The sequence below is a fragment of the Streptococcus oralis genome (assembly GCF_022749195.1).
Lineage (GTDB): Bacteria > Bacillota > Bacilli > Lactobacillales > Streptococcaceae > Streptococcus > Streptococcus oralis_CI.
The window spans coordinates 899,731-957,401 of record NZ_CP094226.1 but is presented as its reverse complement, the minus strand read 5'-3'; the positions used below and the strand labels follow the sequence as shown (position 1 = coordinate 957,401).

Sequence of the window (57,671 nt, the reverse complement as noted above, 5' to 3'; positions counted from 1 at the left end):
AGTCACAACCTTCCTTTAAAGATAGGCTTATATGGCCTATTCATTTTCCTAGCTTATCTTGCTTTCTGGTTCATTGCCATAAGAGCTCGTCATAGCGTCCAAAAAAGACTTGAGAATAAAGTTTCAAACTATCAAATAACTTTTAAACCAGTTGGAAATAAGCGTCAATTAAAACATTACAAACTTCTTCCTTTTATCCTTGTTCCGACTCTTGGATGTTTTGCATTTTATCTATATACTGTTAATGGAACAGAGGGAGCCTTACTTGTTATTAATAGTATTCTATTATTGGGATTTTTTACAGTGATTTTAGGCATGTCACCACTCCGAGAAAGTGTCGAAAAGCAAGAACTTGTTTTTGAAAAGATTGAGAAGTTATAAATTAAGATGAAAGCTATTTTATGATCCTCTTTTGCAGGTCACATTGGGTTATTTTATAAGAAAAATTAGGGAACTGAATAGAGAGCATTTTGTTGGTCAATTACTCATTTAAGGTCAAGAACTGCTCACGTAATGATATTTTATAATTTAGAAAGGGAGTAAAAATGAATTATCTAGAAATACGCAAGAAATATGGATTTTATAGAAAAGTCGTGATTGTTTTGGCTGTTCTTCTCATTCTTTTTGTAGCTTGGATGGTGAAAGATAGGACTATTCAAACCCTTTGTATTTTATTCATAAATGCACTCTTATTTCTTTTCATTGCGCTAATCAGAAGAGGGTATTTAAGGAGCGGTACTAAGTTACTTCATATGGATTTAGATTTACCGTCTTGGAAGCAATACATTGAATTGAAGAAAGTTGCAAAAAGAGCTATTATAAAAATGGATGTGACACTAACATCTGTTGGCTATTCCTATATGATTGGTGATTTCGATGCTGCCATTAAGGAGGCTTCTGAAGCAATGACTGATCAAAAACTGAAGCCGAAATATAGGGATTTTTTAGAAAGTTATCTTATTCGCTCGACAGTTCTTGCAAATCCAAACCTGACCAGGGACCAGCTTGATCTTATACTAAACAAAATGTCCATCTCAGATTCGTCTCTAGCTGAGAAAACAAAAAGCGTTAGTATTGCGCTTTACGATTTAACAATTGCTCATCAATTCAATGATTATTTTGAAGAATTGGAAAACGAGTTTAAATATCAACAATTGGAAATCAGTTACTATCAAGCTTTGAACTCTAAATTAAAAGGGGATATGACTAGGGCGAATGAATTGTTTAGAAAACTCGCTCAAGAAGATGAACAGCACTATATCGTACGGAAGTCTAAAGAATTTTTAAAAAGTTGAGTGTTTTATTTGACAGATTAACGTCTCTATTCTAGTTAGTGGATTCGATTTTTCAAGCATTTAGATGGCGTTTCCACAACTCAAGTGATATAATTAGTTACTAGAATTTTTGTAACTTTTAAAGGAGTATTATTAATGAAAAAAGCAATGTTAATTATTAACCCTACCTCTGGTGGGGAAAAGGCCTTGGATTATAAGGTCAAGCTGGAGAATAAGGCCAAAGATTATTTTGAGCACGTGGAAACCAAAATTACCGAAAAAGCACTGGATGCAACACACTTTGCTGAGGAAGCGTCTCGTGAGGAGTACGATGCAGTGGTTGTTTTCGGTGGAGACGGGACTGTCAATGAAGTCATTTCGGGTATTGCTGAGAGAGACTACATTCCGAAGTTAGGGATTATCCCTGGCGGTACGGGCAACCTCATTACGAAACTGTTGGAAATCAATCAAGACATCGATGGCGCGATTGATGAACTCGATTTTAATTTAACCAATAAGATTGATATTGGTAAAGCGAATGACAACTATTTTGGTTATATCTTTAGTATCGGTTCTCTGCCTGAGGCGATTCACAATGTGGAGATCGAGGACAAGACAAAATTCGGTATTTTAGCCTACGCTGTAAATACCATGAAGTCTGTGATGACGGATCAGGTCTTTAACATTAAGATTGAGACAGAAAATGGAAATTATGAAGGTGAAGCGAGCCATGTTTTGGTTCTCTTGACCAATTACTTCGCTGATAAGAAAATCTTTGAAGAAGACAAAGATGGCTATGCTAATATTTTGATTCTAAAAGATGCTTCTATATTCTCTAAATTATCCGTTATTCCTGATTTACTAAAAGGAGATGTTGTCGGAAATGATAATATTGAGTATATCAGAGCACGTAATATTAAAATCTCTTCAGATAGTGAATTGGAGTCAGATGTTGACGGCGATAAATCGGATAACCTACCTGTAGAAATCAAAGTCCTAGCTCAACGAGTAGAAGTATTTTCAAAACCGAAAGAGTAGAAGGTAAAAATTAGTTTATTGTTCACAACGAAATTAAGTTCTATATCAACGATTGGAGGAGGAATGAATTCTCTATTTGATGAATTTCGAACAATTTGTTTTCATTTAAACCAAGTCGGAATCACACCGACACTCATGGGGTCTTTGGGTTTTGAATACCGTTCAAATGAAGAATGGCAGCCGTCTGACATTGACATTCATGTTCCTGGAGATCCTAGAGGCTGGGATGCGCCTGATCATCTCAGGATTTATGAGTGGGACAAGATAATGAAAGTGATGAACCACTTAGGCTATACCTTGGTAGATATTCACGAGCACGAATTCCAAAAAGATGATGTGAGCGTTGAATTTGGAAGTATCGATTCCTTACCTGATTTTGCAGGAGTATCTGAATCAGATATAGAGTTGATTCATCCCGAGGACATCACGTTTCGTGTTCCAAGTTTAGAACAGTATTTCAGTATATATAAAGCTTCTTCTCAAGATTCCTATAGAAATGACCACAATAACAATAAGGATTTTAAAAAGATAGATTGGCTGGAAAGGCATTTGTAAATCATCAATCAGAAAGTAGTAGGTATTAAGACTTACTGCTTTTTTATATTCTCAAAAACAATCCACTCGAAACTACGGACAAGTCTTGAAAATAAAATTTTAAAGTAGTATACTAGAATCACAATTGTGAAAACGTTTGCTTCGCAAATGAATGAAAGTAAACTAGGAGACAGATACAATGGAATTAAGTGCCATTTACCATAGACCAGAGTCAGAGTATGCTTATCTTTATAAGGATAAGATAATGCACATTCGTATCCGGACTAAGAAAGATGATATTGAAAGCATCCATTTGCATTATGGAGATACTTTTATCTTTTTAGAGGACCATTATGAAGCAAGCAAGGCAATGATCAAAGTAACTTCTGATGCCTTATTTGATTACTGGCAAGCAGAAGTTTCAGTGGGCTATGCTCGACTACAGTATCTTTTTGAACTCAAAGATAAGCTAGGTCAGAGTATTTTATATGGCGATAAGGGATATGTTGAAAACACGCTAGAAAACCTTCATTATGAAGGAAATGGCTTTAAAATTCCGTATATCCATGAGATTGATGCTTGCCATGTTCCTGACTGGGTAGCAGAGACGGTATGGTACCAGATTTTCCCAGAACGCTTTGCTAATGGGACCCCTGAGATTTCACCCGAAGGTGCACTAACTTGGGATTCCTCTATCAAGCCAAAGACGAGTGATTTTTTTGGTGGTGATTTACAGGGCATTATTGATCATCTGGATTACTTGCAAGACTTAGGGATTACAGGTCTTTATCTCTGTCCGATTTTTGAATCCCCAAGCAATCACAAGTATAATACGACGGATTATTTCGAAATTGATCGTCATTTTGGAGATAAGGAAACCTTTCGTAAACTGGTGGAGGAGGCCCATCAGAGAGGGATGAAAATCATGCTGGATGCTGTTTTCAATCATATCGGGGATCAGTCTCCTCAGTGGCAGGATGTTCTCAAGCATGGTGAAGATTCTGTTTACAAAGACTGGTTCCATGTTCAAGAATTTCCCGTGACCAAAGATAAGCTTGGAAATCCAAGAAAGCTCCCTTACCATACCTTTGCCTTTGCCAGCTATATGCCCAAGCTCAATACGGCAAACCCTCAAGTCAAAGACTATCTCTTAAAAGTTGCTACCTACTGGATTGAAGAGTTTGATATTGATGCTTGGCGACTGGATGTGGCAAATGAAGTAGACCATCAATTTTGGCGAGATTTCCGTAAGGCTGTCTTAGCTAAAAAGTCTGACCTTTATATTCTTGGAGAGGTCTGGCACACTTCCCAACCCTGGCTAAACGGAGATGAATTCCACGCAGTCATGAACTATCCTCTCTCCGACAGCATCAAGGATTATTTCTTGCGAGGGGTTAAGAAGTCACCTCAATTCATCAATGAGATCAAAAGCCAGTCTATGTACTATAGACAACAGATTTCGGAAGTGATGTTCAATCTTTTGGATTCGCACGATACGGAGCGCATTTTGGCTACTGCCAAGGGAGATGTCCAACTCGTTAAGTCTGCCCTTGCTTGCCTCTTTCTACAAAGGGGGACACCGTGTTTCTACTATGGAACTGAGTTGGAGTTAGGTGGCGGACCAGATCCAGATTGCCGTCGTGTCATGCCTTGGGAACGTGTTTCCGATAGCAATGAGATGTTGAATTTTATGAAGAAATTGATTCAACTTCGTAAGGATGTTTCAGGCATTATCCAACATGGCACCTATAGTCTGCAAGAAATCAAGCCAGATGTTCTAGCTCTAGAATGGAATTATGATGGAAAAAAAATCCAAGCTATTTTTAACCAATCAACTGAAAACTATCTTTTAGAAGACAGTGATGCTGTAGCGCTAGCCAGTCATTGCCAAGTATTGGAGCAGCAACTGGTGATATTGCCTAAAGGTTTTATAATCCAATAAAAATCGTACTCAAAAAGGCTGTAATGAATGGGTGATTCGTGCAGTCTTTTTTTGACTTATGTAGTATAATAAAGCTAAGTCACGGATTACCGGATGAGGGATTAGTGAAGAGTGTTTAAAGAAAAATAGAGACTTGTGCTTGAGAAAGGAAAGTTCATGAAACGAACGAGAAAAGTAGTAGCCTTGGGACTGTGTTTGCCGTTATTATTTGGATTGACTGCTTGTGAGCAAAATAATACGAGGACTGGAGCTGGAAATCAGACACAAGCCAGCTCAGATAAAGTTCCTTGGACGGCTTCATATACCAATCTTAATAATCAGGTCAGTACCGAAGAGGTCAAATCTCTCTTATCAGCTCACTTGGATCCAAATAGTGTTGAGGCATTTTTCAATCTTGTCACAGACTATAATGCGACAGTCGGCTCTACTGGCTTAAGTGGTGATTTTGCCTCCTTTACGAAGACAGAATACGACGTAGAGAAAATTAGTAATCTATGGAATGAAAAAAAGGGTGACTTTGTCGGGACCAACTGCCGTATTAATAGCTATGCGCTCTTAAAAAATTCAGTTACAATCCCAAAACTCGAAAAGAATGATCAGCTGCTTTTTGTGGATAACGACGCTATTGATAAGGGAAAGGTGTTTGATGCGAAAGACAAGGAAGAGTTTGATATTCTATTTTCTAGGGTGGAGACGGAAGCAACGACGGATGTAAAAGTTCACGCGCAGAAGATGGAGAAATTCTTCTCCCAGTTTCAATTTAATGACAAGGCCCGAATGCTGTCTGTTGTGTTGCATGATAATTTGGATGGAGAGTTTCTTTTTGTCGGGCATGTTGGTATTTTAGTGCCGGCTGAAGATGGTTTCTTATTTGTAGAGAAACTGACTTTTGAAGAACCTTATCAAGCTATTAAGTTTGCGAGAAAGGAAGATTGTTACAAGTATCTATCCACCAAATATGCGGATTACACAGGTGACGGACTAGCTAAGCCTTTCATCATGGACAATGAAAAGTGGGTTGAAGGATATTAATGTAGGCAAAGGAGAAGTAATATGGAGACTGTAATAGCGCTTTTAGTTGTCATTCTTATGGGATTTTGGGCTATAAACATTCTCAAGCCTCGTAAGGCAAATAAAAAGGAAAGATTTATTGGCTATATGCAGCGCTATGATATTGACGGTGAGGGCTACCAGTCAGAAGTCTGGGAAGTGACGGAAGATGAGAATGAGAAATAAGGAGGAGAGTCCAAAAACAGTATTATGCCTTTTCAAGAAAGGTAACTAGTAAAATCAGTGCTATCCTAAGGAACTTATAGGAGGAAACATTATGGGAATGATTGCTAATTATCGATATCTATCTGACAATGAATTAAGCCAAATAATGCGAGATTCTCGTCAGGAAGAGGAATTGCTTGACTTAGTCGAGGATTCTACTAAGGAAAATGAGACGTTGCTAGATATTGACAAAATCTGGGACGCCTTACTCTTTGTTATGACAGGCTTTAGTAGTTCAGAATTTATGGATGACGATCCTTTGAGAGAAGCTGTCTTGGGAGTGACCCCTTTAGAAAATGTGTCAGAATATATAGCCTATACTGAACACTCAAAGATAGCTGAGATTGTTCAAGCTTTAGAGAATTTTGACATGGATAGGGCTCTGGTAGACTTTAGCATGGAAGCATGTAAGAAGGCAGATTTATACCCCGATATTTGGGATTATCTTGAAGAAGAGGAAGAAATCAAGGATGATATTCGAACCAGCTTTGTAAAAATGAAAGACTTTTACAAGAAAATCTTAACTCTCAGGGGGAATGTCTTAGTGACTATTTGCTAAGTGCTTTTACCAACTGTTAGTCAGGTGCGTGATGAATGCACATTTAGAAAATCGTACACCTGATGATTTGTCTGGTGAAGGAAAAATTTCACCGTGTAGTCGGACGGGATAGATAGAAATTGGTTATAGAACGTGTAACCTTAATAATTTTTAAAATTTAAGATGGAGGATTAAAGAGATGGGAAAAATTGAATGGGACAAGGTAAAGACTCGCTTAGATGCTTTGCTCGTCATTGATGAGTATCGAACAGATCCAAACAAGACCTGGCTTCGATTGATCGTTAAGACTGAGGGAAGCTATGGGGTTCGTTACCTTATCGACAATGGTTCTGGTGATTCTCTAGATGTAATCTTTACTGATAAAATCATCCTTATAAAGGGCTTTGATCATGAAAGCAGTTTGAGTCAATTTGCTGCGGATGAGTGGGATCAAGACATCATAGACGGATTTTATAAAGGACTGGATGAAAAGTATCAAAACCTATACTCAGAAGAGCAAAAAGATGAAACAACCTTCTTTATATGGTATGACGGTCAAGAACATCAAAATACCTATCAAGAGCAGGACGGTGGCGAATGGTTATTATCCTATTTCTTTGACAGTTTTGAGAAATTTCATGAGTTTGTGACGGATTACTATTCAATTACCGTAGATGAGGACTTACTTAGAAAACTTTACAATCAAGGACAGCTTTCAGAAGTAGAATTGGAGCAGTTGATTCCCACTTCCTAGCTGGAAATATTTATGAAATCTGATGAAAAGAATTGATTTTCAATATCAAGTTATACTTTAAGATTATTGAAGCAGCTAATGGTTGTAGTTTCTTTTTTCTTATTCCTATGACGTTTTAAAGCGATTTCCTTTTATCGTTGAATAATATTTCGCGAACAAAAAAAGTAATTCTTTAAAAAAGTTTCACAAAATACTTTACAAGCTCTTATAAACATGATATAGTTATAAGGCTTAGAAAATGAGATGATGTTTTCTAGCAAATATAAACCCGAGTAAAAAATGCCTACGGACAGGCAGGGTTGAATGCCGAAGCGTGGTTAAAAAGCCACATTATTGATAGGGTTAAAAGCCTACTTTTATAAGTTGATGTTAGGACGCTTGTCCTAATTCATAAATTTTAGTGTGGTGAAAGCACACGTCATCTTGTGAAACGATCAATAAAGTACGTAATATTTGCTACTAGAGAGTTAGGAAACATCAGGAACAGACATACTCAACAGAAACCAAAATACACACGTCAGAAGATTGCAGAGCAGGTGAAAACCTGCTCTTTTTTCATAAGTCAACCTTTAGCGCCTTTATCTTCTTGAGGTGCTAAAAATATGGTAAAGGAGTAAGTCTTGAAGAAGTTAGATCAAAACCAAGCCCCAATTTATGAGGCCTTGGTCAAGCTACGCAAGAAAAGGATTGTCCCCTTTGATGTGCCAGGTCACAAGCGTGGACGGGGAAATCCAGAACTTGTCGAACTATTAGGAGAAAAATGTGTTGGCATTGATGTCAATTCGATGAAACCCTTGGATAATCTAGGCCATCCCATTTCGATTATCAGGGATGCTGAGGAATTGGCTGCGGATGCTTTTGGTGCAGCCCATGCCTTTCTCATGATTGGAGGAACAACCTCATCAGTTCAAACTATGATTCTTTCGACTTGTAAGGCAGGAGATAAGATTATTCTGCCACGAAATGTCCACAAATCTGCTATCAATGCGTTGGTTCTATGTGGTGCCATTCCCATCTATATCGAGATGAGTGTGGATCCTAAAATCGGCATCGCTTTAGGTCTTGAAAATGACCGGGCTACCCAGGCCATTAAGGAACATCCAGATGCTAAAGCTATCCTAATCAACAATCCTACTTACTATGGGATTTGTTCAGATCTTAAGGGATTGACAGAGATGGCTCACGAAGCGGGCATGCTGGTTTTAGTGGATGAAGCCCATGGAGCGCATTTGCATTTTACAGATAAATTGCCACTGTCTGCTATGGATGCTGGCGCTGATATGGCGGCGGTCTCTATGCATAAGTCTGGTGGGAGTTTGACTCAAAGTTCCATCCTGCTTATCGGGGAACAGATGAATCCTGAGTACGTTCGTCAGATCATCAACCTGACCCAGTCTACATCAGCCTCTTACTTGTTGATGGCTAGTCTGGATATTTCTCGTCGTAACTTAGCCCTTCGTGGGAAAGAGTCTTTTGAGAAAGTCATTGAGCTATCCGAGTATGCTCGTCGTGAAATCAATGCTATCGGTGGCTATTATGCCTACTCAAAAGAGTTAATAGACGGAGTGTCCGTCTGTGATTTTGACGTGACCAAGCTGTCCGTTTACACTCAGGGTATTGGGCTAACAGGGATAGAGGTTTATGACCTCTTACGAGACGAATACGATATTCAGATTGAATTCGGGGATATTGGCAATATATTGGCCTATATTTCAATCGGTGACCGCATCCAAGACATCGAGCGCTTAGTCGGTGCTTTGGCTGACATCAAGAGGCTCTACTCGAGAGATGGGAAGGACTTGATTGCTGGTGAATATATCCAGCCCGAGTTGGTGCTGTCTCCACAAGAAGCCTTCTATTCAGAAAGAAAAAGTTTAACCTTGGATGATTCTGTTGGACAAGTCTGTGGGGAATTTGTCATGTGCTATCCTCCAGGGATTCCAATCCTAGCACCAGGTGAACGCATTACACGAGAAATTGTAGACTATATCCAATTTGCCAAGGAACGTGGTTGCTCCCTCCAAGGGACGGAAGATCCAGAGGTCAATCATATCAACGTCATTAAGAGAAAGGAGAACTAGATGGATTTATGGTTTTCTGAAGTTCATACTCCAGATGTGAAACTGTCCCTGAGAACAGCCAAGCAACTCTACGCTGGTAAGAGTGAATGGCAGGATATAGAAGTCTTAGACACGCCAGCTTTTGGAAAGATATTGATCTTAAATGGGCATGTCTTGTTTTCAGATGCAGATGATTTTGTTTACAATGAAATGACCGTCCACGTACCCATGGCTGTCCATCCTAATCCTAAGAAAGTATTGGTTATTGGGGGTGGCGACGGCGGTGTTGCCCAAGTATTAACGCTCTATCCTGAACTCGAGCAAATCGATATCGTTGAACCAGATGAAATGCTGGTTGAGGTTTGTCGTGAGTATTTCCCAGATTTTGCTGCTGGATTAGATGACCCTCGTGTCACCATTTACTACCAAAATGGACTGCGATTTTTGAGAAACTGTGAGGATGATTACGATATCATTATCAACGATGCGACAGATCCATTTGGACATACGGAAGGGCTCTTTACCAAGGAATTTTACGGTAACAGTTACAGAGCTCTCAAAGAAGATGGCATCATGATCTATCAGCATGGGAGTCCCTTCTTTGACGAGGATGAGTCAGCTTGCCGAAGTATGCACCGCAAGGTCAATCAAGCCTTTCCAATCAGTCGGGTTTATCAGGCCCATATCCCAACCAGTCCAGCGGGCTATTGGTTGTTTGGATTTGCATCGAAAAAATACCACCCTGTCAAAGATTTTGACAAGGAAGGCTGGAAAAAACGCCAGCTTTTCACAGAATACTATACTGCAAACTTACATGTGGGAGCCTTTATGTTGCCCAAGTATGTTGAGGACATTTTAGAAGAAGAGGAAGGAAAAAAATGAGTCGTTTACTAATTATTGGATGTGGGGGCGTTGCCCAAGTTGCTATTTCAAAGATTTGCCAAGATAGCGAAACCTTTACAGAGATTATGATTGCTAGCCGTACCAAGTCAAAATGTGATGACTTGAAGGCTAAACTGGAAGGTAAAACAAGTACAAAGATTGAGACAGCTGCCCTTGACGCTGACAAGGTTGAAGAAGTGATTGCCTTAATTGATAGCTACAAACCAGAAGCTGTTTTGAACGTAGCTTTACCATATCAAGATTTAACAATTATGGATGCTTGCTTGGCAACAGGTGTCCACTATATCGATACCGCCAACTATGAGGCTGAGGACACAGAAGACCCAGAATGGCGTGCCATTTATGAAAAACGCTGCAAGGAACTTGGTTTTACAGCTTACTTTGACTACTCATGGCAATGGACATATCAGGAGAAATTCAAAGAAGCGGGCTTAACTGCTCTTCTCGGTTCTGGTTTCGACCCAGGTGTGACCAGTGTCTTTTCAGCTTATGCTCTCAAACACTATTTTGATGAAATCCACTATATCGACATTTTAGACTGTAATGGTGGTGACCACGGTTATCCATTTGCAACAAACTTTAACCCAGAAATCAACCTCCGCGAGGTTTCTGCGCCAGGTTCTTACTGGGAAGATGGAAAATGGGTCGAAGTGGAAGCCATGTCAATCAAGCGTGAGTATGATTTCCCTCAGGTTGGACAAAAAGACATGTATCTCCTTCACCATGAAGAAATTGAATCATTGGCCAAAAACATTCCTGGTGTCAAACGGATTCGTTTCTTTATGACTTTTGGCCAATCCTATCTAACGCATATGAAATGCTTGGAAAACGTTGGTCTCCTTCGTACAGATGCTATTAACTTTAATGGAAAAGACATCGTTCCGATTCAATTCTTGAAAGCCTTGCTTCCAGACCCTGCAAGCCTTGGCCCACGCACTGTTGGAAAAACCAATATCGGCTGTATCTTTACAGGTGTCAAAGACGGTGTTGAAAAGACTATCTATATCTACAATGTTTGTGATCATCAGGAATGTTACGCAGAAGTTGGTTCACAAGCAATTTCTTACACAACAGGCGTTCCAGCCATGATTGGGACCAAATTAGTGATGAACGGAACTTGGAAACAACCTGGAGTTTACAACCTTGAAGAATTGGATCCAGATCCATTCATGGAAGCTTTGAATGAGTACGGCTTGCCATGGGTTGTGGTTGAAAATCCACAAATGGTGGACTAATGAAGTTAGAACAAGTACCCACACCAGCCTATGTCATTGACTTAGGAAAATTAGAAGAGAATTGTCGCATTCTACAGTATGTTCAAGAAGAAGCCGGTTGCAAGGTTTTGCTTGCCCAGAAGGCATATTCTCTTTATAAAACCTATCCCTTGATTAGCGAGTACCTATCTGGTACAACTGCAAGTGGTATCTATGAGGCCAAACTAGCACGAGAAGAATTCCCGGGGGAAGTCCATGTCTTTGCACCTGCTTTCAAGGATGCAGACTTGGAGGAATTGCTGGAAATAACGGATCATATCGTCTTCAACTCAGAGAGACAGTTGCGTAAACATGGTCCTCGTTGTCGAGAGGCTGGCATTAGTGTCGGTTTGCGCCTCAACCCACAGTGTTCAACTCAAGGAGACCACGCGCTCTATGACCCTTGTGCACCTGGATCTCGTTTTGGAGTTACTCTAGACAAGATACCAAGCGATTTGCTGGACTTAGTAGATGGTCTTCATTTTCACACCCTTTGCGAGCAGGGGGCGGATGATTTAGAGACAACTTTGAAAGCTGTAGAAGCTCAGTTTGGTCCCTACTTACATCAAGTTAAATGGCTCAATATGGGTGGAGGACACCACATAACGAGAGAAGACTATGATGTGGATTTGATGATTTCTGAAATCAAGCGTATCCGAGAAACTTACAATCTTGAAGTTTATATCGAGCCTGGTGAAGCTATTGCGCTCAATGCGGGTTATCTAGCAACTGAAGTATTGGACATTGTCGAAAACGGTATGGATATCTTAGTTTTAGATGCGTCCGCGACCTGCCATATGCCAGACGTACTTGAGATGCCCTATCGTCCACCTTTGAGAAATGGCTTTGAAGCTCAGGAAAAATCCCATACCTATAGACTTTCTTCCAATACCTGTCTGACGGGTGATGTGATTGGCGATTATAGCTTTGAAAATCCAGTCCAAATCGGTGACAGACTCTATTTCGAAGACATGGCCATTTATTCTTTTGTCAAAAATAATACCTTTAACGGTATTGGCTTGCCAAGTCTCTATCTTATGGACGAGCAGGGAGACTGCAGCTTAGTCAAAGCCTTCGGCTATCAAGACTTTAAAGGGAGATTATCATGATAGAAACTCCGAAAAAAGCAGGTTATCGTATGCCAGCAGAGTACGAACCCCATCATGGTACCCTCATGATATGGCCAACTCGACCAGGTTCATGGCCCTTTCAAGGAAAAGCGGCTAAGAAGGCCTTTAGCCAGATTATTGAGACCATAGCCCAAGGGGAAAGGGTTTACCTTTTGGTGGAGCAGGACTATCTATCTGAAGCCCAATCCTATCTTGGAGACAAGGTCGTTTATTTAGATATTCCCACCAATGATGCCTGGGCTCGTGATACAGGTCCGACGATTCTTGTCAATGATAAGAGAGAAAAGTTGGCAGTAGACTGGTCTTTCAATGCTTGGGGTGGTGCTGTTGACGGTCTTTACCAAGACTATGAAGCCGATGACCAAGTAGCCAGTCGCTTTGTAGAAGTCTTAGAGATGCCTGTTTATGATGCTAAACCTTTTGTACTGGAAGGTGGAGCGATACACAGCGATGGTCAAGGAACCATTCTTGTGACTGAAAGCTGCTTACTCAGTCCTGGACGCAATCCCCATCTGACTAAAGAGGAAATCGAAAACACCTTATTAGAGAGCCTTGGAGCTGAAAAAGTTATTTGGCTTCCTTATGGTATTTATCAGGACGAAACCAATGAACACGTTGACAATGTTGTTGCCTTTGTTGGTCCTGCAGAGCTTGTTCTAGCTTGGACAGACGACAAAAGCGATCCTCAGTATGCCATGTCTGCAGCTGACCTTGCCCTTTTAGAGAAGGAAACGGATGCGAAAGGTCACCCTTTCACTATTCATAAGCTTCCGATCCCAGCTATTCGTCAGGTTGTCACTGAAGAGGATTTATCAGGCTATACCTATGAAGAAGGGGAAGAGGAGCGTTATGAGGGCGAGCGCCTTGCAGCATCCTATGTCAATTTTTATATTGCCAACAAGGCTGTCTTGGTTCCCCAGTTTGAGGATGTAAACGACCAAGTGGCCCTAGATATCCTCAGTAAGTGTTTCCCAGACCGTAAGGTCGTAGGAATTCCAGCCAGAGATATTCTCTTAGGTGGTGGCAATATCCACTGTATCACCCAACAAATCCCAGAATAGGAGAAAATGATGAGAAATGTTAGAGTTGCAGCGATCCAGATGCAATGCGCCAAGGATGTAGCAACAAATATCCAAACCGCAGAGCGTTTAGTACGTCAGGCTGCAGAACAAGGCGCACAAATTATTCTCTTGCCCGAGTTGTTTGAACGTCCCTATTTCTGTCAAGAACGTCAGTATGACTATTACCAGTATTCTCAGTCGGTGACAGAAAATACAGCCATTCAGCATTTTAAGGTGATTGCTAAGGAACTAAAAGTTGTTTTACCGATCAGTTTCTATGAAAAAGATGGCAATGTCTTGTACAACTCAATCGCCGTCATTGATGCTGATGGAGAAGTGCTTGGCGTCTATCGGAAGACCCACATACCAGATGATCATTATTATCAAGAAAAGTTTTATTTTACGCCTGGTAACACTGGTTTCAAGGTCTGGGATACTCGCTACGCTAAGATTGGGATTGGCATCTGTTGGGATCAATGGTTCCCTGAAACAGCCCGCTGTCTTGCTCTGAATGGTGCTGAATTGCTCTTTTATCCAACAGCCATTGGTTCAGAGCCTATCTTAGATACGGATAGTTGTGGTCATTGGCAACGTACTATGCAAGGGCACGCGGCAGCAAATATTGTTCCAGTCATTGCAGCCAACCGCTATGGTTTGGAAGAAGTCACTCCTAGTGAGGAAAATGGTGGACAGAGTTCCAGTCTTGACTTCTACGGTTCCTCCTTTATAACGGATGAAACAGGAGCTATTCTAGAGAGAGCTGAAAGACAAGGAGAAGCTGTTCTGTTAGCCACTTATGACCTTGATAAGGGAGCAAGCGAGCGCCTCAACTGGGGACTGTTTCGTGATAGAAGACCAGAAATGTACCAACGTATTACCGACTAGAAGGTAACTTTCATAATAAATTTTTGATATTCACTCCTGTCTTACAAAAATGTAAGATAGGCTTTTTAAATGTAAGATGGGTGTACGATTATACGTAGAAATGTATGCTATACTCTATGTAGATCAAAAAGAAAGAGGTTTATTATGAAAAAATGGAATGCAACGCAGTTGAAGTATCTGATGGCGGCAGTAATGGTTCTAGACCATATTCCGCATATTACCGGAATCGTTTCTCCTTTGTGGGAAGGTATCTTTCACGCCTTGACCCGTTGTGTGGGAGTTTGGTTTGCCTATATGGCTATGGAAGGCTTCATCCATACTCGAAACCTGAGAGACTATCTCATCCGCCTTTGGAGTTGGGCGCTTATCATGTTTGCTGGAAATAGCCTTCTCAATGCCCTATTTGCATCCAAAGGAGTAATGGTCAATAATAATATTTTCTTTACTTTGGCCATCGGTGTCACCATGCTTTGGATTGGTTTTCCCAGAAAAGAGCTGGATAAAAAAGAGAAGTTGTGGCGTCGGATTGGGCTTGCTGGTCTCTTGATTTTCGGTTGTCTTTTTACTGAGGGTGGTATCACCATGCTACCATTTCTCTTGATTAGTTACTCTTGTCGAAATCGCAAGGGCTTGCGAAATCTCCTCTATGCTTTTCTGTGGGCCTTCTTGTTAGTGACTTCCATCCAAATTTACGACACTTGGCACCAAACACTGGAAATGATGCTTTTCAATTCTGACTGGCTCTTTGTCACCGTCTTTCCTTTTATGGCCTTGTATAATGGACAGCGAGGAACGGAAACCAGTTGGAGTAAATATTTCTTTTATATTTTCTACCCAGCTCATTTATGGATTATAGCCTTGATTGCCTATTTGGTTAAGTAACAAAAAAGCAAATAACAGTAATTTCTGTCTATTTGCTTTTCTTTTTTATAAAATATACTTCTCAATGGCGCGTGCAACGCCTTCTTCTTCATTGCTGGCTGTAACGTCATTAGCAAGGAATTTGACATGGTCACTGGCATTTCCCATTGCAATGCCAAGTCCTGCAAACTGAAGCATTTCGATATCGTTATTGGCATCGCCCATGGCCATAATCTCTGAGGGCTCGATCTTCAAAATCGCTGCTAGTCGAGAAAGAGCAGTAGCCTTTGTCGTTCCAAGTGGCATGGCTTCATAAATGACAGGCTGCGAACGAACACCGCTAAATCGTTGACAGAGTTCCTCAGAAAACCGATGCTCAAAATCGTCTGTTTGCTCTTTGGTGCCCAAAAACATGCCTTGGAACATCCGATACTTGCCACTAGTCGCTTCCTCTAGTGAAATTTCAGTCAGGTCTGAAAAAACAAGTTTGGCATCATTCTGAACAATTTCATTAGGCTTGCCACCGAGGACAAAATAATGTTTCTCATCAAAAAGAGTCAACTGAACGTCGCTTTTTTCTGCTAGGTCATAGAGGTATTCAATGTCAGCTGGACTAAGTTCTTGCCAGTCAACTAGACTCCAGTCACTGGTCTGATGGGTTGAACAACCGTTATTTACGATGACATACTCATTCTGAAGGTCCAGTCCCAGTTTTTTGTAGTAAGGAAGAACACCGAAAAGCGGGCGACCTGTACAGAGAACCAGTTTGACACCTTTTTCAATGGCTTGGTGAATGGCACTGATGTGGGCTTGCGGGATTTCCTTGGCTTCATTAAGGAGGGTTCCGTCCATATCCAAGGCAAGTAGTTTAATCATAAGACTTCCTTTTCTAGGTGTTTTGCTTTTATTATAGCATATAGACTATGAAATGTCTGGCAGAATAGTAAAATTCGGCTTTCCTTTCCTTGAAAAAGAAAATAAAATCTTATATAATATGTATACTTAATATTTAAGGAGAAATAATGTCAAAGTATCACTTTAATTCAATTTACAAAAATGATGAAACAGAGTCTACAGGTCTTCTTTTCATCAAAGTCTACAACAAGTGGGAAAGCAACTTAAAAAGAGTCTTGAAATCAGTTGGACTCACTTTGCCTCAATTTATCGTTTTAACCTCGCTCTTGTTTCTGTCTAATAGAGAGGAATATGTAACGCAAGTTGATATTGCTCGGTTCACTGGAATGGATGTCATGACGGTTTCCCAGATTGTTAGGCTACTGGAGAAGAAGGACTACATTAGACGTGATCAACATCCAAAGGATAGTCGGGCAAAACTTGTCTCAGTGACGAAGTCTGGCGCGGAAAAGGTCAATCAAGCTTTACCCTTAGTAGAAGGGGTTGATGAAAAATTTTTTGAAAAACTTTCTAACGATAGAGAAGTTTTTAATCGTTTGTTAGTAGAGTTGGAGGATAAAAATGCCTAGATATTGGGTCGGAGTTGTTTCGAAGAACCATGTTTTAAGAGGAGTTGAAGGAAATTTTTGTCAGGTCTGTCATGGAAAGAGCGGCCCCTTAAATCGTATGAAAAAAGGTGACTACTTTTTATACTATAGTCCCAAATACGATATGAACAGTCAAGATAAGTTACAGGCTTTTGTGGCCGTAGGTAAAATCATAGATGACAAAGCCTATCAAGTAGAGCAGTTTGAAGGATTCTTTCCCTTTAGACGAAATGTCGAGTATTATCAACCAGTCAAAGATTGTTCCATAGAAATAGCCAGACAACATCCTGAATGGAAAGACTATACTTCTCGACTTCGTTATGGACATTTTGAAGTTTCCAAAGACTTTTTCCTCTATATCTTTCAGCATATGAAAGTGGATGATGAAGCATGATTGATTTGCAAATTAAATGATTGTCAACTAGAATTTTGGATTTGGACTGTGAAGCGAACTTTGCTATAATAGAGTAAGAAACTTTGATAAACCAAACGAGGCTGAGATGAAATTACTGTATACTGATATTCGGACTTCTTTGACTGAAATTTTAACGAGAGAGGCAGAAGAGCTAGTTGCTGCTGGCAAGCGTGTTTTCTACATCGCACCCAACTCTCTTTCATTTGAAAAGGAACGCGCCGTGCTGGAATGCTTGTCCCAGCAGGCTTCTTTTGCGATTACCGTCACGCGCTTTGCTCAAATGGCTCGTTACCTGGTCTTGAATGATTTGCCGACTAAAACTAGTCTAGATGACATCGGGCTTGGGATGGCTTTTTATAAGTGCCTTGCGGAACTTGATCCTAAAGAATTGCGAGTTTATGGTGCGATTAAGCAGGATCCTCAATTTATCCAGCAGTTGATGGAACTTTATCACGAGATGACGACTGCTCAGATGAGCTTTTTGGACTTGGAAAGTTTGACGGATGAGGACAAGCGGGCAGACTTACTCTTGATTTTTGAGAAAGTGACTGCTTATCTCAATCAAAGCCAGTTGGCTCAGGGAAGTCAGTTGTCCCATTTGATTGAGGCTATTGAGAATGACAAGGTAAGCAGTGATTTCAGTCAGATTGCCTTGGTTATTGATGGATTTACTCGTTTTTCTGCCGAGGAAGAGCGTGTAGTGGATCTACTTCATCAAAAAGGTGCCGAGATTGTTATTGGGGCCTATGCAAGCAAGAAAGCCTATATCAGTCCGTTCTCTGAAGGGAATCTCTACCAAGCCAGTGTGGAATTTCTTCATCATTTGGGGGCAAAATACCAAACACCTGCTCAGGATCGTTCTCAGACTCATGAAAAAATGGATAGTTTTGACAAGGCCTCTCATTTGCTGGAGTCTTCTTATGACTTTTCAGAACTCGCTTTAGATGTTGATGAGAAGGACCGTGAAAATCTGCAAATCTGGTCTTGTTTGACGCAAAAAGAAGAGCTGGAATTAGTAGCCCGTAGCATTCGTCAGAAATTACATGACCATCCAGAACTGAGTTACAAGAATTTCCGTATTTTGCTGGGTGATGTGGCATCTTACCAGCTATCGCTGAAAACTATTTTTGACCAGTACCAGATTCCTTTCTATCTTGGTAGAAGTGAATCCATGGCCCATCATCCTCTGACTCAGTATGTGGAGTCTATTTTACGTTTAAAACGTTACCGTTTCCGTCAGGAGGATTTGATTAATCTCCTCAGAACTGGTCTATATACCGACCTTAGTCAGGCTGATATTGATGATTTTGAGCAATATCTCCGCTATCTTGGCATCAATGGCTTGCCAGCTTTTCAGCAGAACTTTACCAAATCCCATCATGGAAAATTTGATTTAGAGCGTTTAAATGCTCTTCGTCTGCGCGTTTTGGCGCCACTTGAAACCTTATTTGCCAGTCGGAAGCAAAAGGCTGAAAATCTCTTGCAAAAGTGGAATACTTTTCTAAAAAATGCTGCTTTAAGCAAGCAGATGCAAGACTTGACAGCTACTATGGAAACTCTAGAACAGGAAAGACAAGCCGAAGTTTGGAAAGCCTTCTGCCATGTTTTAGAACAATTTGCGACGGTTTTTGCTGGTTCACAAGTTAGCCTGGAGGACTTCCTGGCCTTGCTTCATTCTGGGATGAGTTTGTCTCAGTATCGCACAATACCAGCAACAGTGGACACCGTTCTGGTGCAGAGTTACGATCTGATTGCACCTATGACCGCTGACTTTGTCTATGCCATCGGTCTGACTCAGGATCATTTGCCAAAAATTGCGCAAAACACCAGTCTTTTGACAGATGAAGAACGACAAAGCCTAAACCAAGCAACTGAGGAGGGAGTGCAATTACTGATTGCAAGTAGCGAAAATCTCAAGAAAAATCGCTATACCATGCTTTCTTTAGTCAATGCTGCTCGTAAGCAGTTGGTGTTGTCAGCTCCAAGTCTCCTCAATGAAAATGAGAGCAAGGAATCGGCCTATCTTCAGGAACTGGTGAGTTTTGGATTTAGCCGAATAGAGAAGAAGATTCATCAAAAAAGTCTGTCTAAGGATGATATGGGTTCTTATCACAGTCTTTTGTCTAGTCTGGTTGCCTATCACCAGCAGGCAGGTTCAAGTGAAAATGAAAAAGATGTCACCTTTGTCAAGGTTTTGGCTCGTGTCATGGGGAAAAAACTAGATCAAAAAGGTCTTACAAATCCTGCACTCCCAACTAGTCCAAGCAGCAAGCCATTAGAGAAAGAGACCTTGCAGGCTCTCTACCCTGCTGACAAGGAGTTTTACCTGTCTACTTCTGGTTTGACAGAATTTTACCGCAATGAATACAGTTATTTCCTCCGTTATGTCTTAGGTTTGCAGGAAGAATTTCGCCTGCGTCCAGATGCTCGCAGTCATGGGAATTTCTTGCATCGTATTTTTGAACGTGCCTTGAAACTACCTGCTGAAAATCCGTTTGACCAGCGTTTGGAGCAAGCTATCAAGGAAACCAGCCAAGAACGCGAATTTGAAGCTATTTATCAAGAAAGTTTGGAAGCCCAATTTATCAAGGAAGTTCTACTTGATGTCGCGCGAACTACGGGCCACATCCTACGTCATAATCCAGCTATCGAAACCATTCAAGAGGAAGCAACATTTGGTGGTAAAGATCAGGCCTTTATTCAATTGGATAATGGTCGGAGTGTCCATGTGCGTGGCAAGGTTGACCGTATTGACCGTTTGAAAGCTGATGGAGCACTGGGAGTGGTAGACTACAAGTCTAGTTTGACCCAGTTCCAGTTTCCTCATTTCTTCAATGGGCTTAATTCCCAACTGCCTACCTATCTTGCTGCCCTAAAAAGAGAAGGGGAGCAGAACTTTTTCGGTGCTATGTACTTAGAAATGGCTGAACCCGTCCAATCTTTATTAGCTGTTAAAAGTCTGGCAGGAGCAGTAGTAGAAGCCAGCAAATCAATGAAATACCAGGGACTCTTTTTAGAGAAAGAAAGCAGTCACTTGGGCGAATTTTACAACAAAAACAAGGCTAACCAGCTGACAGACGAGGAATTCCAGCTCTTACTAGACTATAATGCCCATCTGTACAAGAAGGCTGCTGAAAAGATTCTAGAAGGCCAGTTCGCCATCAATCCCTATACCGAAAATGGCAGAAGCATTGCCCCGTACGTTCAGCAACATCAAGCCATTACAGGTTTTGAAGCCAATTACCACTTGGGACAAGCCCGTTTCCTAGAAAAGTTAGAAGTAGCTGACGGCAAGCGTCTGGTCGGAGAAAAACTCAAGCAAGCTTGGTTTGAAAAAATGAGAGAGGAGTTGAATCGATGAAGCCCATTTCTTTTTTAACTGAGGAAGAAATTCAAAAACTGCAAGAAGCAGAAGCGAGTTCAAGCAAGGAACAGAAGAAAACTGCCGAGCAAATCCAAGCCATTTATACTGCTGGGCAAAACATCCTAGTATCAGCGTCTGCTGGTTCAGGGAAAACCTTTGTCATGGCAGAACGCATTCTGGATCAGTTAGCGCGTGGTGTCGAAATTTCTCAACTCTTTATCTCGACCTTTACCGTTAAGGCTGCTAGCGAACTTAAGGAACGTTTGGAGAAGAAAATCAGCCAACAAATCCAAGAAACCGATGATGTTGATCTCAAACAACACTTGGGACGCCAGTTGGCAGACCTACCAAACGCTGCCATCGGAACCATGGACTCCTTCACACAAAAATTCCTTGGCAAACATGGCTATTTGATTGATATCGCACCGAACTTCCGTATTTTGCAAAATGAAAGCGAACAGTTACTCTTAAAAAACGAAGTTTTTCATCAGGTGTTTGAAGAGCATTACCAAGGTGAAAATAAAGAGAACTTTAGTCGTTTAGTGAAAAACTTTGCTGGACGAGGCAAGGATGAACGTGGTCTGCGCCAGCAAGTCTTCAAAATCTATGATTTCCTCCAATCCACCAGCAGTCCACAAAAATGGTTGAACGAGTCTTTTCTCAAAGGGTTTGAAAAAGCTGACTTTGCAAATGAAAAAGAGAAACTAATTGAGCAAATCAAGCAGGCGCTTTGGGACTTGGAAAGTTTCTTCCGTTATCATCTGGATAACGATGCCAAGGAGTTTCCAAAAGCTGCCTATTTAGAAAATGTGCAGCTGGTTCTGGATGAAATTAGCTCCTTAAATCAAGAGTCCGATAGCCAGGCTTATCGAGCAGTGCTTGCGCGTATTGTCGCAATATCGAAAGAAAAGAATGGTCGAGCTCTAGCTAACTCTAGTCGAAAGGCTGATTTAAAGCCACTGGCTGATGCCTACAACGAAGAGAGAAAGACCCAGTTTGCTAAACTAGGACAACTAGCAGACCAGATAACCATTCTCGACTATCAAGAGCGTTATCATGTAGACACCTGGGATCTAGCTAAAACTTTCCAAAACTTTATGAGCGATTTTGTGGAAGCTTATCGTGAACGTAAACGTCAGGAAAATGCCTTTGAATTCGCTGATATCAGTCATTACACCATTGAGATTTTAGAGAATTTCCCACAAGTTCGTGAGGCTTATCAGGAACGATTCCATGAAGTCATGGTCGATGAGTATCAGGATACTAACCACATTCAAGAACGAATGCTGGAATTGCTGTCGAATGGTCACAATCGCTTTATGGTGGGAGATATCAAGCAGTCCATCTACCGTTTCCGTCAGGCAGACCCGCAGATTTTCAATGAAAAATTTCAACGCTATGCGCAAAATCCTCAAGAAGGAAAGCTGATTTTGCTCAAGGAAAATTTCCGTAGTAGTTCAGAAGTGCTGTCAGCAACCAATGATGTTTTTGGACGCCTTATGGACCAAGAGGTCGGTGAAATCAACTATGACAGCATGCACCAGCTTGTTTTTGCCAATACCAAACTGACTCCTAATCCAGACAACAAGGCAGAATTTCTCCTCTACGATAAGGGCGATAGTGGGCAAGAGAAAGAAGAAAGTGATGAAGACACGAAACTCACTGGGGAAATGCGCCTTGTCATCAAGGAAATCTTAAAGCTACATCAAGAAAAAGGTGTGGCCTTCAAAGAAATTGCCCTTCTGACTTCCAGTCGCAGTCGTAATGACCAGATTCTACTTGCCCTGTCTGAGTACGGGATACCTGTCAAAACCGACGGTGAGCAAAACAACTACCTCCAATCCTTAGAAGTACAAGTCATGTTGGACACCCTTCGTGTCATCCACAATCCCCTGCAAGACTACGCCTTGGTTGCCCTTATGAAGTCTCCTATGTTTAGTTTCGATGAGGACGAGTTGGCGCGTTTATCTCTTCAGAAAGCAGAAGATAAAGTACAAGAGAATCTTTATGAGAAACTAGTTAATGCTCAAAGACAGGTAACTGATCAGAAAGAGTTAATTCACAAGGACCTAGCTGAAAAATTAAATCAATTCATGGATATCTTGGATTCTTGGCGCTTGTATGCCAAAACCCACTCTCTCTATGACTTGATTTGGAAGATTTACAACGACCGTTTTTATTATGACTATGTTGGGGCTTTGCCGAACGGACCTGCTAGACAGGCTAATCTCTATGCCCTAGCTCTGCGAGCTGATCAGTTTGAAAAGAGCAATTTCAAGGGCTTGTCTCGTTTTATCCGTATGATTGACCAAGTTTTAGAGGCTCAGCATGACCTCGCAAGCGTAGCTGTCGCTCCACTTAAAGATGCCGTGGAACTCATGACCATTCACAAGAGCAAAGGACTGGAGTTTCCTTATGTCTTTATCCTCAACATGGATCAGGACTTCAACAAGCAAGACTCAATGTCAGAAGTTATTCTCAGTCGTCAAAATGGGCTTGGTGTCAAATACATTGCCAAAGTGGATACAGGAGCAGTGGAAGCACACTATCCTAAAACCATCAAACTCTCCATTCCCAGCCTTACCTATACCCAGAATGAAGAAGAATTGCAACTGGCTAGCTATTCAGAGCAGATGCGTCTGCTGTATGTTGCCATGACGAGGGCGGAGAGAAAACTTTATCTTGTCGGTAAGGGGTCTCGTGAAAAGCTAGAAGCCAAGGAATACCCAGCAGCAAACAATGGAAAATTAGATGGCAATACCAGACTGCAAGCAAGAAATTTCCAAGATTGGATCTGGGCTATCAGTAAAGTATTTGCCAAGGACAATCTCAACTTTAGCTATCGTTTTATTGGTGAAGACCAGTTGACTAGAGAAGCTATCGGAGAGTTGGAAAACAAGAGTCCTCTACAAGATAGCTCTCAATCAAGCAACCGTCAGTCAGAGACCATCAAAGAAGCTCTGGAAATGCTGAAAGAGGTGGAAGTTTATAATACTCTTCACCGCGCAGCCATTGAACTACCAAGTGTTCAAACCCCAAGCCAAATCAAGAAATTCTACGAACCGGTTATGGATATGGAAGGGGTAGAAGTTACTAACCAAACTCAATCAACTGAGAAGAAAATCAGCTTTGATTTACCTGATTTTTCAACTAAAGAAAAGGTAACTGGAGCTGAGGTTGGTAGTGCCACTCATGAACTCATGCAGAGAATTGACCTTAGTCAGCAACCAACACTTGCTAGCTTGACAGAGACTCTCAAACAAGTTCAGACTAGTCCAGCTGTAAGAGACAAGATCAATCTTTCTAAAATTCTCGCATTCTTTGATACAGCACTTGGTCAGGAAATTCTCGCTAATACCGACCTTCTCTACCGCGAGCAACCTTTCTCCATGCTTAAACGAGACCAAAAGAGTCAGGAAGACTTCGTTGTCCGTGGGATCTTGGACGGCTATCTGCTTTATGAGGATCGTATCGTTCTTTTCGACTACAAGACAGACCGTTACGATCAACCAAGTCAACTCATAGACCGCTATCGTAGTCAGTTAGCCCTATACGGAGAGGCTTTATCTCGTGCCTATTCAATTGAAAACATAGAAAAATACTTGATTATACTAGGTAAAGATGAGGTTCAAGTTGTAAAAGTATAATTTATACTCTTCGAAAATCAAATTCAAACCACGTCAGCTTCACCTTGCCGTATATAGGTGACTGACTTCGTCAGTTCTATCCACAACCTCAAAACCATGTTTTGAGCTGACTTCGTCAGTCTTATCTACAACCTCAAAGCAGTGCTTTGAGCAACCTGCGGCTAGCTTCCTAGTTTGCTATTTGATTTTCATTGAGTATTAGAAAGGAGACCTCGTGACACTTCCAGTTAGAAAATCCCTGCACGATGCGGTTTTACAGGCTTCAAAAGCCGATACTTGGGATCAAGCTACCAAGGAATGGAATGAAGTTTCCTTGATTTTTAATGGCATTGGCCGTAGTAATTGTGTCTGCGGGAATGCCATAAAATACGCCTACGAACTCTTTAACGGAGTTACAGGCCAACGTCTCTTTCCTATAGGAAGCGACTGTGTTCGCCATTTTCATCGTATTAGCCTCGATCAGCAACTAGAAGAGGAGGAAAAACTACTCAGAAAAGTTGAAAACCTAACCAGAAAAGCTCAGAAAAAGGAAAAAATCAAGGTCAATAAAAGCGATTTTGACGAACGACTTCTAAAATGGTTTTGGGAGAAAGGTGTTTTCAAAGCCAATCGTGGCAATCAATTCGCACCTGAGAGAGACTATCAGCTCTTCCTAGAGGTCTTTCAAGGCGGAAGTTGGACCAAGGCAGAGCCAAAGAAGAAGGCTCGTATGGAAGAAGTGCTGGAAAAGTGTATCAAACCTTTTCTACTTGGTAAGACCGATGATCAACTCTACCTTGTCAAACTAGGCAAGGAGAAAATTAACTACGAGCAGCATTTACGGATTCAAGCGGAGAAAGAACGCAAGAAAAGAGATAAAATTGCCAAGCAATACGCTGACAACCTCATTCTTGCCATGGGACCTGCAGAACGAGCCTATCAAGATTACTTTGGCTTTACAGAAACCTTGACCCAAGAAGAACGAAAGTGGGAGAAAATCCTCTTTGGTAAGAATAGAGACGAACGGGCTATCAAGGATAAGCAAAACCAAAAGGAGCTGGAAAAGGATCAGCGAATTGCAAATCAAGATCCTATTGAACGAAAGCAGAAGCAGACTTGGCTTCTTAATTCTTATTTTCGGGATTTACCTGATGAAAAAGCTAGATTTTCTCGACTCTTATTAGAATTTCGAAAAAGTGGAGAAGTACACTTTTCAGATGAATACTTATCTGAACATCTCATCGACTTTTTCTACAAGATGAAAGCCTTTGAGTTTGAAATTGAACCCGAACAAGTCCGCGATTTTCTAAAAGAATGCCTTCAGGCAGAACATCTATCATCTGCACAAGAAAGCTGGACTAGAGGGATTCTCCTCAATTGTCTTCATCCGTTTTTAGATAGGTTTCTCATATAGAAAAAATCCTACCTTGTCTATGCATGGTAGGATTTAAGTATCACCAAATATGTACTGGTAAAGTTGGACGACTTTCTGAAAACACTGCGTGTCCATTTTTGTTATTTTTTGAGCATTACGCATCCGAAAATCGAAGGTATAGAGTTGAAATGGATTGACAGCGCCATCTACCTTGTCCGACGAGACAGGAACGAGCAAGCCTTTTTCTGCCAAACGTTGTTGGCCATGAGTGATGGGACAGACAGCCACAAACCCAGTTTGCAAGGCATATTCTCTCCTAGAAACTACCAAGGCAGGTCGCCGTTTCTGGATTTCCCGACCGACTGATGGATCAAAGTCCAACCAAATGATATCCTGCTTTTCAGGAATATAGTCAGATTTCGCTATCAAGTGACCTTACCCCTTCAAAATCGTTTGTCATTCTCAAATCAGTAACCCCATCAAAAGGATCTTTCAGTTTTGGAGCTAAAACAATGACTCCGTCAATCCCTTTGTAGACAACCATTTCTTGACCTTCTGCCATCCCCAAATTTTTAGGAATAGTCACAGTGAGAGAATTCCCTACCTTCCGAGTCTTTACTGTATTCATCGCTCTACCTCCAGAAAAATGTATACACTAAGTATATACCTATCATCAAAAAAAGTCAAGTCAATCCTTACTGGTATCAAGGATGTTTCGCACCCATACTATTTGTCATTTATTGTGGTCAAAGCCTGTGCAAAAGTTCCTCATTTATGATAGAATAGGTAGTAAGAAAGAAAACGTTTTTACTACGTTTTTTTTAGTCGGAAGGGGAAAATATTATGGCTACTATTCAATGGTTTCCGGGTCACATGTCTAAGGCTCGGCGGCAAGTTCAGGAGAATCTTAAGTTTGTTGATTTTGTGACAATTTTGGTGGATGCTCGACTACCTTTATCTAGTCAAAATCCTATGTTAACCAAGATTGTGGGTGATAAACCTAAACTTTTGATTTTAAATAAGGCGGATCTGGCTGATCCTGCAATGACCAAAGAATGGCGTCAGTATTTTGAATCACAGGGAATCCAAACTCTGGCTATCAATTCCAAAGAGCAAGTAACTGTAAAAGTTGTGACAGATGCAGCTAAAAAACTCATGGCTGATAAGATTGCACGCCAGAAAGAACGCGGTATCAAGATCGAAACCTTGCGGACCATGATTATCGGAATTCCAAATGCTGGTAAGTCAACTCTCATGAACCGTTTGGCTGGGAAAAAGATTGCGGTTGTTGGCAATAAACCAGGTGTTACCAAGGGGCAACAGTGGCTCAAAACCAACAAAGACCTTGAAATTTTAGACACACCAGGGATTCTCTGGCCTAAATTTGAAGACGAAACCGTTGCTTTGAAACTAGCCTTGACTGGAGCAATTAAAGATCAACTACTCCCAATGGATGAAGTGACCATTTTTGGTCTCAATTATTTCAAAAAACATTATCCAGAAAAGCTAGCTGAACGCTTCAAACAAATGAAGATAGAAGAAGAAGCACCTGTTATCATCATGGATATGACCCGTGCTCTCGGTTTCCGAGATGATTACGACCGCTTTTACAGCCTCTTCGTCAAGGAAGTCCGTGATGGAAAACTCGGTAACTACACCTTAGATACATTGGACGACATCGATGACGACGATTAAAGAAATCAAAGAACTTCTTGCCACTGTCAAAGAATTAGACAATCCCCTTTTTCTTGAACTGGAAAAGGATCCTCGTTCTGGAGTTCAAAAGGAAATCAACAAACGTAAAAAAGCCATTCAGGCTGAACTGGATGAGGATCTTCGTCTGGAATCCATGCTTTCCTATGAAAAAGAGCTTTACAAGCAAGAATTGACCTTAATAGCAGGTGTTGATGAGGTCGGCCGTGGTCCTCTGGCTGGACCTGTAGTCGCTGCAGCCGTTATCTTGCCCAAAAATTGTAAGATTAAAGGCCTCAACGATAGCAAAAAAATCCCTAAAAAGAAACATCTGGAAATTTATCAAGCCGTTCAAGACCAAGCCTTGTCAATCGGGATTGGTATCATGGATAATCAGGTCATCGACCAAGTCAATATCTATGAAGCTACCAAACTAGCCATGAAGGAAGCAATCTCCCAGCTCAGTCCGCAACCTGAGCACCTCTTGATTGATGCCATGAAACTGGATTTGTCTATTTACCAAACAGCCATTATCAAAGGAGATGCCAACTCCCTCTCCATCGCAGCTGCATCTATAGTGGCCAAGGTGACACGGGATGAATTGATGAAGGAATACGATCAGCAATATCCTGGCTATGATTTTACAGCTAATGCAGGTTATGGAACAGCTAAACATCTAGAAGGGCTTGAAAAACTAGGTGTCAGCCCAATTCACCGAACCAGTTTTGAACCAGTCAAAACACTAGTTTCAACTAAGAAAGATAAGTAAGAGGAAATGATTATGGAGGAACAGTCAGAAATACTCCGATCCAAGAAAGAATTTGCCTTTGCCTCAAGCACCATATTATCCCAAGTTGGACGAGGAATCATTGTTGGTATCGTCGTTGGTCTCATCGTCGGATCCTTTCGTTTCTTAATCGAAAAGGGCTTCCACCTGATACAAGGACTCTATCAAGATCAAGCGCACCTAGTGCGCAATCTTTTTATCATTGGTCTATTTTATGTAATCGTTTGCTGGCTCAGTGCGAAACTAACTCGGTCAGAAAAAGATATCAAGGGTTCAGGAATTCCTCAAGTCGAAGCCGAACTAAAGGGACTCATGACTCTTAACTGGTGGAGTGTCCTCTGGAAGAAATATGTATTAGGTATTCTTGCTATTGCCAGTGGCCTTATGCTAGGTCGAGAAGGGCCAAGTATTCAACTTGGAGCAGTTGGTGGTAAAGGTATAGCCAAGTGGCTCAAATCTAGCCCAGTAGAGGAACGTTCCCTGATTGCCAGTGGAGCTGCTGCAGGTTTAGCAGCTGCCTTTAATGCACCAATTGCAGGTCTCCTCTTTGTTGTAGAAGAAGTCTATCACCATTTTTCACGCTTTTTCTGGATCTCAACTCTAGCAGCCAGCATCGTAGCAAACTTTGTCTCACTACTTATATTTGGCCTAACACCCGTACTGGATATGCCAGACAACATCCCTCTCATGACGCTGGATCAATATTGGATTTACCTCCTTATGGGAGTTTTTCTGGGACTTTCTGGTTTTCTCTATGAGAAGGCTGTACTCAATGTCGGTCGAATTTATGACTGGATTGGTCAAAGAATCCATTTAGATAAAGCTTATTACCCAATCCTAGCCTTTATCCTCATCATCCCAGTCGGAATTTTCTTACCTCAAATTCTTGGTGGTGGAAATCAGCTTGTTCTTTCCCTAACTGAGCAAAATTTTAGTTTTCAAGTTCTATTAGCTTACTTTTTGATTCGCTTTGTTTGGAGCATGATTAGTTATGGAAGTGGTCTCCCAGGAGGAATTTTCCTACCCATTTTGGCGCTTGGTTCCTTACTTGGTGCCCTAGTCGGTGTCATTTGTGTCAATCTTGGGCTTGTTAGTCAGGAGCAGTTTCCTATATTTGTCATTTTAGGAATGAGTGGCTACTTTGGTGCAATTTCCAAGGCTCCCTTAACCGCTATGATACTTGTTACTGAGATGGTTGGGGACATTCGCAACCTCATGCCACTTGGCTTAGTGACCTTAGTCGCCTACATTGTCATGGATCTGCTCAAGGGTGCTCCAGTCTATGAGGCTATGCTGGAAAAAATGTTGCCAGAAGAAGCGACAGATGAAGGAGAAGTCACCCTCATTGAAATCCCTGTATCAGATAAAATCGCTGGAAAACAGGTTCATGAACTCAACCTACCACACAATGTCCTCATCACTACCAAAGTCCATAATGGCAAAAGCCAAACGGTTAATGGCTCAACTAGAATGTATCTGGGTGATATGATTCACCTGGTGATTCCAAAAAGTGAAATTGGAAAAGTCAAAGATTTGTTGTTATGAGTTCTGTTTACATAATTTATTTTACGTAAAATATCATTGAAAGGATTCTCTATGAAAAGAAATAAGGCAATTGCAGTATATTTGCTAGGCACATTTAGCCAGTTAGTATCAGTTTGTCTCCTTTTCTTTCTCTTGAATCATTTTTCTGTTCAGTCCAATCTATTAACTATTTTAGGAATCTTTCTAGGTGGCATTTCTTCAGCTCTTTGGGGAACAATTGTTGCAAATCACTATTTTCATATTCATTTTAAGAAGATTGTAAACGTTTTTTTTAACATTCATACCAGTTATAAACACTATTTATTATCTTTTTTCCTTATTATCCTTGATTTTTCTTTTCTAATGTTTGGTGGAAAAATAATAGAATTTAGCTGGTATCTCCCATTTTTGATGTTCTTCAAATTTATTGTCTTTGGTGGTATAGAAGAGATTGGATGGCGATATGTTTTTCAACCAATTTTACAAGAAAAGTTGCCATATTTTTACTCAACAATCTTAACCTTTTTCAGCTGGGCGCTTTGGCATCTGTTGTTCTTTTACATAGATGGTTCCCTAGCAACACTGCAAATTCTACCGTTTTTATTTGGATTGCTGACGAATTCTTTCATACTCTCAGCTCTTTATAACAAAACAAAGAATCTCTGGATTTGCGTTATGACACATTCGATCATTAATGTCTTGTCTCAGCTAACCATAGACACTAATCGATCCGAAACCTACCTGCTTAAAATCTTCATCATCTTGGTATCCTGCTATATAGTAATACATAAAAAAGGTGTGCATAGTCGGTAGCTGATTTTGTTGGAAACAGTATTATTCTTTGGAAAAGTTATTTGCTAAGGAGGACATACATCATAATGAAAATACTCGATGTTTTATATAATTTTTATGGTGATTTTGATTTCATTGAAGAAAAATACAATGAAAAATATGAAGGTATTCTTATCAATATAAAGGAAGAGCAAGGGTATAAAAGATGCCGCTTGGCAAAAAGAACACCAAAAAAAGAAGGATATTTTACAGTTTTTTGGAAAAAAGACCAAAATAACAAGAACATTCCTTATACCAATGAGGACTTAGGAAATGAACTTATAATCGTTATCATCGATAATGATAAGAGGGGACTATTCATTATTCCAAACGAGGTGGCTATTCGTAAAAACATTCTGTCGACAAAAGATAGCAATGGAAAAATGTCTATGCGATTTTATCCTCCTTGGTGCTCAAATTTAAATACAACAGCTCGAGCAACACAAAAATGGCAATTGCAATATTTTAGAGAAATTGAAATATAAACATATTGCCGGATTACATACACACAAAAGACCTGTTTCTTATGATTGTGGAACCAGGTCCTTGTTTTTTCTAGAATCCATCAAACACCTATAACGTCTTTCCGAAAAACTATAATTTTCTTGAAAAATATATGAGTCTATGCTATACTACTAGTAGACTTAATTATGGAGAAAATACATGAAACGTGAGATTTTACTGGAACGAATCGACAAACTAAAACAAATCATGCCCTGGTATGTTCTGGAATACTACCAATCCAAGCTTGCTGTGCCCTACAGTTTTACAACCTTGTACGAATATCTCAAGGAATACGATCGATTTTTCAGCTGGGTTTTAGAGTCTGGAATTTCAAATGCTGATAAAATGTCTGATATTCCTTTATCTGTCTTGGAAAATATGTCTAAGAAAGATATGGAAGCTTTTATCCTATATCTACGTGAACGTCCATTGCTGAATGCTAATACAACCAAGCAAGGTGTATCTCAGACGACCATCAATCGGACCTTATCAGCACTTTCTAGTCTTTACAAGTATCTAACAGAGGAGGTTGAAAACGACCTGGGAGAACCCTATTTCTATCGTAATGTAATGAAGAAAGTTTCAACCAAGAAAAAGAAAGAAACACTTGCTGCTAGAGCTGAAAACATCAAGCAAAAACTCTTTCTAGGTGATGAAACAGAAGGTTTTCTAACTTATATCGATCAGGAGTACCCACAACAGCTCTCAAATCGCGCTCTCTCATCATTTAATAAGAACAAAGAACGTGATTTGGCCATTATTGCCCTTCTCCTAGCGTCTGGTGTCCGCTTATCTGAAGCTGTTAATCTAGATCTAAGAGACCTCAATCTCAAAATGATGGTGATCGATGTCACTCGAAAAGGGGGGAAACGTGATTCTGTCAATGTCGCTGCTTTTGCTAAGCCTTACCTAGAGAATTATCTAGCCATTCGAAATCAACGCTATAAGACGGAAAAGACAGATACAGCTCTCTTTTTGACCTTATATCGAGGCGTTCCCAATCGTATTGATGCTTCTAGTGTTGAAAAGATGGTTGCTAAGTACTCTGAGGACTTCAAAGTCCGTGTAACTCCACACAAACTACGCCATACCCTGGCGACTAGGCTCTATGATGCTACTAAATCGCAAGTTTTGGTCAGCCATCAGCTAGGACATGCCAGTACACAAGTCACTGACCTCTATACCCATATCGTCAATGATGAACAAAAGAATGCTTTAGATAGTTTATGATTGTTACATATTATAAATTATGTAAAGCAACTATTGCTAAAAAACGAAAGACCAATTCCTTTATCTTTCGTTTTTTATTTATTTAAACTCAATCCAGTAGTTACGGTGAGGCTCTATAATTACTGGTTTACCCCAAAAGGCTTGCAGATAGGCTAGATTTGCTGGGCTTACTGGTTTTTTTGAATCATTGTACTGCTCAGCACTCTCTTTAGTTAGAAAACATTTTACTGCTTCATAAGAAGTACCATCAGCTGATTCTCTTTCGATTCCCATATACGAAATTTCGTCACCATTTTTAAGATCGTCAGTTAACAGTTTACCAATAAAGAACACTGTCTTATCTTTCATAAATTCATAAGCCTTACTATGTTCTAGTCGGTTATTCGCTGCAGCATACATAATACAAAAACTATCAACAATGTCCTTCAAAGACATTAAGTCCCCTTTGTTTACTTTGATTTCATCGGGGAGAAGACCGCCAATTATAAGATTTTGAAAATGGGCTTGCTGGATTACATTATCTAAAGCCATTCCTAAAGGTATTTGAACAGCTTGGTATCCTAAAGGTTGAAGCTCTTTGTATTTCTTATCATAATGTTCTTGTGTGATGCTTATATTTAAACTTTCAGTTTGATAAATTTCTTCATTTCTATAGAAAGCAACAACATTGCGGTCTAACTGTTCAAATAGATTAAGACTTTCTACTGGAATTTCTAACATTAATGAATAACTCCTTTTCATTTTTCATCTCTATTATAATCTAATCAGCATGATTATTAAGTTTAACCCTAATAAAAGAATCCATCATAAATGGATTCTTTTTCCTTACCCCACTACTGCTTCAGCGATTTCTTCACGGCTAATACCAGCAAAGTAGCGTGTGATGTCAATAGTTTCTAGTGACTTGAGGACATCTTCACGTTCGTATTTCACTCCACGGAGGACATCTTCTACAGCTGCAACGTCCTCGATACCAAAGAAGTCCCCATAGATCTTGATATCTTGGATTTTTGATTCAATGACGTTGGCAAAAACTTCGACCTTACCACTGGTGAATTTTGTTCCACGACGGACGTTAAATTCAGGTGATTTACCGTAGTTCCAGTTCCAAGTACCGAACTTGGTATCCTTGATACGATTGATTTCAGCCAATTCTTGCTCAGAAAAAACGTATTCAGTCATCTCTGGGTACTCTTTTTTCATGTATTCCAAGAGCAAATCACGGAATTCTTCAACTGTGATTTTTTCTGGCAATTCATTGACAATATTTGTTACACGGGCACGGACGGATTTGACACCTTTTGACTCAAATTTATCCTTTGAAACCTTGAGGGCGTTAGCAAGAACTGACAAATCAACGTCAAAGAGCAAGCAACCATGGTGCATGATACGCCCATTGATATAGGCTTGAGCATTGCCACAGAATTTTTTGCCATCAATCTCTAGATCATTACGGCCTGTAAATTCGGCTTTAACACCAAGTTGAGCCAAGGTATTGATAACTGGAGTTGAGAAGCTCTTGAAGTCGAAGGCCTTGTTTTCATCTTCTTTTGAAATGATGGTGTAGTTGAGGTTGTTTAGATCGTGGTAAACAGCTCCGCCACCACTGATACGGCGGACTACCTCAATACCATTTTCGCGAACATAATCACGGTTGATTTCTTCGATAGTATTCTGGTGACGACCAACAATGATAGAAGGTTTGTTAATCCAAAGAAGGAAGATTTGATCCTCATCTAGTAAGTGTTTAAAGGCATATTCTTCCAAGGCGATATTAAAAGCAGTTTCGTTTGAATGATTGATAATATATTTCATGATATCCCTTTATACGATAGAGACTGGAAATTCCCTTCCAGTCTATTCTATCATCGATTTATTTTTTCTTAGGTGAATGGATGGCCATTCCTAGAACATCTGCAAATGCTTCGTACATAACCTCAGAGTATGTTGGGTGTCCGTGGATAGTCTTCAGCATTTCTTCAACAGTAATTTCCATTTCGATGATGCTTGACGCTTCGTTGATCAATTCTGCTGCTGCAGGACCGATGATATGGACGCCAAGGATTTCTCCGTATTTCTTATCTGCAATGACTTTAACGAAACCTTGAGCTGCATCAGAAGCAATGGCACGACCGTTCGCAGCAAAGTTGAATTTACCGATGGCTACATCGTATTTCTCACGAGCTTGTTCTTCAGTCAAACCTACTGCTGCTACTTCAGGAAGAGTGTAGATAGCTGCTGGAGTTAAGTTTAATTTGGCAACAGCATGGTTTCCTTTGAGGGCATTTTCAGCAGCAACTTCACCCATGCGGAAGGCCGCGTGCGCCAACATTTTAGTACCGTTGATGTCACCTGGTGCGTAGATACCTGGAACAGAAGTTTCCATGTATTCATTGACCTTGATACGTCCACGATCCAACTCAAACTCAACATTGCCAATTCCTTCGAGGTCTGGCACACGACCGATTGAAAGAAGGGCTTTGCTTGCAATGATATCGTCTTTACCTTCAACCTTGATACGAAGTTGACCATTTTCCTCGATGATTTCTTGCAATTTTGTACCAGTTAAGATGGTCATACCTTTGCGCTCAAGGATCAAACGAAGGTTCTTAGACACTTCCGCATCCATAGCAGGAACGATACGGTCCATCATTTCGATAACAGTTACTTTTGAACCAAATGTCATGAAGGCTTGGCCGAGTTCGATACCGACAACTCCACCACCGATGATTACGAGGCTTTCTGGAACTTCGTTCATTTCAAGAATATCATCGCTGGTCATCACAAGTGGAGATTCCATACCAGGGACGTTAATCTTGCTGACTTTTGAACCACCAGCAAGGATAATTTTCTTGGTTTCAAGCAATTCAGAACCATTAACCAAGACATTCTTATCCTTAGTAATCGTACCAACACCCTTATGAACAGTAACTCCGTAGCTACGAAGAAGACCCGCAACACCACCTACCAAGGTATTGACAACTTTAGATTTAGTTTCTAAAAGTTTATCCATATCAACAGTGAAGTTTGGATTTTCGATGACGATACCACGATTTGCTGCATGACCGATGTTTTCGATGATTTCAGCATTGTGAAGGTATGTCTTAGTTGGGATACAGCCGCGGTTCAAGCAAGTTCCACCGAGTTCAGATTTCTCAACAAGGGCAACCTTACCGCCAAGTTGGGCAGCTTTAATGGCCGCTACATATCCAGCAGGACCTCCACCAATCACAACGATATCAAAGGCATCATCGCTCTTGCCGTCGTCGCTTGAGACACTAGCTGCGGGAGCAGGGCTAGCTTCTGGTGCTGCTACTCCAGCTGTTGGGATGTTTTCCCCTTCTTCCCCAAGGTAACCGATAACTTCCGTTACAGGGACAGTTTCACCATCTCCTTTGAGGATGGCAATCAAGTATCCATCTTCTTCGGCTTCCAATTCCATACTGACTTTGTCAGTCATGATTTCCAAAAGGATTTCTCCTTCTTTTACAAATTCTCCGACTTTCTTATTCCATTGGACGATTTGTCCTTCTGTCATATCTACGCCGGCTTTTGGCATAATTACTTCTAAGGCCATGTCTTACTTCCTTTATCTAAATCTCTAAAATACAATAGCTGACTTAAACCAACATTGAGATCGGATTCTCAATCAAGGCTTTCAAGTCTTTCATAAACTTAGCACCAGCCATACCATCTACAACACGGTGGTCAATAGTTAAACCAAGGCTCATGATTGGTCGGATAACAATCTCACCATTGACAACTACAGGTTTCTCGACTGTTGAGCTTACCCCGAGGATTGCTGAGTTGGGTTGGTTAATAATCGGACCAAAGGACTGAACACCAAACATTCCCAAGTTACTGATTGTGAAGGTTGAATTTTGCAGTTCGCTTGGAGCCAATTTACCATCCAAGGTACGGCCAATAACATCCTTGAAGGCTACAACCAACTCTGACAAGCTCATTTTTTCAGCATTATAGACAACAGGTGTCATCAATCCATTATCCATACCAACCGCCATAGCAAGGTTGACATAATTATGAGTGATAATGGTCTTGCCATCTTCTGTCAATGAAGCATTGATGTAAGGATGTTTCATCAATGTATTCACAACAGCAAGTGAAAGAAGATCAGTAACCGTAATTTTCTTACCAGTTGCTTCCATGATTGGTTCAAGAACCTTCTTACGAAGAGCCAACATTTCTGACATATCGACATCATAGTTGAGTGTGAAGGTTGGCGCAGTTAGGTAGGATTCAACCATACGTTGGGCGATTACCTTACGCATTGGTGTCATTGGAATACGCTCAATCTCACCATAAGGAGTGATATTGTCTGGAACTTCTTCCACTTTTTCAATCTGAGCAGGGGACTTGATGGTGTCGTTTTCGATATTTTCAGGAAGGAAGGCCAAAACGTCCTTCTTCATGATCTTACCACGATGGCCAGTTCCTTGGATTTCCTGCCAAGCAATGTTATGTTCGAGGGCAATTCGTTTTGCAAGTGGCGAAATGCGAACCACATTTGTGTCTTTATAAGTTTCCACGTCTTCTTTGTGGACACGACCGTTTGCACCTGAGCCAGAAACGTCGTAGAGGTTGATCCCTAGATCATCCGCTAACTTTCTAGCCGCAGGAGTCGCTCTTAGCTTGTCATCAGCCATGACCTCTCCAATTCTATACTAAGATATTAAGGACGAAGAGGGCAATGAAAAAATAGGAGATTGACCATGTGTTCGATGCACACAAGGAAATCTATCTTTTTTTCGAAGACCTCCGTCCGAATTCAATTACATGATGCAAAGGGCGTTTAAAAGCGACCGAAAAATCGGAAATCAACGCAGACTTCGATGAAGTCAAGGAGATTTATCTTTTTTCCGAGCTTTTAGCCCGTGTTCAACTCTACAAGTAACTTGGACACGAAACGCGTCTCAAGTTACTACGGTTGCCGCTATTAGGCGGTCAACCTAGTAGGCTTACTAAGTTTTTTGTCGAATATGATCGATTCGTCAAAAAACTGTCGCAACTTTATATACAACTTGGATACAAAACATACCTCAAGTTACTAAAGTTAAAATCTTTAAAAATTTACGTAATTTAATTTATGCAATATTATTCTTTGTTATAAGTCTTACGGATGGTATCTTTAATGCTTTCAACTGTTGGAATCATTGCATTTTCTAGGTTTTGTGCGTAAGGCATTGGCACATCTTCTCCTGCACAACGGCGGATTGGTGCGTCTAGATAATCAAATGCTTCTGATTCTGAAATAATAGCTGAAATCTCTCCGATATAGCCACTTGTTTTGTGGGCGTCGTTGACTAGCACCACCTTACCAGTCTTCTTCACTGAGTTAATGATGATATCCTTATCAAGCGGTACAAGAGTACGTGGGTCCACAATTTCAACTGAAATTCCCTCTTCTGCTAATTCTTCAGCAGCTTGAACCACACGGCGAAGCATTTTTCCATAAGTAACGACTGTTACATCTGTACCTTGGCGTTTGATTTCACCAACTCCAAGTGGGATTGTGTAGTCTGGATCAACTGGCACTTCCCCTTTTTGGTTAAATTCTGACTTGTATTCAAGGATGATAACAGGGTTGTTATCACGGATAGAAGACTTGAGCAGTCCTTTCATGTCCGCAGGCGTACCTGGAGCTACAACCTTGAGACCAGGGATGTGTGTAAACCAAGACTCTAGAGATTGCGAGTGCTGGGCCGCAGAACCAACTCCGTTACCAGCTGCACAACGTACAGTCATTGGAACCTGACCTTTACCACCAAACATATAACGTGTTTTAGCAGCTTGGTTGACGATATTATCCATGGCAATAACCGAGAAGTCCATGAAGGTCATATCGACAATTGGACGAAGTCCTGTCATGGCTGCTCCTGCTGCTGCTCCCGAGATGGCAGCTTCAGAAATCGGACAGTCACGGACACGTTCTGGACCAAATTCTTCGAGCATTCCAACAGAAGTTCCGAAGTCTCCTCCGAAGACACCGACGTCTTCTCCCATCAAGAATACATTTTCATCGCGACGCATTTCCTCAGACATAGCAAGGATAATGGTGTCACGGAACGACATTGTTTTTGTTTCCATTTTTATCTCTTTCTCCTTAGTCTGCGTAAATATCTTCAAATGCGGATTCTAGTGGTGGGAATGGACTTTCTTCTGCAAATTTAACAGAAGCTTCCACTGCTTCCTTGACTTGTGCTTGAATTTCTTCCAATTCTTCTGCACTCGCAATATTATTTTCAACGAGGTACTTGCGAAGGTTTTCGATTGGGTCTTTTTGTTTCCACAATTCCACTTCTTCACGGGTACGATATTTACCAGGGTCAGATGATGAGTGACCAAGCCAGCGATAGGTTACACTTTCGATCAAAACTGGTCCATTGCCACCACGAACATGGTCTACGGCTTTCTTAAATCCTTCATAGACATCGATGACATTGTTTCCATCTTCGATAAACATTCCAGGGATTCCATAAGCAGCACTACGTTGATGGATATGCTCCACATTGGTCATTTTCTTGATATCCGCAGAGATCCCATAACCGTTGTTAATGCAGTAGAAAATAACAGGAAGTTTCCAGATAGAAGCCATGTTCACTGCTTCGTGGAAAACACCCTCGTTGGTCGCGCCATCTCCAAAGAAGCAGACAACGATTTTACCAGTATGTTGCATTTGCTGACTGAGGGCTGCACCGACAGCGATTCCCATACCACCACCTACGATACCATTGGCACCAAGGTTACCCGCATCAAGGTCGGCGATGTGCATAGAACCACCTTTTCCTTTACAGGTTCCAGTGTATTTCCCGAGGATTTCAGCCATCATTCCGTTGAGGTCAATCCCTTTGGCAATAGCTTGCCCGTGTCCACGGTGATTTGAGGTAATCAGATCATCTGGATTAAGAGCCAGCATCGCTCCGACGTTAGCTGCTTCCTCTCCGACAGAAAAGTGAGTCATACCGGGAACTTTCCCCTTTTTCACTAACTGAGCAATTTTTAAGTCCATGCGACGGATTTCTTCCATCTTACGGAACATCTCTAGCAAAAGATTCTTATCTAAAGTTGACATAATCTTGCCTTTCTAACTTTGTTCTTACCTTACTATTTTACCTTTTTTAGTATACACTGTCAAAGTATATGGCTAATAAAATTTCACAATATAAAAAAATAAATCCCTGTTAAAACAGGGATTCCCTCTAGTTGGAGCGTTTTTTCACAAAGTTCTTTTTCAGGATATTTCCCAAAAATTAGCTCAATTTTTTCATTACGGTTTTCAAACGCCATTGATACAAACAACCAGAAACAATCAAGCTGGCAATTAACCCAATCCAGTAGGCAAATGCCCCTAAGTCAGTTGCTTGATCTAGTAGATATCCTAGTGGTATCGCTACTCCCCAATATCCGATTAATCCAAGATAGAAAGGAACGATAGTGTCCTTATAGCCTCTTAAAATTCCTTGGAGAGGAGCCGCAAAGGTATCAGCTAACTGAAAAAAGAGACTGTAGGTTAGAAATACAGCAGTTGTTTCAATGAACTGAGGGCCATTTCCATATAGATTTGCTACACGATCTCTAAAAATGTAGAGAAAGGACAGGGTAAGACCTGCAAACATAAGGGCGGTTACTCTTCCCAGACGAGCATAGGTTTTTGCATCCTCAAAACGTTTGGCCCCCACCTCGTAAGACACAACAATCGCCATAGCAGAGGAAATACTCATAGGAAAAGCATACATGAGACTCGAAAAGTTCATAGCTGACTGGTGACTGGCGATGATGAGCGATGAAAACTTAGCCATGATTAGTCCCACTACGGAGAAAATAGCTACTTCCGCAAAGACGGTTCCCCCGATTGGTAGACCTAGCCGAACACCTTCCTTGATTTTATCTATATTGAGTGGAATCCGTTTCTCAAGATGTAACGCTTTTAACCTATCTTGTTTGAACAAAATAAGCAGAGAAATCCCCAATAAAACCCAATAGGCTAGGGAAGTTCCCAGACCTGCTCCTGCACCACCAAGCTCAGGAAAACCGAATGCTCCATATATCAAGAGATAGTTAAAACCACTATTTAGCGGAAGTAATAGGAGCATCAGATACATAGATAACTTGGTCAAACCAAGAGAATCCAACAAAGACCGAATGACACTGAAAAGCAACAAGGGAATAATCCCGATAGAAAGGTACCAAAGATAGGAAACTGCAACTGCCGCCACTTGAGCTTCTAGTCCGATGTTGTTTAAGACAGGTGGCGCTAAGAATACTACCATTCCAAGCAAGACCAAAGACAGTCCGAAAGCCAAGTAGATAAATTGGTAAAAATCAGATGCTACTTCTTCCTTTTTGCCCCGTCCCAGATGATGGCCTATGATGGGAACCATGGCCGAAACAATCCCTGTTAAAAAAGTAAAGAAAGGATTCCATAGACTCGTTGCGGTTGACACCCCCGCCAAGTCCATGGTATTGTACTGCCCAGTCATAGTTGTATCAACAAAAGAGGCAGAATAATTGGCAAATTGATAAATTAGGATAGGAAAAAATATCTTAAGAAATAAGACAAACTTGTCTTTAAATTGATGGGTTGGATACATATACGCTCTCTATTCTTATAGTTTATAGAGCAGAATCCCATCTAGTTTTGATAGACGATTTGTCCCTTACAGATGGTATATTTAACCTGCCCTTTTAAAGTTTCACCGATAAATGGTGAATTAGCTGCTTTTGAAGCAAAGTGTGAGTCCACAAGGCGGTCAGCCTTAGCATCAAAGATAGTGATATCCGCTGGACCATTCTCAGCCAAGTAACCAGCTTCAAAGTTGTAAAGTTTGGCTGGATTGACAGTCATTTTTTCAATCAATTCCATCAAGCTTAGCTCACCAGCTTCCACCAAATAAGTCAAACCAAGAGAAAGAGAGGTTTCCAAACCTGTCATACCAGATGGTGCTTTGGTGATATCTTCTACATTTTTCTCATCTGCATGGTGAGGAGCGTGGTCTGTCGCGATAACTGTGATAACACCTGACTTGAGACCTTCGATAACAGCACGACGGTCTGATTCCAAACGAAGCGGAGGATTCATTTTGGCATTGCTTCCTTGAGTTAAAAGAAGAGCTTCTGTCTTAGAGAAATGCTGTGGCGCTACTTCTGCTGTGACTTGTGCTCCCAAACCTTGAGCGAATTCCACTACCTTGACACTTTCTTCCTTAGACAAATGCTGGATGTGAACATGGGCCTTGGTTGCATAGGCAATCATAACATCACGCGCAATCATAGCGTACTCAGCCACCCCAGTCGCCCCACAGATATGAAAATGTTCCTTAGCGATGTTTTCATTAAAGCCAAGAATCCCGTTCAAACCTGGATCTTCCTCATGAAGGCTGATAAAGGTATTGAGTTTTTTGGCTTCCTCCATGGCTTCCTTAACCACTTTACTACTTTCAAGGGGAATCCCGTCATCAGAAAAACCAACCGCACCTGTTTCTAAGAGTGCCTTAAAGTCTGTCAAATCTTGGCCATTAAAGTTCTTGGTAATAGTCGCAACCGTTTTGACGTTAATTTTTTCCTTGGCAGCTGACTGAAGAACTTCTTGCAAAGTTTCTACGTCCGAAATGGTTGGACTGGTATTAGCCATCATAACAACCGTTGTAAAACCACCTGCAGCAGCCGCTAGTGCCCCAGTATGGATGTCCTCCTTGTGGGTCTGACCAGGTTCACGGAAATGAACATGAATATCAACTAGTCCAGGCGCAACTACAAGACCAGTAGCATCAATTAGCTCTGCTCCTTCTTCCTTGATTTCAGGGGCAATTTTGACAATTTTCCCATCTTGGACCAAAACATCACACACTTGATCCAAACCAGACTTGGGATCCATTACACGACCATTTTTGATTAGTAGCATCTGCTTTCTCCTTTATTCATAGAAATCAACTTGGGTATCCAACAATTTATCCCCATCATAAACAAACTTGGCTGAAAAGAAGGGTTTGTCCTCTAAAAGCCACTCAACAAAGGTGTGATCACCTTCCCAAGTCGGCTTGCTTAAGACTTCATCATAGGGAACCCATTCTAAGGTTCCCTCATTGCAGTCAATCAAGTCACCCTCGAACTCTGTCACCTTAAAAACATAGGTGTACCAGTCTAAATCTGGCGTAAATTCAGGAAAAGTGATAACACCTTTAAGTACTGGCTTGGCTTTGAGCCCTGTTTCTTCGAGGATTTCACGCGTTGCGCACTCCTGAGGTGTCTCCCCTCGCTCTAGCTTACCACCCACACCAATCCATTTTCCTTCGTGGACATCATTGGGTTTCTTATTACGATGGAGCATGAGCAGTTCTTTTCCGTTATCAATGTAGCAAATAGTCGCTAACTGAGGCATATTTTCTCCTTATCTAAGCCAATCGATTGGCTCTTGTCCTGTCTCTTTTAAGAATGCATTGGCCTTGGAAAAAGGCTTGGAACCCCAAAATCCTCTATAAACCGATAACGGACTAGGATGGGCTGATTCGATAATCAAGTGGTGAGGATTGGTAACCAAGACCTTCTTCTTACGTGCATAAGCGCCCCAGAGCACAAAGACTACAGGTCTGTCTAGATGATTGACCACCTGAATCACAGCATCAGTAAAGGGCTCCCATATTAGCCCAGAATGACCATTGGCTTGCCCAGCAGGAACCGTCAAGCAAGCATTGAGAAGCAAGACTCCTTGCTCAGCCCAAGCTGTCAAATCATGGGATTTCTTAGCTCCGATGTCATCCGACAATTCTTTCAAGATATTTTGCAAGGACGGCGGAGCTGGGATAGCATCGGGTACAGAAAAACTCAAACCCTGCGCTTGACCTGGCCCGTGATAGGGGTCTTGCCCTAGAATCACCACCTTAACCTCTTCCAGATGAGTAGTCAAGAGAGCTTGAAAAACTTTTTCCTTAGGTGGATAGACAGTTCCCTGAGCATAGACCTGTTCCATAAATTGATTGATTTTCCCGAAATAACCTTCAGGTAATTGCTCCTTAATCAAAGCATGCCATGATGAGTGTTGCATCGCCAACTCCTTCGTTTTTACTGCCTCTATTATAGCAAAAAGTGGCTATCTAAACCACTTTTTACAGTTCTTATATATACTGTTATTCATCCTAGTATTGGACATTAGTATTCACAGTATCAATCAGCCATTAAAAACTTTTCGATTGTTTCAATAGCATAGGAAAGTTGATTATTTACAGACATCATCCGTTCAAAATTAGCGTCCATATAGTAGAGCTCAGATAAGCCACCCCTAGGAAGAAAGAGTGAATAGTGAATATTCATCTTCTCTCGAGTACTTAACTCTATATGATTGCTTATGATATACTTTAACTCTTTTAACGAATTTACTTGAGCAACCACACCTTTTAACTGATACTGCTCGATGAGGTTTAGTAAATTGTCAATCTCTTCAATGACTTTAGTTTCCATATCATCCCCTCTTAGGAAAAGCACTACATAGCATCCAAACAATCTAGCAAGTCTTGGTAAGAATGGACTTCATAAGTTGGCTGGGCTTGTGTGTGATTTTCGATTCGTTGAGGATTGTACCAGATAGTGTCAATGCCAGCATTATTGCCACCTTGAATGTCGGCAGTTAAGGAATCTCCAATCATCAGCGTCTTTTCTTTATCAAATCCTGCAATCTGCTGACCGATTTTTTCATAGAATAGTGCATCAGGTTTTTGTGTTTGCAACTGTTCAGAGATAAAGACTTGGTTGAAATAGGGAGCCAGACCAGATTGAGCCAAACGTCCCGTCTGAATGGCAGTAATGCCATTTGTCGCAGCATACAAGTCATAATCACGTTCGATGAGGCTGTCCAAGAGTTCATGAGCACCCGAAAGAGTTTGTCCCTGTTGGGCTAAGTAAAATTGGTAACGCTGGGCAAGTAACCTACCATCTTTTTCCTGTCCAAAATGAGCAAATAAACGAGAAAAGCGCGTGTTAACCAGTTCTTGTTTACGGATTTTCTTTTGCTCCAAGTCCTTCCAGAGAGCCTTGTTCATAGGAACGTAGTATTCTTTATAGACTTGAATATCCGCAACTCCTTCTTCTTTTAGAAGTTGCGTCAAAGCCACATCCTCAGCAGCATCAAAATCAAGCAAGGTGTGGTCAAGGTCGAAGAGTAGAAATTTGTAGGGCATTGAGTTTCCTTTCTGAAAATTCATTAAGAATATTATAGCATAAATGAATCTTTGATTTATTGAGTTTCAAATACTTTTTACACTCACATTTTGACCGTGCTCAAGTGCAAATCTAAAACTAGTCAGCAAAACTTCTATTAAATCTTTTCCGGAACTCGTTATGAAATAATGCGATAAATTTGTTATATGCTCTGCGATATTATTTCCCCAAGGAGGAGTGAGTGACAAATCTTCAAAATCCCATATAACATCCTGAGGGAGAAATTTTTTCAACTCTTCTTGGATAGATAACAACTCCTCTATTCCTTTTTCAACAGATTCAAAAGGAACATCTCCCCAGTAAAGCTTATTCATTATTACTGGGTATCTACTTCCCCACTCATTATTCTCTAAGCGAACATAAATAGTCGAAAAGAATGAATTAAAAAGACTCCCTTCTCCTATAGTCCACCAATTATAACCAACCATTAACCCTACAGACATAGATATTCTCCTATTCATTTTTAATATTATTTAACGTCAACTAAAGTTTTATATTGATAGTATCTAAAACATACATTCATTCCCCTACCTCAACTCCTTGGCTATTCTGCTCTTTTCAAGTTTTCCCTTGGTAATTCGTTTCCATAAAACAAGTGGATTCAAACTATAAGATAGGCGTACGAGGAAATAATTAACCCATTCTATAAGGGCAAAAAGCTGTATCAACGTGGCTAAGATAGTCCCTAGGATACTCTGGGTATTCCAGACAATAAAAGGAAAGCCTGAAATAAGTAAAACAAGGTCTAGTATTCTGAAACCACCATATATTTTCCGCACATTTCCATTTCCGAACTGGTGATTTGACAGTCTTCTAATCAAAATTGCCCAATAGGTCGAACCTTGAAGCAATATAAATGTCAGTAAAGACAACGGATGAAGAATAGAGATCAAACCATTCCAATCACCAAGCCTATTTTTCAAAAGGAAAAAACAAAACCAAATAGATAGGACGGCTGTGAACTCTCCCAAACAGAGGGACACCAACTCTTTTCTAACTTTCTCTTTTTGTATGTTCATCATTTCCCCCATCTATCTATCACCCTATATCAGAAATAAGCCTTTCGAATCCGTTTCAAGTCAACATTTCTCAGAACAAAGGCATTCTAAGCATCGAACAGTCCAACTTCTTTAATATCATTGTAATTCTAAACTTAGAATTGCATCGATATAAATGTTTTAGTGCTATTCTAAGTTTATGATAACCCTAAATTTTAATTTTAGAAGGATTCTAAAGCTAGAATAACTCAAAAATCACGAGAATGAAGCTATTCGAAGCTTAGAAGACTTTTTTCTAAACTTCATACTCACTTTAACTAGTTATTCTTACAATTTTTCTGATGAGCTTTGAGTTTTTTCAGAGCCCAATCATAGTGACTGGAAGTGGCACTCACAAAGTAGGAACCTAGACTTGTCCCTCCTGTCCACTTATAGATACCTTTGGTAAAGAGTTGGTCATTGCTGAAGCCTTCCATCAACTCTAAAACCTCTTCATGCGATTGCTCTAGTAGTTTAGTCGCTTCTTCTAAAGATGTTTTCTGGTGCTTCTTCCAAATAGCGACATTCATTTCTCCATAAGTTTTCCAATTATAAGGTTCGGGGAGAAAAGGTCTTTCATGAGCCTTTTGATTAGAATCTACCCAATTCAAAAGTAACTGATGCCATTCATAGAGATGGATCAGGACATCCCGTAGATTTTTATCTCTATTCCAGTGAGCTTCTTTTTTCTTTTGGTCTTTTGAAAAATCAAAAGGAGTCTGTAGCCCCTCTTCACTTAATTTAGATATAAAGTGATTGAGCTTTTCATATTTTTCCTTAGAGGCTAGCACCAACTCCTCTTTTGTTCTTGGTCTAGGCATAGGAGTTCTCCCTTCATTTTCTAGTAGGTTAAGGTGTTTTCTTACTTCATTATACCATAATCAAAAAGCAGTTCTTCATTTTACGAAAAACTGCTTTTACTAACTATTTTTTATGCTTATAGTCACTACTTTACATATAAATCTCTAAAGCGACCATCCAATTCTGCTATCTGATAGAGCAAGTGGGCTAGTTCTTGGTAATCTTCTTTTAAACATGAAAGGTGGGCTTGACCAAATAGAGTAGCCAATTCCTCTTTTAATCTTGCCCCTTCTGGATCATGATCTTTTAAGAACTTACTGAGATAGAGATTTCGAACAGCAGCAAGTTTAAAGCTGAAATACTGATGCAATTGTTTTTGCTCTGTATTTAAGCCATTTTCAGCAACTGATTTTGCATAGCATTCCAAAACACCATTTTGACCATTCAGATATCGGTTTTTCATAATCCTTGCTGTTTCCTGATAGATTTCAGACTGACTAGGACTCTTGACCTTCTTAAAATTTCCCCACATGGAATAAGCTCCACGCTTATAGTCAATAGCCTCTGCCTTCCAAGCTTCTAAAATGTCATTAAAAGCAACCTTTATACAGGAAAAACCAGCTGGATCATGCAAATAGAGATACTGACTATCAAGAGCATACACAGTTACAAAGTGATCCACACCATAAAGAATTGTGTGATTGGGATTGTAGATCAGATGGCCCATATCAAGAGGTCCCAGTACGACAGGTCCATTGGACAGAAATGTTTCCAACTTTCTTTTAACCTCTTCTAAATCTACTTTCACTCCATCTTTTAGATAGAAGTCCTCATAGTCAAACCCAAGTATTTTTAAAGAATGAGATATTGAAAGATCTGGCATTCCATTGTCAAAGAATACTAGAGGGTGTCGTTCATCTTCCTTTACAATACTAGCGCCATTGCCCATCACCATAATTGCCTCTAAAAACTCTGCTTTAAAGTCATAACCATAGGCATCCAGTGCCATAGCCAATGAATAGTTATAGCAAAGCGACACATCTCCAAAATACATCTGCATATTCTTGCCTCCTTATCTTCTATGGGACTATTATACCGAGAAAACTATTCGCATGCCCCATAAAATCCAAACAAAAAATATGGTTTGTTTGTTTACAGACATGAATGTCAACAATTAAAAACTCTGTAGAGATTCTTTCTACAGAGTTCAATTTGCATCTTTATAAATTGTCAGATAATGTTCTAGTTTTTAATCACTGGTATCCAGAGTTCCATTTGATAGTCAGGTGACAACATGTCACCTTCGATATAGACTTCGAAGTCTGATGAGCCTGAGTGGCGATAGCCTGTTTCAGGGAAAAAGACCTCCAAGACATATTTCCAAGCATTGTGAATACTAGCTGGTATAGGACCTTTGACTGGGACGATAGCATATTCAGCTTCTGGAATTTCTTTGATGGACAGACCTAGTTCTTCTGCTTTCGCTTTATCCACGACATCATAAGCGGCCATATAGTTGATGATTTCGCCTTCTTTGACATCCGAGCAGACACCAAAGGATTGCCCACTACCCAAACTTTCTAGGTTTTCAACACTGTGATTGTTATAGAGATTCTCCCAAGCGGACGGGCATTTGCTATTGTCAATAGCTTCCAATAGAACGCCTGCCACGGTAAAAGCAGGTTTCTTTTGAATCTTGACATCCATGTTCTTTCCTCCTGTAATCTTTAAGGATAATTGAAGTCTAGGAAAGACCCGATAAGGTTTTCCATTTCGAACTTCTGAGGGAGTTGAACCATGGAATTTCTTAAATGCTGCGCTGAAGGCGTCAGCAGACTCATAGCCGTATTTCAGTGCTATGTCAATGACTTTCTCAGAGCCTTCCCGCAAGTCTGTCAAAGCTTCTGACAACCTGCGATTGCGCAAGTATTCTGCTAATGTCATATCTGCCAGGATAGAAAATAGCCTGCTAAAGAGAGGATAAGAATAGCCCGATAACTGCTGAAATCTTTTCATATCCACTTCTCCAGTCAGCTGCTGCTCCAAATAATCCATGGTTTGATTGAATTGATGCATCATATTCTTCTTTTCTTACCTCCACAAGATACAAAGGTCGTTAAAAGCAAAGTGAAAATAGGAAAATTAACGCTGGTTCTTCTGATTCTAGGTAATTTTTTCTTTTTCGCATAGCTTTTAGTCCGTGTTCAATTCTATCTATATTCTAACAAATACAAGATACTTCCACACTAGAATCTTTGTACAAGATTTAAAGGTGTAAATTCTATAACTTATTTTTTAATTTCTCAACAAAGAGATATGCTGCTGGACAGGTCAAGGTATTCTTAATCGTCAAATGATTAATTTGATGGATCTTTTTCCGGTCTGTATGGGGAAATTCACGGCAAGCCTTGGGACGAACATCATAGATTGAGCAGAGATTGTCTCCTCCTAGAAAGGGGCAAGGCATGGATTTGAAAACTTTATCCCCATCTTCATCCACCTGTAAAAACTCTGCTTCAAAGGCTGGTAATTTCATCTTAAAGTACTTAGCAATACGGGTAATATCTGCTTCTTTAAAGTCGGGTCCCAAAGTCTTGCAACAGTTGGCACAGGCAGTGCAATCAATCTCAGCAAAGACTTCTTGGTGAATCTGCTGCGCAATCTTATCTAAGTTTTTAGGTGGTTTTTTCTTTAGATTAGCTAACACTTTACGATGCTCCTTCTGCTTTTGCAGTGCTAGTTGATGGTAATACTCAATATCAATTTCTTTAGACATAGTTTCTTTCTAATACAAGTGTTTTTGTCTATTATACCATAATCTCAGCCCCCTTTTTCCCCCCTGAACAGAATAAAGCCCTTCGGATAAAATCCGAGGGGCTAAAAACGTTGTTAAATCAACGATTATTTTTTAAGGTTGTAGAATGATTTCAATCCACGGTATTCAGCTACTTCACCAAGTTGATCTTCGATACGAAGCAATTGGTTGTATTTAGCGATACGGTCTGTACGTGAAAGTGAACCAGTCTTGATTTGTCCTGCGTTAGTTGCAACTGCGATGTCAGCAATTGTTGAATCTTCAGTTTCACCTGAACGGTGTGATACAACAGCAGTGTAACCAGCTTCTTTCGCCATTTCGATAGCATCGAATGTTTCAGTAAGAGTACCGATTTGGTTAACTTTGATAAGGATTGAGTTAGCAGCACCTTCTGCAATACCTTTTTCAAGGTAAGAAGTGTTTGTTACGAAGAAGTCGTCACCAACCAATTGAACTTTACCACCAAGACGTTCAGTAAGAGCTTTCCAACCATCCCAGTCGTTTTCGTCCATACCATCTTCGATAGTAATGATTGGGTATTTGTTTACCAATTCTTCAAGGTAGTCGATTTGTTCTGCAGCAGTACGTACAGCAGCTCCTTCACCTTCGAATTTAGTGTAGTCGTAAACTTTACGTTCTTTATCGTAGAATTCTGATGAAGCACAGTCAAATCCGATAAATACGTCTTTACCAGGAACATATCCAGCAGCTTCGATCGCAGCAAGGATAGTTTCAACACCGTCTTCAGTTCCTTCGAAACGAGGAGCGAATCCACCTTCGTCACCTACGGCAGTTTCCAAACCACGTGATTTAAGGATTTTCTTAAGTGCGTGGAAGATTTCAGCACCCCAACGAAGAGCTTCTTTGAATGTAGGTGCACCAGCAGGTACGATCATGAATTCTTGGAAAGCGATTGGAGCGTCTGAGTGAGAACCACCGTTGATGATGTTCATCATTGGAGTTGGAAGAACTTTAGTGTTGAATCCACCAAGGTAGCTGTAAAGTGGGATTTCAAGGTAGTCAGCAGCAGCACGAGCTACAGCGATAGACACACCAAGAATTGCGTTTGCACCCAATTTACCTTTGTTAGGAGTACCGTCAAGTGCGATCATAGCACGGTCGATAGCTTGTTGGTCACGTACATCGTAGCCGATGATTGCTTCAGCGATGATGTTGTTTACGTTGTCAACAGCTTTTTGTGTACCAAGACCACCGTAACGAGATTTGTCACCGTCGCGAAGTTCAACTGCTTCGTGTTCACCAGTAGAAGCTCCTGATGGAACCATACCACGTCCGAAAGCACCTGATTCAGTATAAACTTCTACTTCAAGTGTTGGGTTACCGCGTGAGTCTAGGACTTCGCGAGCGTAAACATCAGTAATAATTGACATTTTTTACTCTCCTTTGAGTTAAATTTTTTACACCTCTATGATACCTTAAAAATAAGCGTTTTTCAAGAAAAAACGTTATCTTTGTGCAAATTTTCCTTAACTTTATAAAGTAATCGCTTTCTTTTGTCTGTTTTCTTGCGATTTTTGTGATATACTGTTTTTATGACAGATTTATCAAAACAACTACTAGAAAAAGCTCATGGTGGGCCGAAATTAAACCCTGACGAACAACGCCGCTATCTCGGCACTTTTGAGGAAAGAGTTCTTGGCTACGCTGATATTAATACTGCCAATAGTCCTGAATTAGAACATGGATTTTTCTCTATTTTAGAGGGTTTTCAAGAAAAGGTTGAGGCACTTTTTGTGAAGATTTCACCAAATATCGAGTTTGACAAACAGGTCTTTTACTTAAAACAAGCAAAGGAAAGCAACTGTCAGGCGACTATTGTTTCAGATGATCATATCACCTCTCCTTTTGGTCTTGTCATTCATACAAATGAACCTGTTCAAGTAGACGAAAAGGACCTTAGATTTGCATTCTCAAGCCTCTGGGAAGAGAAAAAGGTAGAGCCACCTAAAAAATCCATCTGGAAAAAATGGTTTGGTTAATGATTTCTCATATTTAATAAACGACCAATATTAGCTGCTGTGTGCTCCAAATAGAGACTTGCATTTTTCAGACTGTCTTCCAAAGGTTCACTTTTTTCTAAAATAGAAAAGGCTGCTTGTATATTTTCGAATGGTAGGGAAGGTAAATCCTCGGAAAGACTACCACAAATAGCGATAACTGGAACTCCCTTAGGAGTTCTTTTTGCTACACCAATAGGAGCTTTTCCAACAAAGCTTTGACTGTCCAGTCTGCCTTCTCCAACGATAACCAAATCAGCATCTTCAACTTTCTTGTCAAAGTCAATCAAATCTAAGCAAGTGTCAATCCCAGATACGATAGTGGCCTCAGCAAAGGCACAGAGTCCAGCCGCAATCCCACCGCCGGCTCCTGCTCCTTTAAGAGAGAGGGTTGATGGTGAAAATTTTTCATAGAACCGCTGTATAGCCAAATCTTCTGTCTCAAACAAAGCAGGATCCAAGCCCTTTTGTTTTCCAAATGTATAGGTCGCTCCTTGAAGACCACATAAAGGGCTCACGACATCTGCTAAAATGCGAATTTTTACATCTTCAGGAATTCTATACAACTTGCTATTTGAAACTGACTCAAACTCAAGCAAAGTCTGACCGCAAGCTGGCAATTCTTTTCCATTCTTATCATAAAAACGATAACCTAAACCAGCAGCAATGCCTATCCCACCGTCATTACTAGCCGTACCACCAACTCCGATATAGATTTCTTTCATCCCTTGATCAACGAGATGGCGAATCAACTCTCCGATACCTCTGGTTTGGATATGGAGAGGGTTTCGTTTCTCCTGCGGAATCTTCCCAAGACCAACCAAGTCAGCAACTTCAAAGAGCGCTATTTGACCTTTTTGAAAGTAGCGCATGGATTCTTTTTGGCCAAAAGGTCCAGTCACCTCTTGCCATTTTTCTTCTAGGTCAAGAGAATGTCGAATAGCATCTACAGTTCCTTCCCCACCATCACCTACAGGGCAAAGCAGACATTCTACATCTGCTATCGATTTTTGGAAGCCCCTTTCTATAGCTTGAGCGACCTCTTCTGCCGTCAAACTCTCTTTAAAAGAATCGGGTGCAATTACAATTTTCATAGTTCCCTCTCATTCTAAGAAATCAATCAAAGGTAGAACTTCTAAAAAATCCCTCGTATCTACATGACAAGCTATCTCTGTTTTTACGACCTCTTTGGAACAAAAGGCTATACCGCATCCTGCTGACTTTAACATCAAGAGGTCATTGGCACCATCACCGATAGCAAACGTTCTTTCTTTGGGCAGTTCTAATTCCTTTCTCCATTTCTCAAGAGTAACTTGTTTTACTTGACCTGTCACAATTTCACCAACTAATTTACCTGTTAAAAATCCGTCTTTGACTTCCAACTGGTTGGCGGAGAAATAGGAGATACCAAGGGATTCTGCTAATCTCTCAACTATTGGTGTAAATCCACCAGACACTAGACCGACTAGAATGCCCTTCTTTTGAAGTATGGAGATAAATTCTTGAGCATTCTTGGACAGATGAATGGATTTGAAGACTGAATCAAAGACCGAAACCGGAAGGCCTTTTAACAAAGCTACCCTCGCTCGTAAACTTGTTTCAAAGTCTAGTTCACCTCGCATTGCCTGGCTTGTAATCTGCGATATTTCTTCTTCGCAACCTGCTTCTCTTCCTAAAAGATCAATCACCTCTTCTGCTATCAGGGTGCTGTCAACGTCCATGACACACAAGCCTTTTACTTGAGACATAAGCTTTCCTTTCTAAACAGCCCAAAAATCGTATGAAAGAATCATACGATTTTATCTATTAGTTGACTAAACTATGGTACAAGTCCAGGTAAGATTTGCAGGCTGTATCCCATGAGAAATCACATTCCATAGCTTGCCTTTGTAGATTTCTCCAAACGTCCGGCTGATTCTTATAAACATCCAAGGCTGTTTGGAAACTCCAGTTAAGCCAGTATGGTGTTAAATTGTCAAAGCTAAATCCAGTTCCAGTTCCTTCGATTGGATTGAAAGATTGAACCGTATCACGCAAGCCACCCACTTCATGAACCAATGGTAGAGTTCCATAGCGCATCGCCATCATTTGAGACAAGCCACATGGTTCAAAACGACTTGGCATGAGGAAGAGATCACAAGCTGCGTAGATTTCTTGAGCAAGTTTGACGTCAAAAGTGATATTTGCTGATAGCTTGTCAGGATAAACTTGCGCAAACCAGGAGAAGGAATGTTCAAAAGCCGGGTCACCTGTTCCTAAAAGGACTATTTGAACGTCCTCCTGTAAGAAACGATGCAAGCTTTCTACAACAACATCAAAACCTTTTTGGCGTGTCAATCGAGAGACAATCCCAACTAGCGGAACATCTGCTCGCACAGGTAACCCAACTCTCTCTTGCAATTTTGCTTTGTTTTGAGCTTTTCCAGACAAATCTTCCTTATCAAAATGATAGTCTAAAAGTGGGTCTGTTTGAGGATTATAAAGATCTGCGTCAATACCATTGACAATACCTGAAACCTTACCTGACTCCATCCGAAGAATCTGGTCCAAACCGCAACCAAACTGACTGGTCATAATCTCGTTCGCATAGCTAGGGGAAACGGTTGAGACACGATCCGCGTAGAGAATCCCCGCTTTCATCCAGTTGAGACAATCATTCCAGCGAAGGGTCCCATCAGCATAGCGTTCAAACCCAACACCGAATAAATCCCACAACATTCCTTCAGAAAATTGACCTTGAAATTCCAAATTGTGAATGGTTAAAACTGTTCTGATACCTTGATATGCCTGAATCCAATGGTATTTTTCTTTTAACAAGAAGGGAATCATGGCTGTGTGGTAATCATGAACATGGAGAAGGTCAGGGATAAAGCCGATGCGTTCCATGGCTTCAAGAGCAGCCAGTTGGAAAAAGGCGAAGCGTTCACCGTCGTCAAAATCACCATACACATGACCACGGAAGAAATAATACTGATTATCAATGAAGTAGAAGGTTACACCATTCAAGACAGTTTTTTTAATACCACAGTACTGTCTACGCCATCCTACACTAACTTCAAAGTGATGAACATCCTCTATCTGGTCTCCGAACTTAGCTTCTACCATATCATAATAAGGCAAGAAAACTGCAACTTCGTGCCCCGCTTTTACAAGTGATTTGGGAAGTGCGCCAATGACATCGCCCAAACCACCTGTTTTTGAAAAGGGTGCTCCTTCTGCCGCTACAAATAAAATTTTCATGAATAAATGTCCTCTGTTACTGTTTCACCCTTCTTCACTACAACTGGATGCTCTGCTGTGCCTCGAATGACAACACCGTCCGCAACCTCAACTCCCTTATCCAAGATAGCATATTCAACCTGGGCACCTTGACCAATCACAACACGAGGAAATAGAATGCTGTCCTTCACCACACTATCCTTGTGAACATAAATGTTACGAGATAGGACTGACTGAACTACTTCACCCTCAATGATACTACCAGAAGCAAACTGAGAAGTACTTACTTTTGAAGTATTCGCATAGTAGGTTGGTTCTTCATTCTTAACTTTTGTATAAATCTTTTGATTTGGTGAGAAAAGTGAGTAGAATTTTTTAGATTCAAGCATATCGATGTTCGCTTGATAATAAGACTGAACAGAATGAATGTTTGCTAAGTAGCCTGTGTATTCGTAAGCAAAAGCTCCTTCTTTTACAGCTAAATCGCGAAGAACATAGCGCAACTTTTCAGGATATTCTTTCTGAGCCTCTTCTTCAAGTCGTTCAATCAACCAAGGAGTGTCCACAACAAAGATATCTGTAGACATATTGAAGAGTTCATCTGTAGATTTGTTATCAAAGAGTTTATGCGAACGAACATGGTCTGTTTCATCAATTTCCAAGATAGCATTCACATCAGAAATGTCTTTCTTGGGAAGTTTCTTATATACAACTGTAATCGGTCCTTTTGTTGTATTGTGCAGGTGAAAGACTTGATTCAAATCAATATTCACCAAAACATCGCAGTTAATCGAAACGGTTTGGTTTGAACCTGAACGTCTCAAGTAGGTGAGAAGCTGTTGGTAATACTCTTTTCCAACTGTACTGCTTTCAACACGAGTATTGTAAATTCCTAGATAGTAGTGACTTAGAAGGGTTGACAATCCCCACTCACGACCTGAACGGATATGGTCGAAAACTGAGCTGATATTATCTTGTTGGAAAATACCAAAGATACTACGAACACCTGCATTTGCAAGACTGGAAAGGGGGAAGTCAATCAAACGGTATTTCCCACCGAAAGGCAAGCTAGCTACCGGACGGTGTTCTGTTAACGTTGACATATCATGAAAACCAACTGTGTTTCCTAAAATGGCTGAATATTTATCAATCTTCATCTGTTGCTACCCCCACTACTTCATTGTATCCTACTACTTGTACTTCATCCGTTCCGTCAATCTCTACTCCGTCTGCAATAATGGCACCCTCACCAATAATAGCACGAGTAATCTTTGCTCCATGGCCAATGATAGCTCCACTCATGATGACAGAATCAACAACCTCGGCACCTTCACGTACTTGTGCTTCTGTTGAAAGAATCGAACGTTTAACAGTTCCATCTACAAAACATCCATCCACGACCAATGAATCTTCAACGTGTGCATGCGCACCAAAGTAGTTTGGTGGTGAAATCAAGTTTCTTGAGTAAATTTTCCACTGACGATTACGGCTATCCAAAGCATTTTCTGGCGAAATGTACTCCATATTGGCTTCCCAAAGCGACTCAATCGTACCAACGTCTTTCCAGTAGCCATTAAATTCATAAGCATAGACACTTTCACCAGACTCGAGATAGTTAGGGATAACGTTCTTACCAAAGTCTGACATATCCACATTGCTCTTTTCAGCAGCAACAAGCATATTGCGAAGTCGTTTCCAGTCAAAGATATAAATTCCCATAGAAGCCTTTGTAGACTTAGGTTGAGCAGGTTTTTCTTCGAATTCAACGATACGATTATTGGCATCTGTATTCATGATACCAAAACGGCTAGCTTCTTTGAGAGGTACGTCTAAGACAGCTACTGTCAAACTGGCATTGTTATCCTTATGAGATTGGAGCATATCATCATAATCCATCTTGTAGATATGGTCACCTGAAAGGATCAAAACATATTCAGGATTAACACTGTCGATGTAGTCGATGTTTTGGTAGATAGCGTGACTGGTCCCTTCAAACCAACGGTTTCCTTCGCTGGCTGAATAAGGTTGTAAAATAGAGACACCTGAACCGATACCATCCAATCCCCAGCTAGAACCATTTCCGATATGGTTGTTCAAAGCGAGAGGTTGGTATTGCGTAATCACACCAACATTATGGATTCCAGAGTTAGCACAGTTTGAAAGCGCAAAGTCAATGATACGGTAGCGCCCACCGAATTGCACCGCTGGTTTGGCAATGCTTTGAGTGAGTTTTCCGAGACGTGTTCCTTGCCCACCCGCAAGGATCAAAGCTAGCATTTCATTCTTCATTTTCTACTCCTTTTTATAGACATGTGAACGTTAAAATCGTAAGAAGGTCGGAAGTCAAACTTTTTTATAAAAATAATAGGAAGTCCATTTTTCTTGTGTTTCAAGTCCAATACAAGTACATCCGGTTTTAAATTCTAAAAAATTGTAATCAACAGCTCATTATTCTTTTTTCTTAGTTGGTTTCAAACGACGCTTGATTTTCCAGATGCTTGCTCCCATGGCAGGCAAGGTGAAGGTCAAGGTCTGCTCATAATCTTTCCATAAGCTTTCTTGAGTCTGAACTGTTTGATTGTGCTCTTTCCACACACCTCCCCATTCTTCTAATTCTGTATTCCAAACTTCTTCGTAAATACCTGCAACAGGTAAACCAATCGTAAAGTCCTTACGTTCAACTGGTGCCATATTAAAGACACAGACTAACATTTCGTCCTTCTTGCCCTTACGAATAAAGGAGAGGACGCTCTGATCTCTATTATCAGCATCGATAATCTCGATACCATCATAACTAGTATCAATTTCCCACAGACAACGATGGTCTTTATAGAATTGATTGAGTTGAGAAGTAAAATGCTTCATCTTGGCATTCATCGGATCTTCTAGATTAGACCACTCCAACTGCTCCTCGGACTTCCACTCGAGGAATTGTCCGTACTCACTACCCATGAACAAGAGTTTCTTGCCTGGATGACAAATTTGATAGGTGTAGAGGTTGCGCAGACCAGCGAACTGATTGTAGCGATCTCCCCACATCTTATGCATCATACTCTTTTTGCCATGAACAACTTCATCGTGTGAGAAAGGTAGGAGATAGTTTTCATTGAAAACATACATAAAGCTGAAAGTCACAAGATTAAAGTCATACTTGCGATAAATCGGATCTTCCTCGTAGAAACGGAGAATGTCGTT

Annotated in this window: 56 protein-coding genes (2 of these 56 only partly in view); 28 read left to right on the top strand and 28 right to left on the bottom strand. The window is 40.6% G+C overall.

Annotation, left to right across the window (positions count from 1 at the left end; translation table 11 throughout):
- The 16 genes from MP387_RS04670 to MP387_RS04595 all read left to right on the top strand — a co-directional run.
- Positions 1–381, top strand: the 3' portion of a protein-coding gene (locus MP387_RS04670) for a DUF443 domain-containing protein (protein ID WP_242745384.1). Its footprint begins 282 nt before the window's first position; the window shows 381 of its 663 coding nt (coding positions 283–663); the start codon falls outside the window, past its left edge; the stop codon is at positions 379–381.
- 164 nt (positions 382–545) lie between these two features.
- Entirely contained in the window at positions 546–1,295 is a 750-nt protein-coding gene (locus MP387_RS04665; RefSeq protein WP_242745382.1) for a hypothetical protein, read from the top strand.
- Positions 1,296–1,430: 135 nt separating this feature from the next.
- Entirely contained in the window at positions 1,431–2,312 is an 882-nt protein-coding gene (locus MP387_RS04660) for a diacylglycerol/lipid kinase family protein (RefSeq protein ID WP_242745380.1), read from the top strand.
- Between the two features lie 63 nt (positions 2,313–2,375).
- Positions 2,376–2,867: a phosphoribosylanthranilate isomerase gene (locus tag MP387_RS04655; RefSeq protein ID WP_242745378.1), complete on the top strand. Its 492-nt coding sequence runs from the start codon at positions 2,376–2,378 to the stop codon at positions 2,865–2,867.
- A 178-nt stretch (positions 2,868–3,045) separates the two neighbouring features.
- Entirely contained in the window at positions 3,046–4,788 is a 1,743-nt protein-coding gene (locus tag MP387_RS04650) for a glycoside hydrolase family 13 protein (RefSeq protein WP_242745376.1), read from the top strand.
- 156 nt (positions 4,789–4,944) lie between these two features.
- Positions 4,945–5,820: a DUF4300 family protein gene (locus tag MP387_RS04645; RefSeq protein ID WP_242745374.1), complete on the top strand. Its 876-nt coding sequence runs from the start codon at positions 4,945–4,947 to the stop codon at positions 5,818–5,820.
- Positions 5,821–5,841: 21 nt separating this feature from the next.
- Positions 5,842–6,024: a hypothetical protein gene (locus tag MP387_RS04640; RefSeq protein ID WP_242745373.1), complete on the top strand. Its 183-nt coding sequence runs from the start codon at positions 5,842–5,844 to the stop codon at positions 6,022–6,024.
- 91 nt (positions 6,025–6,115) lie between these two features.
- A complete protein-coding gene (locus tag MP387_RS04635) occupies positions 6,116–6,622 on the top strand; it encodes a YfbM family protein (protein ID WP_242745371.1) in 507 nt (168 codons plus the stop codon).
- 178 nt (positions 6,623–6,800) lie between these two features.
- Positions 6,801–7,355 (top strand): hypothetical protein, encoded by a 555-nt coding sequence (locus MP387_RS04630; RefSeq protein WP_242745369.1) that lies wholly within the window; start codon positions 6,801–6,803, stop codon positions 7,353–7,355.
- Positions 7,356–7,975: 620 nt separating this feature from the next.
- Positions 7,976–9,436, top strand: coding sequence for an aminotransferase class I/II-fold pyridoxal phosphate-dependent enzyme (locus MP387_RS04625; RefSeq protein ID WP_242745368.1), 1,461 nt, complete (start codon positions 7,976–7,978; stop codon positions 9,434–9,436).
- Entirely contained in the window at positions 9,437–10,297 is an 861-nt protein-coding gene (gene speE, locus MP387_RS04620; RefSeq protein ID WP_000366713.1) for a polyamine aminopropyltransferase, read from the top strand.
- The gene (locus tag MP387_RS04615) at positions 10,294–11,553 is read left to right on the top strand and encodes a saccharopine dehydrogenase family protein (RefSeq protein ID WP_242745366.1); all 1,260 of its coding nucleotides are present in this window, start codon (positions 10,294–10,296) and stop codon (positions 11,551–11,553) included. Before speE ends, MP387_RS04615 begins: the two co-directional genes overlap by 4 nt.
- Positions 11,553–12,680 carry a carboxynorspermidine decarboxylase gene (nspC, locus tag MP387_RS04610; RefSeq protein ID WP_242745365.1) on the top strand — a complete coding sequence of 376 codons (1,128 nt, stop codon included), beginning with the start codon at positions 11,553–11,555 and terminating at the stop codon, positions 12,678–12,680. Before MP387_RS04615 ends, nspC begins: the two co-directional genes overlap by 1 nt.
- Entirely contained in the window at positions 12,677–13,762 is a 1,086-nt protein-coding gene (gene aguA / locus MP387_RS04605; protein WP_242745363.1) for an agmatine deiminase, read from the top strand. The genes nspC and aguA overlap by 4 nt, the downstream gene beginning before the upstream one ends.
- A gap of 9 nt (positions 13,763–13,771) precedes the next feature.
- Complete coding sequence (gene aguB / locus MP387_RS04600) at positions 13,772–14,647, top strand: N-carbamoylputrescine amidase (protein WP_242745361.1); 876 nt, start codon at positions 13,772–13,774, stop codon at positions 14,645–14,647.
- A gap of 144 nt (positions 14,648–14,791) precedes the next feature.
- The gene (locus MP387_RS04595; RefSeq protein ID WP_242745359.1) at positions 14,792–15,529 is read left to right on the top strand and encodes a TraX family protein; all 738 of its coding nucleotides are present in this window, start codon (positions 14,792–14,794) and stop codon (positions 15,527–15,529) included.
- A gap of 45 nt (positions 15,530–15,574) precedes the next feature.
- Here the strand turns inward: MP387_RS04595 and MP387_RS04590 are convergent, their stop codons facing one another.
- On the bottom strand, positions 15,575–16,384 hold the full coding sequence (locus MP387_RS04590) for a Cof-type HAD-IIB family hydrolase (RefSeq protein ID WP_061427356.1): 810 nt from the start codon (positions 16,382–16,384) through the stop codon (positions 15,575–15,577).
- Between the two features lie 146 nt (positions 16,385–16,530).
- Between MP387_RS04590 and MP387_RS04585 the strand changes: the two genes are divergently transcribed.
- The 5 genes from MP387_RS04585 (at position 16,531) to MP387_RS04565 (ending at position 25,829) form a co-directional block, all read left to right on the top strand.
- Positions 16,531–16,992, top strand: a complete 462-nt coding sequence (locus tag MP387_RS04585; protein WP_242745357.1) for a MarR family winged helix-turn-helix transcriptional regulator — start codon at positions 16,531–16,533, stop codon at positions 16,990–16,992.
- A complete protein-coding gene (locus MP387_RS04580; RefSeq protein WP_242745355.1) occupies positions 16,985–17,404 on the top strand; it encodes an EVE domain-containing protein in 420 nt (139 codons plus the stop codon). The genes MP387_RS04585 and MP387_RS04580 overlap by 8 nt, the downstream gene beginning before the upstream one ends.
- Positions 17,405–17,510: 106 nt before the next feature.
- On the top strand, positions 17,511–20,786 hold the full coding sequence (rexB, locus tag MP387_RS04575; protein ID WP_242748013.1) for an ATP-dependent nuclease subunit B: 3,276 nt from the start codon (positions 17,511–17,513) through the stop codon (positions 20,784–20,786).
- A complete protein-coding gene (addA, locus tag MP387_RS04570) occupies positions 20,783–24,436 on the top strand; it encodes a helicase-exonuclease AddAB subunit AddA (protein ID WP_242748011.1) in 3,654 nt (1,217 codons plus the stop codon). Before rexB ends, addA begins: the two co-directional genes overlap by 4 nt.
- A 214-nt stretch (positions 24,437–24,650) precedes the next feature.
- Positions 24,651–25,829, top strand: coding sequence for a hypothetical protein (locus tag MP387_RS04565; RefSeq protein ID WP_242748009.1), 1,179 nt, complete (start codon positions 24,651–24,653; stop codon positions 25,827–25,829).
- 33 nt (positions 25,830–25,862) lie between these two features.
- On the opposite strand, the gene MP387_RS04560 is transcribed toward MP387_RS04565, so the two are convergent.
- Entirely contained in the window at positions 25,863–26,219 is a 357-nt protein-coding gene (locus MP387_RS04560) for a type II toxin-antitoxin system PemK/MazF family toxin (protein ID WP_000560797.1), read from the bottom strand.
- The gene (gene mazE, locus MP387_RS04555; RefSeq protein ID WP_242748007.1) at positions 26,203–26,418 is read right to left on the bottom strand and encodes a type II toxin-antitoxin system PemI/MazE family antitoxin; all 216 of its coding nucleotides are present in this window, start codon (positions 26,416–26,418) and stop codon (positions 26,203–26,205) included. Before mazE ends, MP387_RS04560 begins: the two co-directional genes overlap by 17 nt.
- A gap of 215 nt (positions 26,419–26,633) precedes the next feature.
- On the opposite strand from mazE, the gene ylqF reads away from it, so the two are divergent.
- The 6 genes from ylqF (at position 26,634) to xerS (ending at position 32,358) form a co-directional block, all read left to right on the top strand.
- Positions 26,634–27,485 carry a ribosome biogenesis GTPase YlqF gene (gene ylqF / locus MP387_RS04550; protein WP_000201310.1) on the top strand — a complete coding sequence of 284 codons (852 nt, stop codon included), beginning with the start codon at positions 26,634–26,636 and terminating at the stop codon, positions 27,483–27,485.
- Entirely contained in the window at positions 27,472–28,251 is a 780-nt protein-coding gene (locus MP387_RS04545; protein WP_242748005.1) for a ribonuclease HII, read from the top strand. The genes ylqF and MP387_RS04545 overlap by 14 nt, the downstream gene beginning before the upstream one ends.
- Before the next feature lie 12 nt (positions 28,252–28,263).
- On the top strand, positions 28,264–29,814 hold the full coding sequence (locus MP387_RS04540; RefSeq protein ID WP_242748003.1) for a ClC family H(+)/Cl(-) exchange transporter: 1,551 nt from the start codon (positions 28,264–28,266) through the stop codon (positions 29,812–29,814).
- Positions 29,815–29,865: 51 nt separating this feature from the next.
- On the top strand, positions 29,866–30,606 hold the full coding sequence (locus MP387_RS04535; RefSeq protein ID WP_242748001.1) for a CPBP family intramembrane glutamic endopeptidase: 741 nt from the start codon (positions 29,866–29,868) through the stop codon (positions 30,604–30,606).
- Between the two features lie 65 nt (positions 30,607–30,671).
- On the top strand, positions 30,672–31,109 hold the full coding sequence (locus MP387_RS04530) for a MepB family protein (RefSeq protein ID WP_025170981.1): 438 nt from the start codon (positions 30,672–30,674) through the stop codon (positions 31,107–31,109).
- A 178-nt stretch (positions 31,110–31,287) separates the two neighbouring features.
- Positions 31,288–32,358: a tyrosine recombinase XerS gene (gene xerS, locus MP387_RS04525; protein ID WP_000817856.1), complete on the top strand. Its 1,071-nt coding sequence runs from the start codon at positions 31,288–31,290 to the stop codon at positions 32,356–32,358.
- Between the two features lie 78 nt (positions 32,359–32,436).
- On the opposite strand, the gene MP387_RS04520 is transcribed toward xerS, so the two are convergent.
- From MP387_RS04520 to eno, 19 genes are all read right to left on the bottom strand, one after another.
- Positions 32,437–33,078 carry a hypothetical protein gene (locus MP387_RS04520; protein ID WP_070800460.1) on the bottom strand — a complete coding sequence of 214 codons (642 nt, stop codon included), beginning with the start codon at positions 33,076–33,078 and terminating at the stop codon, positions 32,437–32,439.
- A gap of 105 nt (positions 33,079–33,183) precedes the next feature.
- The gene (gene lplA, locus MP387_RS04515) at positions 33,184–34,173 is read right to left on the bottom strand and encodes a lipoate--protein ligase (RefSeq protein WP_084859917.1); all 990 of its coding nucleotides are present in this window, start codon (positions 34,171–34,173) and stop codon (positions 33,184–33,186) included.
- A gap of 58 nt (positions 34,174–34,231) precedes the next feature.
- The gene (lpdA, locus tag MP387_RS04510) at positions 34,232–35,935 is read right to left on the bottom strand and encodes a dihydrolipoyl dehydrogenase (RefSeq protein WP_242747999.1); all 1,704 of its coding nucleotides are present in this window, start codon (positions 35,933–35,935) and stop codon (positions 34,232–34,234) included.
- A gap of 43 nt (positions 35,936–35,978) precedes the next feature.
- Positions 35,979–37,022 (bottom strand): dihydrolipoamide acetyltransferase, encoded by a 1,044-nt coding sequence (locus MP387_RS04505; RefSeq protein ID WP_242747997.1) that lies wholly within the window; start codon positions 37,020–37,022, stop codon positions 35,979–35,981.
- Positions 37,023–37,470: 448 nt separating this feature from the next.
- Positions 37,471–38,463 (bottom strand): alpha-ketoacid dehydrogenase subunit beta, encoded by a 993-nt coding sequence (locus MP387_RS04500; protein ID WP_242747995.1) that lies wholly within the window; start codon positions 38,461–38,463, stop codon positions 37,471–37,473.
- A 16-nt stretch (positions 38,464–38,479) separates the two neighbouring features.
- The gene (locus MP387_RS04495) at positions 38,480–39,448 is read right to left on the bottom strand and encodes a thiamine pyrophosphate-dependent dehydrogenase E1 component subunit alpha (RefSeq protein WP_084932536.1); all 969 of its coding nucleotides are present in this window, start codon (positions 39,446–39,448) and stop codon (positions 38,480–38,482) included.
- 178 nt (positions 39,449–39,626) lie between these two features.
- On the bottom strand, positions 39,627–40,967 hold the full coding sequence (locus tag MP387_RS04490) for an MATE family efflux transporter (protein WP_242747993.1): 1,341 nt from the start codon (positions 40,965–40,967) through the stop codon (positions 39,627–39,629).
- A gap of 41 nt (positions 40,968–41,008) precedes the next feature.
- Entirely contained in the window at positions 41,009–42,277 is a 1,269-nt protein-coding gene (locus tag MP387_RS04485) for a dihydroorotase (protein ID WP_242747991.1), read from the bottom strand.
- A gap of 12 nt (positions 42,278–42,289) precedes the next feature.
- A complete protein-coding gene (locus tag MP387_RS04480; protein ID WP_001135781.1) occupies positions 42,290–42,754 on the bottom strand; it encodes an NUDIX hydrolase in 465 nt (154 codons plus the stop codon).
- A gap of 9 nt (positions 42,755–42,763) precedes the next feature.
- A complete protein-coding gene (locus MP387_RS04475; RefSeq protein WP_242747989.1) occupies positions 42,764–43,417 on the bottom strand; it encodes a uracil-DNA glycosylase in 654 nt (217 codons plus the stop codon).
- Between the two features lie 119 nt (positions 43,418–43,536).
- Entirely contained in the window at positions 43,537–43,830 is a 294-nt protein-coding gene (locus tag MP387_RS04470) for a hypothetical protein (RefSeq protein ID WP_033629749.1), read from the bottom strand.
- A gap of 23 nt (positions 43,831–43,853) precedes the next feature.
- Entirely contained in the window at positions 43,854–44,546 is a 693-nt protein-coding gene (gene pynA / locus MP387_RS04465) for a pyrimidine 5'-nucleotidase PynA (RefSeq protein ID WP_242747987.1), read from the bottom strand.
- A gap of 66 nt (positions 44,547–44,612) precedes the next feature.
- Positions 44,613–45,029 carry an Imm70 family immunity protein gene (locus tag MP387_RS04460; RefSeq protein ID WP_242747985.1) on the bottom strand — a complete coding sequence of 139 codons (417 nt, stop codon included), beginning with the start codon at positions 45,027–45,029 and terminating at the stop codon, positions 44,613–44,615.
- 84 nt (positions 45,030–45,113) lie between these two features.
- Positions 45,114–45,617 (bottom strand): hypothetical protein, encoded by a 504-nt coding sequence (locus MP387_RS04455; protein ID WP_242747983.1) that lies wholly within the window; start codon positions 45,615–45,617, stop codon positions 45,114–45,116.
- 284 nt (positions 45,618–45,901) lie between these two features.
- Positions 45,902–46,444 carry a ClbS/DfsB family four-helix bundle protein gene (locus MP387_RS04450; protein ID WP_242747981.1) on the bottom strand — a complete coding sequence of 181 codons (543 nt, stop codon included), beginning with the start codon at positions 46,442–46,444 and terminating at the stop codon, positions 45,902–45,904.
- Between the two features lie 125 nt (positions 46,445–46,569).
- Positions 46,570–47,484 (bottom strand): peptidase, encoded by a 915-nt coding sequence (locus MP387_RS04445; RefSeq protein WP_242747979.1) that lies wholly within the window; start codon positions 47,482–47,484, stop codon positions 46,570–46,572.
- A gap of 182 nt (positions 47,485–47,666) precedes the next feature.
- Complete coding sequence (locus tag MP387_RS04440) at positions 47,667–48,503, bottom strand: AraC family transcriptional regulator (RefSeq protein WP_242747977.1); 837 nt, start codon at positions 48,501–48,503, stop codon at positions 47,667–47,669.
- A gap of 202 nt (positions 48,504–48,705) precedes the next feature.
- Entirely contained in the window at positions 48,706–49,200 is a 495-nt protein-coding gene (locus MP387_RS04435) for a YkgJ family cysteine cluster protein (protein ID WP_242747975.1), read from the bottom strand.
- A 125-nt stretch (positions 49,201–49,325) separates the two neighbouring features.
- The gene (gene eno / locus MP387_RS04430) at positions 49,326–50,630 is read right to left on the bottom strand and encodes a surface-displayed alpha-enolase (RefSeq protein WP_000022824.1); all 1,305 of its coding nucleotides are present in this window, start codon (positions 50,628–50,630) and stop codon (positions 49,326–49,328) included.
- Between the two features lie 162 nt (positions 50,631–50,792).
- On the opposite strand from eno, the gene MP387_RS04425 reads away from it, so the two are divergent.
- On the top strand, positions 50,793–51,239 hold the full coding sequence (locus MP387_RS04425) for a DUF1694 domain-containing protein (protein ID WP_242747973.1): 447 nt from the start codon (positions 50,793–50,795) through the stop codon (positions 51,237–51,239).
- Here MP387_RS04425 and MP387_RS04420 read toward each other — a convergent pair.
- From MP387_RS04420 to glgB, 6 genes are all read right to left on the bottom strand, one after another.
- Complete coding sequence (locus MP387_RS04420) at positions 51,236–52,351, bottom strand: glycerate kinase (RefSeq protein WP_242747971.1); 1,116 nt, start codon at positions 52,349–52,351, stop codon at positions 51,236–51,238. The genes MP387_RS04425 and MP387_RS04420 overlap by 4 nt on opposite strands.
- 9 nt (positions 52,352–52,360) lie before the next feature.
- Positions 52,361–53,005 (bottom strand): phosphoserine phosphatase SerB, encoded by a 645-nt coding sequence (gene serB, locus MP387_RS04415; protein WP_242747969.1) that lies wholly within the window; start codon positions 53,003–53,005, stop codon positions 52,361–52,363.
- Between the two features lie 58 nt (positions 53,006–53,063).
- A complete protein-coding gene (glgA, locus tag MP387_RS04410; RefSeq protein ID WP_242747967.1) occupies positions 53,064–54,497 on the bottom strand; it encodes a glycogen synthase GlgA in 1,434 nt (477 codons plus the stop codon).
- The gene (gene glgD / locus MP387_RS04405) at positions 54,494–55,633 is read right to left on the bottom strand and encodes a glucose-1-phosphate adenylyltransferase subunit GlgD (RefSeq protein WP_000687052.1); all 1,140 of its coding nucleotides are present in this window, start codon (positions 55,631–55,633) and stop codon (positions 54,494–54,496) included. The genes glgA and glgD overlap by 4 nt, the downstream gene beginning before the upstream one ends.
- Positions 55,623–56,765 (bottom strand): glucose-1-phosphate adenylyltransferase, encoded by a 1,143-nt coding sequence (locus tag MP387_RS04400; RefSeq protein ID WP_071851028.1) that lies wholly within the window; start codon positions 56,763–56,765, stop codon positions 55,623–55,625. Before MP387_RS04400 ends, glgD begins: the two co-directional genes overlap by 11 nt.
- 159 nt (positions 56,766–56,924) lie before the next feature.
- Positions 56,925–57,671: the end of a 1,4-alpha-glucan branching protein GlgB gene (gene glgB, locus MP387_RS04395; RefSeq protein ID WP_242747965.1), read on the bottom strand. Its footprint extends 1,149 nt past the window's final position; 747 of the gene's 1,896 nt are visible here — the last part of the coding sequence; its start codon lies off the right edge, out of view; the stop codon is at positions 56,925–56,927.

What these genes read in the sequence shown, in the direction of transcription:
- MP387_RS04665 (WP_242745382.1), top strand. Translation starts at nt 546, where the DNA reads ATGAATTATCTAGAAATACGCAAGAAATATGGATTTTATAGAAAAGTC.
- MP387_RS04660 (WP_242745380.1), top strand. Translation starts at nt 1,431, where the DNA reads ATGAAAAAAGCAATGTTAATTATTAACCCTACCTCTGGTGGGGAAAAG.
- MP387_RS04655 (WP_242745378.1), top strand. Translation starts at nt 2,376, where the DNA reads ATGAATTCTCTATTTGATGAATTTCGAACAATTTGTTTTCATTTAAAC.
- MP387_RS04650 (WP_242745376.1), top strand. Translation starts at nt 3,046, where the DNA reads ATGGAATTAAGTGCCATTTACCATAGACCAGAGTCAGAGTATGCTTAT.
- MP387_RS04645 (WP_242745374.1), top strand. Translation starts at nt 4,945, where the DNA reads ATGAAACGAACGAGAAAAGTAGTAGCCTTGGGACTGTGTTTGCCGTTA.
- MP387_RS04640 (WP_242745373.1), top strand. Translation starts at nt 5,842, where the DNA reads ATGGAGACTGTAATAGCGCTTTTAGTTGTCATTCTTATGGGATTTTGG.
- MP387_RS04635 (WP_242745371.1), top strand. Translation starts at nt 6,116, where the DNA reads ATGGGAATGATTGCTAATTATCGATATCTATCTGACAATGAATTAAGC.
- MP387_RS04630 (WP_242745369.1), top strand. Translation starts at nt 6,801, where the DNA reads ATGGGAAAAATTGAATGGGACAAGGTAAAGACTCGCTTAGATGCTTTG.
- speE (WP_000366713.1), top strand. Translation starts at nt 9,437, where the DNA reads ATGGATTTATGGTTTTCTGAAGTTCATACTCCAGATGTGAAACTGTCC.
- MP387_RS04615 (WP_242745366.1), top strand. Translation starts at nt 10,294, where the DNA reads ATGAGTCGTTTACTAATTATTGGATGTGGGGGCGTTGCCCAAGTTGCT.
- nspC (WP_242745365.1), top strand. Translation starts at nt 11,553, where the DNA reads ATGAAGTTAGAACAAGTACCCACACCAGCCTATGTCATTGACTTAGGA.
- aguA (WP_242745363.1), top strand. Translation starts at nt 12,677, where the DNA reads ATGATAGAAACTCCGAAAAAAGCAGGTTATCGTATGCCAGCAGAGTAC.
- aguB (WP_242745361.1), top strand. Translation starts at nt 13,772, where the DNA reads ATGAGAAATGTTAGAGTTGCAGCGATCCAGATGCAATGCGCCAAGGAT.
- MP387_RS04595 (WP_242745359.1), top strand. Translation starts at nt 14,792, where the DNA reads ATGAAAAAATGGAATGCAACGCAGTTGAAGTATCTGATGGCGGCAGTA.
- MP387_RS04590 (WP_061427356.1), bottom strand. Translation starts at nt 16,384, where the DNA reads ATGATTAAACTACTTGCCTTGGATATGGACGGAACCCTCCTTAATGAA.
- MP387_RS04585 (WP_242745357.1), top strand. Translation starts at nt 16,531, where the DNA reads ATGTCAAAGTATCACTTTAATTCAATTTACAAAAATGATGAAACAGAG.
- MP387_RS04580 (WP_242745355.1), top strand. Translation starts at nt 16,985, where the DNA reads ATGCCTAGATATTGGGTCGGAGTTGTTTCGAAGAACCATGTTTTAAGA.
- rexB (WP_242748013.1), top strand. Translation starts at nt 17,511, where the DNA reads ATGAAATTACTGTATACTGATATTCGGACTTCTTTGACTGAAATTTTA.
- addA (WP_242748011.1), top strand. Translation starts at nt 20,783, where the DNA reads ATGAAGCCCATTTCTTTTTTAACTGAGGAAGAAATTCAAAAACTGCAA.
- mazE (WP_242748007.1), bottom strand. Translation starts at nt 26,418, where the DNA reads ATGAATACAGTAAAGACTCGGAAGGTAGGGAATTCTCTCACTGTGACT.
- ylqF (WP_000201310.1), top strand. Translation starts at nt 26,634, where the DNA reads ATGGCTACTATTCAATGGTTTCCGGGTCACATGTCTAAGGCTCGGCGG.
- MP387_RS04545 (WP_242748005.1), top strand. Translation starts at nt 27,472, where the DNA reads ATGACGACGATTAAAGAAATCAAAGAACTTCTTGCCACTGTCAAAGAA.
- MP387_RS04540 (WP_242748003.1), top strand. Translation starts at nt 28,264, where the DNA reads ATGGAGGAACAGTCAGAAATACTCCGATCCAAGAAAGAATTTGCCTTT.
- MP387_RS04535 (WP_242748001.1), top strand. Translation starts at nt 29,866, where the DNA reads ATGAAAAGAAATAAGGCAATTGCAGTATATTTGCTAGGCACATTTAGC.
- MP387_RS04530 (WP_025170981.1), top strand. Translation starts at nt 30,672, where the DNA reads ATGAAAATACTCGATGTTTTATATAATTTTTATGGTGATTTTGATTTC.
- xerS (WP_000817856.1), top strand. Translation starts at nt 31,288, where the DNA reads ATGAAACGTGAGATTTTACTGGAACGAATCGACAAACTAAAACAAATC.
- MP387_RS04520 (WP_070800460.1), bottom strand. Translation starts at nt 33,078, where the DNA reads ATGTTAGAAATTCCAGTAGAAAGTCTTAATCTATTTGAACAGTTAGAC.
- lplA (WP_084859917.1), bottom strand. Translation starts at nt 34,173, where the DNA reads ATGAAATATATTATCAATCATTCAAACGAAACTGCTTTTAATATCGCC.
- lpdA (WP_242747999.1), bottom strand. Translation starts at nt 35,935, where the DNA reads ATGGCCTTAGAAGTAATTATGCCAAAAGCCGGCGTAGATATGACAGAA.
- MP387_RS04505 (WP_242747997.1), bottom strand. Translation starts at nt 37,022, where the DNA reads ATGGCTGATGACAAGCTAAGAGCGACTCCTGCGGCTAGAAAGTTAGCG.
- MP387_RS04500 (WP_242747995.1), bottom strand. Translation starts at nt 38,463, where the DNA reads ATGGAAACAAAAACAATGTCGTTCCGTGACACCATTATCCTTGCTATG.
- MP387_RS04495 (WP_084932536.1), bottom strand. Translation starts at nt 39,448, where the DNA reads ATGTCAACTTTAGATAAGAATCTTTTGCTAGAGATGTTCCGTAAGATG.
- MP387_RS04490 (WP_242747993.1), bottom strand. Translation starts at nt 40,967, where the DNA reads ATGTATCCAACCCATCAATTTAAAGACAAGTTTGTCTTATTTCTTAAG.
- MP387_RS04485 (WP_242747991.1), bottom strand. Translation starts at nt 42,277, where the DNA reads ATGCTACTAATCAAAAATGGTCGTGTAATGGATCCCAAGTCTGGTTTG.
- MP387_RS04480 (WP_001135781.1), bottom strand. Translation starts at nt 42,754, where the DNA reads ATGCCTCAGTTAGCGACTATTTGCTACATTGATAACGGAAAAGAACTG.
- MP387_RS04475 (WP_242747989.1), bottom strand. Translation starts at nt 43,417, where the DNA reads ATGCAACACTCATCATGGCATGCTTTGATTAAGGAGCAATTACCTGAA.
- MP387_RS04470 (WP_033629749.1), bottom strand. Translation starts at nt 43,830, where the DNA reads ATGGAAACTAAAGTCATTGAAGAGATTGACAATTTACTAAACCTCATC.
- pynA (WP_242747987.1), bottom strand. Translation starts at nt 44,546, where the DNA reads ATGCCCTACAAATTTCTACTCTTCGACCTTGACCACACCTTGCTTGAT.
- MP387_RS04460 (WP_242747985.1), bottom strand. Translation starts at nt 45,029, where the DNA reads ATGTCTGTAGGGTTAATGGTTGGTTATAATTGGTGGACTATAGGAGAA.
- MP387_RS04455 (WP_242747983.1), bottom strand. Translation starts at nt 45,617, where the DNA reads ATGGGGGAAATGATGAACATACAAAAAGAGAAAGTTAGAAAAGAGTTG.
- MP387_RS04450 (WP_242747981.1), bottom strand. Translation starts at nt 46,444, where the DNA reads ATGCCTAGACCAAGAACAAAAGAGGAGTTGGTGCTAGCCTCTAAGGAA.
- MP387_RS04445 (WP_242747979.1), bottom strand. Translation starts at nt 47,484, where the DNA reads ATGCAGATGTATTTTGGAGATGTGTCGCTTTGCTATAACTATTCATTG.
- MP387_RS04440 (WP_242747977.1), bottom strand. Translation starts at nt 48,503, where the DNA reads ATGATGCATCAATTCAATCAAACCATGGATTATTTGGAGCAGCAGCTG.
- MP387_RS04435 (WP_242747975.1), bottom strand. Translation starts at nt 49,200, where the DNA reads ATGTCTAAAGAAATTGATATTGAGTATTACCATCAACTAGCACTGCAA.
- eno (WP_000022824.1), bottom strand. Translation starts at nt 50,630, where the DNA reads ATGTCAATTATTACTGATGTTTACGCTCGCGAAGTCCTAGACTCACGC.
- MP387_RS04425 (WP_242747973.1), top strand. Translation starts at nt 50,793, where the DNA reads ATGACAGATTTATCAAAACAACTACTAGAAAAAGCTCATGGTGGGCCG.
- MP387_RS04420 (WP_242747971.1), bottom strand. Translation starts at nt 52,351, where the DNA reads ATGAAAATTGTAATTGCACCCGATTCTTTTAAAGAGAGTTTGACGGCA.
- serB (WP_242747969.1), bottom strand. Translation starts at nt 53,005, where the DNA reads ATGTCTCAAGTAAAAGGCTTGTGTGTCATGGACGTTGACAGCACCCTG.
- glgA (WP_242747967.1), bottom strand. Translation starts at nt 54,497, where the DNA reads ATGAAAATTTTATTTGTAGCGGCAGAAGGAGCACCCTTTTCAAAAACA.
- glgD (WP_000687052.1), bottom strand. Translation starts at nt 55,633, where the DNA reads ATGAAGATTGATAAATATTCAGCCATTTTAGGAAACACAGTTGGTTTT.
- MP387_RS04400 (WP_071851028.1), bottom strand. Translation starts at nt 56,765, where the DNA reads ATGAAGAATGAAATGCTAGCTTTGATCCTTGCGGGTGGGCAAGGAACA.